At 58.8% G+C, this 57,671-nt stretch carries 26 protein-coding genes, 2 tRNA genes and 7 rRNA genes (2 of these 35 only partly in view); 20 read left to right on the top strand and 15 right to left on the bottom strand.

The features are described 5' to 3' along the window. A protein-coding gene (locus tag AC3RCM_RS00980; RefSeq protein ID WP_492629302.1) for an immunoglobulin-like domain-containing protein crosses the window boundary here: on the bottom strand, window positions 1–16,338 show its 5' portion. 8,595 nt of this gene lie to the left of the window's left edge; the window shows 16,338 of its 24,933 coding nt (coding positions 1–16,338); the start codon lies at window positions 16,336–16,338; its stop codon lies beyond the left edge, outside the window. A 994-nt stretch (window positions 16,339–17,332) separates the two neighbouring features. On the opposite strand from AC3RCM_RS00980, the gene AC3RCM_RS00975 reads away from it, so the two are divergent. Then, window positions 17,333–19,489, top strand: a complete 2,157-nt coding sequence (locus AC3RCM_RS00975) for a type I secretion system permease/ATPase (RefSeq protein WP_003256004.1) — start codon at window positions 17,333–17,335, stop codon at window positions 19,487–19,489. A gap of 7 nt (window positions 19,490–19,496) precedes the next feature. After that, window positions 19,497–20,855 carry an HlyD family type I secretion periplasmic adaptor subunit gene (locus tag AC3RCM_RS00970; protein WP_177429905.1) on the top strand — a complete coding sequence of 453 codons (1,359 nt, stop codon included), beginning with the start codon at window positions 19,497–19,499 and terminating at the stop codon, window positions 20,853–20,855. A 156-nt stretch (window positions 20,856–21,011) separates the two neighbouring features. Here the strand turns inward: AC3RCM_RS00970 and lapD are convergent, their stop codons facing one another. Together lapD and lapG are read right to left on the bottom strand one after the other, a co-directional pair. Continuing rightward, window positions 21,012–22,958, bottom strand: a complete 1,947-nt coding sequence (gene lapD / locus AC3RCM_RS00965; protein WP_492629301.1) for a cyclic di-GMP receptor LapD — start codon at window positions 22,956–22,958, stop codon at window positions 21,012–21,014. A gap of 10 nt (window positions 22,959–22,968) precedes the next feature. Then, the gene (lapG, locus tag AC3RCM_RS00960) at window positions 22,969–23,730 is read right to left on the bottom strand and encodes a cysteine protease LapG (protein WP_172835033.1); all 762 of its coding nucleotides are present in this window, start codon (window positions 23,728–23,730) and stop codon (window positions 22,969–22,971) included. A 203-nt stretch (window positions 23,731–23,933) separates the two neighbouring features. On the opposite strand from lapG, the gene AC3RCM_RS00955 reads away from it, so the two are divergent. From AC3RCM_RS00955 to AC3RCM_RS00940, 4 genes are all read left to right on the top strand, one after another. Next, the gene (locus AC3RCM_RS00955; protein WP_064492509.1) at window positions 23,934–24,623 is read left to right on the top strand and encodes a GntR family transcriptional regulator; all 690 of its coding nucleotides are present in this window, start codon (window positions 23,934–23,936) and stop codon (window positions 24,621–24,623) included. A gap of 106 nt (window positions 24,624–24,729) precedes the next feature. Continuing rightward, the gene (locus AC3RCM_RS00950; protein WP_014589285.1) at window positions 24,730–25,233 is read left to right on the top strand and encodes a sigma-70 family RNA polymerase sigma factor; all 504 of its coding nucleotides are present in this window, start codon (window positions 24,730–24,732) and stop codon (window positions 25,231–25,233) included. A gap of 4 nt (window positions 25,234–25,237) precedes the next feature. Further along, window positions 25,238–26,194 (top strand): FecR family protein, encoded by a 957-nt coding sequence (locus AC3RCM_RS00945; protein WP_081273253.1) that lies wholly within the window; start codon window positions 25,238–25,240, stop codon window positions 26,192–26,194. A gap of 165 nt (window positions 26,195–26,359) precedes the next feature. Next, a complete protein-coding gene (locus tag AC3RCM_RS00940; RefSeq protein ID WP_064492506.1) occupies window positions 26,360–28,774 on the top strand; it encodes a TonB-dependent siderophore receptor in 2,415 nt (804 codons plus the stop codon). 66 nt (window positions 28,775–28,840) lie between these two features. Here the strand turns inward: AC3RCM_RS00940 and rrf (AC3RCM_RS00935) are convergent. The 11 genes from rrf (AC3RCM_RS00935) to AC3RCM_RS00885 form a co-directional block, all read right to left on the bottom strand. Then, a 5S ribosomal RNA gene (gene rrf / locus AC3RCM_RS00935) occupies window positions 28,841–28,956 on the bottom strand. Window positions 28,957–29,065: 109 nt separating this feature from the next. Beyond that, a 5S ribosomal RNA gene (rrf, locus tag AC3RCM_RS00930) occupies window positions 29,066–29,181 on the bottom strand. Between the two features lie 131 nt (window positions 29,182–29,312). Beyond that, window positions 29,313–32,205: ribosomal RNA gene (locus tag AC3RCM_RS00925) — 23S ribosomal RNA — on the bottom strand. A 243-nt stretch (window positions 32,206–32,448) separates the two neighbouring features. Continuing rightward, a tRNA-Ala gene (locus tag AC3RCM_RS00920) sits at window positions 32,449–32,524 on the bottom strand. Window positions 32,525–32,548: 24 nt separating this feature from the next. Beyond that, a tRNA-Ile gene (locus tag AC3RCM_RS00915) sits at window positions 32,549–32,625 on the bottom strand. An 85-nt stretch (window positions 32,626–32,710) separates the two neighbouring features. After that, window positions 32,711–34,247 (bottom strand): 16S ribosomal RNA (locus tag AC3RCM_RS00910). A gap of 447 nt (window positions 34,248–34,694) precedes the next feature. After that, window positions 34,695–34,810, bottom strand: a 5S ribosomal RNA gene (gene rrf / locus AC3RCM_RS00905). A 131-nt stretch (window positions 34,811–34,941) separates the two neighbouring features. Further along, window positions 34,942–37,834 (bottom strand): 23S ribosomal RNA (locus tag AC3RCM_RS00900). Window positions 37,835–38,126: 292 nt separating this feature from the next. Continuing rightward, window positions 38,127–39,663 (bottom strand): 16S ribosomal RNA (locus AC3RCM_RS00895). The 16S, 23S and 5S rRNA genes sit together here with 2 tRNA genes alongside, the layout of an rRNA operon. Window positions 39,664–40,217: 554 nt before the next feature. Next, window positions 40,218–41,438 carry a CaiB/BaiF CoA transferase family protein gene (locus AC3RCM_RS00890; RefSeq protein ID WP_064490873.1) on the bottom strand — a complete coding sequence of 407 codons (1,221 nt, stop codon included), beginning with the start codon at window positions 41,436–41,438 and terminating at the stop codon, window positions 40,218–40,220. 13 nt (window positions 41,439–41,451) lie between these two features. Beyond that, window positions 41,452–42,633 (bottom strand): acyl-CoA dehydrogenase, encoded by a 1,182-nt coding sequence (locus tag AC3RCM_RS00885; protein WP_003252907.1) that lies wholly within the window; start codon window positions 42,631–42,633, stop codon window positions 41,452–41,454. Between the two features lie 160 nt (window positions 42,634–42,793). Between AC3RCM_RS00885 and AC3RCM_RS00880 the strand changes: the two genes are divergently transcribed. The 10 genes from AC3RCM_RS00880 (at window position 42,794) to AC3RCM_RS00835 (ending at window position 52,604) form a co-directional block, all read left to right on the top strand. Beyond that, window positions 42,794–43,711: a LysR family transcriptional regulator gene (locus tag AC3RCM_RS00880; RefSeq protein ID WP_064490874.1), complete on the top strand. Its 918-nt coding sequence runs from the start codon at window positions 42,794–42,796 to the stop codon at window positions 43,709–43,711. Window positions 43,712–44,130: 419 nt separating this feature from the next. Further along, on the top strand, window positions 44,131–45,252 hold the full coding sequence (locus AC3RCM_RS00875) for a Re/Si-specific NAD(P)(+) transhydrogenase subunit alpha (RefSeq protein WP_020191551.1): 1,122 nt from the start codon (window positions 44,131–44,133) through the stop codon (window positions 45,250–45,252). An 11-nt stretch (window positions 45,253–45,263) separates the two neighbouring features. Then, window positions 45,264–45,578 (top strand): NAD(P) transhydrogenase subunit alpha part 2, encoded by a 315-nt coding sequence (locus AC3RCM_RS00870; protein WP_003252914.1) that lies wholly within the window; start codon window positions 45,264–45,266, stop codon window positions 45,576–45,578. A gap of 2 nt (window positions 45,579–45,580) precedes the next feature. Further along, window positions 45,581–47,017, top strand: a complete 1,437-nt coding sequence (locus AC3RCM_RS00865; RefSeq protein ID WP_003252919.1) for an NAD(P)(+) transhydrogenase (Re/Si-specific) subunit beta — start codon at window positions 45,581–45,583, stop codon at window positions 47,015–47,017. 186 nt (window positions 47,018–47,203) lie between these two features. Further along, window positions 47,204–48,697, top strand: a complete 1,494-nt coding sequence (gene scpC / locus AC3RCM_RS00860; RefSeq protein ID WP_064490875.1) for a succinyl-CoA:acetate CoA-transferase ScpC — start codon at window positions 47,204–47,206, stop codon at window positions 48,695–48,697. 373 nt (window positions 48,698–49,070) lie between these two features. Further along, the gene (locus AC3RCM_RS00855; RefSeq protein WP_003252924.1) at window positions 49,071–49,286 is read left to right on the top strand and encodes a DUF1127 domain-containing protein; all 216 of its coding nucleotides are present in this window, start codon (window positions 49,071–49,073) and stop codon (window positions 49,284–49,286) included. 308 nt (window positions 49,287–49,594) lie between these two features. Further along, window positions 49,595–49,912 (top strand): DUF2388 domain-containing protein, encoded by a 318-nt coding sequence (locus AC3RCM_RS00850; protein WP_014589278.1) that lies wholly within the window; start codon window positions 49,595–49,597, stop codon window positions 49,910–49,912. An 89-nt stretch (window positions 49,913–50,001) separates the two neighbouring features. After that, the gene (locus tag AC3RCM_RS00845; RefSeq protein WP_064490876.1) at window positions 50,002–50,295 is read left to right on the top strand and encodes a DUF2388 domain-containing protein; all 294 of its coding nucleotides are present in this window, start codon (window positions 50,002–50,004) and stop codon (window positions 50,293–50,295) included. A 36-nt stretch (window positions 50,296–50,331) separates the two neighbouring features. Beyond that, window positions 50,332–50,652 (top strand): DUF2388 domain-containing protein, encoded by a 321-nt coding sequence (locus tag AC3RCM_RS00840; RefSeq protein WP_003252932.1) that lies wholly within the window; start codon window positions 50,332–50,334, stop codon window positions 50,650–50,652. Then, a complete protein-coding gene (locus AC3RCM_RS00835; RefSeq protein WP_064490877.1) occupies window positions 50,649–52,604 on the top strand; it encodes a DUF7844 domain-containing protein in 1,956 nt (651 codons plus the stop codon). The genes AC3RCM_RS00840 and AC3RCM_RS00835 overlap by 4 nt, the downstream gene beginning before the upstream one ends. Before the next feature lie 38 nt (window positions 52,605–52,642). Here the strand turns inward: AC3RCM_RS00835 and AC3RCM_RS00830 are convergent, their stop codons facing one another. Beyond that, window positions 52,643–53,044 carry a GFA family protein gene (locus tag AC3RCM_RS00830; RefSeq protein ID WP_049588409.1) on the bottom strand — a complete coding sequence of 134 codons (402 nt, stop codon included), beginning with the start codon at window positions 53,042–53,044 and terminating at the stop codon, window positions 52,643–52,645. A gap of 267 nt (window positions 53,045–53,311) precedes the next feature. On the opposite strand from AC3RCM_RS00830, the gene AC3RCM_RS00825 reads away from it, so the two are divergent. The 4 genes from AC3RCM_RS00825 to AC3RCM_RS00810 form a co-directional block, all read left to right on the top strand. Beyond that, window positions 53,312–54,619, top strand: coding sequence for a CitMHS family transporter (locus tag AC3RCM_RS00825; RefSeq protein WP_010951541.1), 1,308 nt, complete (start codon window positions 53,312–53,314; stop codon window positions 54,617–54,619). Between the two features lie 69 nt (window positions 54,620–54,688). Beyond that, on the top strand, window positions 54,689–55,459 hold the full coding sequence (locus AC3RCM_RS00820; protein WP_020192918.1) for a TerC family protein: 771 nt from the start codon (window positions 54,689–54,691) through the stop codon (window positions 55,457–55,459). Between the two features lie 282 nt (window positions 55,460–55,741). Continuing rightward, a complete protein-coding gene (locus AC3RCM_RS00815) occupies window positions 55,742–57,400 on the top strand; it encodes a Na/Pi cotransporter family protein (RefSeq protein ID WP_010951539.1) in 1,659 nt (552 codons plus the stop codon). Between the two features lie 30 nt (window positions 57,401–57,430). Then, window positions 57,431–57,671: the start of a M16 family metallopeptidase gene (locus AC3RCM_RS00810; RefSeq protein ID WP_492629300.1), read on the top strand. Its footprint extends 1,166 nt past the window's final position; only the first 241 of its 1,407 coding nucleotides appear in the window; its start codon is at window positions 57,431–57,433; the stop codon falls past the right edge of the window.

Below are 57,671 nucleotides of genomic sequence, written 5' to 3'. Positions count from 1 at the left end.
GGCCACCGAGGTCTGGTCGGCGGTGATGGTGACCTTGACCAGGTCGCCTTCGTTGCCTGGGGTACCCGGCTCGTCGGTGATCGACGTGCTGACCGGCGTCTTGTCCAGCGTCAGTTGCTCGAACTTGCCGACATCCGCGCCTTCAACGGTAGCGATCGACATCACAACCGGGTCGTTGGTACCGACGTAGACGTTGTCCGGGGCAGTGACGGTAGCAGTACCCACGGTGCCGTTGGCCGGCACAGTGATGACGGTTTTGCCGTCGCTCAGCGTGAAGGTCAATGCACTGTGGTTGTTGATCGGCAGACCGTCTTTGTTGGTCAGCGTGATGGTGTAGGTGATCTCGCCGCCTTCGGTGACCGAAGGGGTCGCGGTCAGCTTGGCCACCACTTCGTCGGGGGTGTCGGTCACTTGAACGGTAGCCGCACCGCCCAGTTGCAGGTTCTCGAATGCAGCGCCGGTGGCGTCCACCGCCGAATTGATACCCAGGCTGATCTGGCCAGCGTCGTTGTAAACGTCATCACCCTGCGCAGCGTGGGTGTATGGCGCGCTGGTTTCGCCGGCCTTGATGGTGACCTGGGCATTGTTGCTCAGGGTCACGACCAGGTCGTGAGCCAACGGCTGGTTGACGTGCACGGTGAAGGTCGGCTTGACGTTCTCGGCCACCGAAGTCTGGTCGGCGGTGATGGTGACCTTGACCAGGTCGCCTTCGTTGCCTGGGGTACCCGGCTCGTCGGTGATCGACGTGCTGACCGGCGTCTTGTCCAGCGTCAGTTGCTCGAACTTGCCGACATCCGCGCCTTCAACGGTAGCGATCGACATCACAACCGGGTCGTTGGTACCGACGTAGACGTTGTCCGGGGCAGTGACGGTAGCAGTACCCACGGTGCCATTGGCCGGCACGGTGATGACGGTTTTGCCGTCGCTCAGCGTGAAGGTCAATGCACTGTGGTTGTTGATTGGCAGACCGTCTTTGTTGGTCAGCGTGATGGTGTAAGTGATCTCACCGCCTTCGGTCACCGAAGGGGTGGCGGTCAGCTTCGCCACTACTTCGTCGGTGGTGTCGGTCACTTGAACCGAAGCGTTGCCGCCCAGTTGCAGGTTCTCGAAGGTCGCACCAGTGGCGTCTACCGCCGAGTTGATGCCCAGGCTGATCTGGCCCGCATCGTTGTAGACGTCATCGCCCTGCGCAGCGTGGGTGTACGGCGCGCTGGTCTCGCCGGCCTTGATGGTGACCTGGGCGTTGTTGCTCAGGGTCACGACCAGGTCGTGGGCCAGCGGCTGGTTGACGTGCACAGTGAAGGTCGGTTTGACGTTCTCGGCCACCGAGGTCTGGTCGGCGGTGATGGTGACCTTGACCAGGTCGCCTTCGTTGCCTGGGGTGCCCGGCTCGTCGGTAACCGACGTGCTGACCGGGGTTTTGTCCAGTGTCAGTTGCTCGAACTTACCGACGTCCGCGCCTTCAACGGTTGCGATCGACATCACGACAGGGTCGTTGCTGCCGACGTAGACGTTGTCCGGAGCAGTCACGGTGGCAGTACCCACGGTGCCATTGGCCGGCACGGTGATGACGGTTTTGCCGTCGCTCAGCGTGAAGGTCAATGCACTGTGGTTGTTGATCGGCAGACCGTCTTTGTTGGTCAGCGTGATGGTGTAAGTGATCTCACCGCCTTCGGTCACCGAAGGGGTGGCGGTCAGCTTCGCCACTACTTCGTCGGTGGTGTCGGTCACTTGAACCGAAGCGTTGCCGCCCAGTTGCAGGTTCTCGAAGGTCGCACCAGTGGCGTCTACCGCCGAGTTGATGCCCAGGCTGATCTGGCCCGCATCGTTGTAGACGTCATCGCCCTGCGCAGCGTGGGTGTACGGCGCGCTGGTCTCGCCGGCCTTGATGGTGACCTGGGCGTTGTTGCTCAGGGTCACGACCAGGTCGTGGGCCAGCGGCTGGTTGACGTGCACAGTGAAGGTCGGTTTGACGTTCTCGGCCACCGAGGTCTGGTCGGCGGTGATGGTGACCTTGACCAGGTCGCCTTCGTTGCCTGGGGTACCCGGCTCGTCGGTGACCGACGTGCTGACCGGCGTCTTGTCCAGCGTCAGTTGCTCGAACTTGCCAACGTCCGCACCTTCAACGGTAGCGATCGACATCACGACAGGGTCGTTGCTGCCGACGTAGACGTTGTCCGGAGCAGTGACGGTAGCAGTACCCACGGTGCCGTTGGCCGGCACGGTGATGACGGTTTTGCCGTCGCTCAGCGTGAAGGTCAATGCACTGTGGTTGTTGATCGGCAGACCGTCTTTGTTGGTCAGCGTGATGGTGTAAGTGATCTCGCCGCCTTCGGTGACCGAAGGGGTGGCGGTCAGCTTCGCCACAACTTCGTCGGTGGTGTCGGTGACATCCACCTTCGCGGCACCGCCCAGCTCCAGGTTCTCGAAGGTCGCACCAGTGGCGTCTACCGCCGAGTTGATGCCCAGGCTGATCTGGCCAGCATCGTTGTAGACGTCATCGCCTTGCGCGTCGTGAGTGTACGGCGCGCTGGTTTCACCGGCCTTGATGGTGACCTGAGCGTTGTTGCTCAGGGTCACGACCAGGTCGTGGGCCAAGGCGGTGTTGATGTGTACGGTGAACGTCGGTTTGACGTTCTCGGCCACCGACGTCTGGTCAGCAGTAATAGTGACTTTGACGATATCGCCTTCGTTGCCTGGAGTACCCGGCTCGTCGGTGATCGACGTGCTGACCGGGGTCTTGTCCAGCGTCAGCTGTTCGAACTTGCCGACATCCGCGCCTTCAACGGTTGCGATCGACATCACGACAGGGTCGTTGGTGCCGACGTAGACGTTGTCCGGAGCAGTCACAGTGGCAGTGCCCACGGTGCCGTTGGCCGGCACGGTGATGACGGTTTTGCCGTCGCTCAGGGTGAAGGTCAATGCACTGTGGTTGTTGATCGGCAGACCGTCTTTGTTGGTCAGCGTGATGGTGTAAGTGATCTCGCCGCCTTCGGTGACCGAAGGGGTGGCGGTCAGCTTGGCCACCACTTCGTCGGTGGTGTCGGTGACATCCACCTTCGCGGCACCGCCCAGCTCCAGGTTCTCGAACGTCGCACCAGTGGCATCCACCGCCGAATTGATGCCCAGGCTGATCTGGCCAGCGTCGTTGTAAACGTCATCACCCTGCGCAGCGTGGGTGTACGGCGCGCTGGTTTCACCGGCCTTGATGGTGACCTGGGCGTTGTTGCTCAGGGTCACGACCAGGTCGTGAGCCAGCGGCTGGTTGACGTGCACGGTGAAGGTCGGCTTGACGTTCTCGGCCACCGAAGTCTGGTCAGCAGTAATAGTGACCTTAACCAAGTCGCCTTCGTTGCTGCCGCCCGGGTTGCCTGGGGTGCCAGGCTCGTCGGTCACGGTAGTGCTGACCGGGGTTTTGTCCAGCGTCAGTTGCTCGAACTTGCCGACATCAGCGCCTTCAACGGTTGCGATCGATTTGATCACAGGGTCGTTGCTACCGACGTAGACGTTGTCCGGGGCAGTGACGGTAGCAGTACCCACGGTGCCGTTGGCCGGCACGGTGATGACGGTTTTGCCGTCGCTCAGCGTGAAGGTCAATGCACTGTGGTTGTTGATCGGCAGGCCGTCTTTGTTGGTCAGGGTGATGGTGTAGGTGATCTCGCCGCCTTCGGTCACCGAAGGGGTCGCGGTCAGCTTCGCCACTACTTCGTCGGTGGTGTCGGTCACTTGAACCGAAGCGTTGCCGCCCAGTTGCAGGTTCTCGAAGGTCGCACCAGTGGCGTCCACTGCCGAGTTGATGCCCAGGCTGATCTGGCCCGCATCGTTGTAGACGTCATCGCCTTGCGCAGCGTGGGTGTACGGCGCGCTGGTTTCACCGGCCTTGATGGTGACCTGAGCGTTGTTGCTCAGGGTCACGACCAGGTCGTGAGCCAGCGGCTGGTTGACGTGCACGGTGAACGTCGGTTTGACGTTCTCGGCTACCGAAGTCTGGTCAGCAGTAATAGTGACTTTGACGATATCGCCTTCGTTGCCTGGAGTGCCTGGCTCGTCGGTCACCTCGGTGCTGACTGGAGTCTTGTCCAGGTTCAGGTTTTCGAACTTCCACGCATCCGCGCCGCTGACGGCGTCGATGGCATTGACCACCGGCTGGTTGGTGCCGACATAGACGTTGTCTGGTGCGGTTGCAGTCGCCGAGCCCGTGGTGCTGTTGGCTGCCACGACGACGGTGGTGCCGTCGGTCAGCTTGAAGTACAGCTCCGAGTGGTTGTTGATCGGCAAGCCGTCTTTGTTGGTCAGCGTGATGGTGTAGGTGATCTCGCCGCCTTCGGTGACCGAAGGGGTCGCGGTCAGCTTCGCCACCACCTCGTCGAGGGTGTCGGTCACTTGAACCGAAGCGTTGCCGCCCAGTTGCAGGTTCTCGAAGGTGCGACCGTCTACATCCACAGCGGACGTGATGCCCAGGCTGATCTGGCCCGCATCCTGATAGACGTCATCGCCCTGCGCGTCGTGGGTGTACGGCGCGCTGGTTTCGCCGGCCTTGATGGTGACCTGGGCGTTGTTGCTCAGGGTCACGACCAGGTCGTGAGCCAGCGGCTGGTTGACGTGCACGGTGAAAGTCGGTTTGACGTTCTCGGCTACCGAAGTCTGGTCAGCAGTAATAGTGACTTTGACGATGTCGCCTTCGTTGCCTGGAGTGCCTGGCTCGTCGGTCACCTCGGTGCTGACTGGAGTCTTGTCCAGGTTCAGGTTTTCGAACTTCCACGCATCCGCGCCGCTGACGGCGTCGATGGCATTGACCACCGGCGCGTTGGTGCCGACATAGACGTTGTCCGGGGCGGCTACAGTCGCCGAACCGGTCGTGCTGTTCGCTGCCACAACGACAGTGGTGCCGTCGGTCAGCTTGAAGTACAGCTCCGAGTGGTTGTTGATCGGCAAGCCGTCTTTGTTGGTCAGCGTGATGGTGTAGGTGATCTCGCCGCCTTCGGTCACCGAAGGGGTCGCGGTCAGCTTGGCCACCACTTCGTCGAGGGTGTCGGTGACATCCACTTTCGCGGCACCGCCCAACTCGAGGTTCTCGAACGCAGCACCAGTGGCGTCTACTGCCGAGTTGATGCCCAGGCTGATCTGGCCCGCATCCTGATAGACGTCATCGCCCTGTGCGTCGTGGGTGTACTGCGCGCTGGTCTCGCCAGCCTTGATGGTGACCTGAGCATTGTTGCTCAGGGTCACGATCAGGTCGTGGGCCAGCGGCTGGTTGACGTGCACAGTGAAGGTCGGTTTGACGTTCTCGGCTACCGAAGTCTGGTCGGCCGTGATGGTGACCTTGACGATGTCGCCTTCGCTGCCTGGAGTGCCTGGCTCGTCGGTGACCTCGGTGCTGACCGGGGTCTTGTCCAGGTTCAGGTTTTCGAACTTCCACGCATCCGCGCCGCTGACCGCGTCGATGGCATTGACCACCGGCTGGTTGGTGCCGACATAGACGTTGTCTGGTGCAGCTACAGTCGCCGATCCGGTGGTGCTGTTGGCTGCCACGACGACAGTGGTGCCGTCGGTCAGCTTGAAGTACAGCTCCGAGTGGTTGTTGATCGGCAAGCCGTCTTTGTTGGTCAGGGTGATGGTGTAGGTGATCTCGCCGCCTTCGGTCACCGAAGGGGTCGCGGTCAGCTTCGCCATTACTTCGTCGGTGGTGTCGGTCACTTGAACCGAAGCGTTGCCGCCCAGTTGCAGGTTCTCGAAGGTGTGGCCGTCTACATCCACAGCGGACGTGATGCCCAAGCTGATCTGGCCAGCGTCCTGGTAGACGTCATCACCCTGCGCAGCGTGGGTGTACGGCGCGCTGGTTTCACCGGCCTTGATGGTGACCTGAGCGTTGTTGCTCAGGGTCACGACCAGGTCGTGAGCCAGCGGCTGGTTGACGTGCACGGTGAAGGTCGGTTTGACGTTCTCGGCCACCGAAGTCTGGTCGGCTGTGATGGTGACCTTGACGATGTCGCCTTCGCTGCCTGGGGTGCCTGGCTCGTCGGTCACCTCGGTGCTGACCGGGGTCTTGTCCAGGTTCAGGTTTTCGAACTTCCACGCATCCGCGCCGCTGACGGCGTCGATGGCATTGACCACCGGCGCGTTGGTGCCGACATAGACGTTGTCTGGTGCGGTTGCAGTCGCCGAGCCCGTGGTGCTGTTGGCTGCCACGACGACGGTGGTGCCGTCGGTCAGCTTGAAGTACAGCTCCGAGTGGTTATTGATCGGCAGACCGTCTTTGTTGGTCAGCGTGATGGTGTAGGTGATCTCGCCGCCTTCGGTGACCGAAGGGGTCGCAGTCAGCTTGGCCACCACTTCGTCGAGGGTGTCGGTCACTTGGACCGAAGCCGCACCGCCCAGCTCGAGGTTCTCGAAGGTCGCACCAGTGGCGTCCACCGCCGAGTTGATGCCCAGGCTGATCTGGCCCGCATCCTGATAGACGTCATCGCCTTGCGCGTCGTGGGTGTACGGCGCGCTGGTCTCGCCGGCCTTGATGGTGACCTGAGCATTGTTGCTCAGGGTAACGACCAGGTCGTGAGCCAGCGGCTGGTTGACGTGCACGGTGAAGGTCGGTTTGACGTTCTCGGCCACCGAAGTCTGGTCGGCTGTGATGGTGACCTTGACGATGTCGCCTTCGCTGCCTGGGGTGCCTGGCTCGTCGGTCACCTCGGTGCTGACCGGGGTCTTGTCCAGGTTCAGGTTTTCGAACTTCCACGCATCTGCGCCGCTGACGGCGTCGATGGCATTGACCACCGGCGCGTTGGTGCCGACATAGACGTTGTCCGGGGCGGCTACAGTCGCCGAACCGGTCGTGCTGTTCGCTGCCACAACGACAGTGGTGCCGTCGGTCAGCTTGAAGTACAGCTCCGAGTGGTTGTTGATCGGCAAGCCGTCTTTGTTGGTCAGCGTGATGGTGTAGGTGATCTCGCCGCCTTCGGTCACCGAAGGGGTCGCGGTCAGCTTGGCCACCACTTCGTCGAGGGTGTCGGTGACATCCACTTTCGCGGCACCGCCCAACTCGAGGTTCTCGAACGCAGCACCAGTGGCGTCTACTGCCGAGTTGATGCCCAGGCTGATCTGGCCCGCATCCTGATAGACGTCATCGCCCTGTGCGTCGTGGATGTACTGCGCGCTGGTCTCGCCAGCCTTGATGGTGACCTGAGCATTGTTGCTCAGGGTCACGATCAGGTCGTGGGCCAGCGGCTGGTTGACGTGCACAGTGAAGGTCGGTTTGACGTTCTCGGCTACCGAAGTCTGGTCGGCCGTGATGGTGACCTTGACGATGTCGCCTTCGCTGCCTGGAGTGCCTGGCTCGTCGGTGACCTCGGTGCTGACCGGGGTCTTGTCCAGGTTCAGGTTTTCGAACTTCCACGCATCTGCGCCGCTGACCGCGTCGATGGCATTGACCACCGGCTGGTTAGTGCCGACATAGACGTTGTCTGGTGCGATTGCAGTCGCCGAGCCCGTGGTGCTGTTGGCTGCCACGACGACGGTGGTGCCGTCGGTCAGCTTGAAGTACAGCTCCGAGTGGTTGTTGATCGGCAGACCGTCTTTGTTGGTCAGCGTGATGGTGTAGGTGATCTCGCCGCCTTCGGTGACCGAAGGGGTCGCAGTCAGCTTCGCCATTACTTCGTCGGTGGTGTCGGTCACTTGAACCGAAGCGTTGCCGCCCAGTTGCAGGTTCTCGAAGGTGTGGCCGTCTACATCCACAGCGGACGTGATGCCCAAGCTGATCTGGCCAGCGTCCTGGTAGACGTCATCACCCTGCGCAGCGTGGGTGTACGGCGCGCTGGTTTCACCGGCCTTGATGGTGACCTGAGCGTTGTTGCTCAGGGTCACGACCAGGTCGTGGGCCAAGGCGGTGTTGATGTGTACGGTGAACGTCGGCTTGACGTTCTCGGCCACCGAGGTCTGGTCGGCGGTGATGGTGACCTTGACCAGATCGCCTTCGTTGCCCGGCGTACCCGGCTCGTCGGTGACCGACGTGCTGACCGGGGTCTTGTCCAGTGTCAGTTGCTCGAACTTACCGACGTCCGCGCCTCCAACGGTTGCGATCGACATCACGACAGGGTCGTTGGTGCCGACGTAGACGTTGTCCGGAGCAGTCACGGTGGCAGTGCCCACGGTGCCATTAGCCGGCACGGTGATGACGGTTTTGCCGTCGCTCAGCGTGAAGGTCAATGCACTGTGGTTGTTGATCGGCAGACCGTCTTTGTTGGTCAGCGTGATGGTGTAAGTGATCTCACCGCCTTCGGTGACCGACGGGGTCGCAGTCAACTTGGCCACCACTTCGTCGGTGGTGTCGGTCACTTGAACCGAAGCGTTGCCGCCCAGTTGCAGGTTCTCGAAGGTGCGACCGTCTACATCCACAGCAGACGTGATGCCCAGGCTGATCTGGCCAGCGTCGTTGTAGACGTCATCACCCTGCGCAGCGTGGGTGTATGGCGCGCTGGTTTCGCCGGCCTTGATGGTGACCTGGGCGTTGTTGCTCAGGGTCACGACCAGGTCGTGAGCCAGCGGCTGGTTGACGTGCACGGTGAACGTCGGTTTGACGTTCTCGGCCACCGAAGTCTGGTCGGCCGTGATGGTGACTTTGACCAAGTCGCCTTCGTTGCCCGGCGTACCTGGCTCGTCGGTCACGGTAGTGCTGACCGGAGTTTTGTCGAGTGTCAGTTGCTCGAACTTGCCAACGTCCGCACCTTCAACGGTAGCGATCGACATCACGACAGGGTCGTTAGCGCCGACGTAGACGTTGTCCGGGGCAGTGACAGTGGCAGTACCCACGGTGCCATTAGCCGGCACGGTGATGACGGTTTTGCCGTCGCTCAGCGTGAAGGTCAATGCACTGTGGTTGTTGATCGGCAGACCATCTTTGTTGGTCAGCGTGATGGTGTAGGTGATCTCACCGCCTTCGGTGACCGACGGGGTCGCAGTCAACTTGGCCACCACTTCGTCGGTGGTGTCGGTCACTTGAACCGAAGCGTTGCCGCCCAGTTGCAGGTTCTCGAAGGTGCGACCGTCTACATCCACAGCAGACGTGATGCCCAGACTGATCTGGCCAGCGTCGTTGTAGACGTCATCACCCTGCGCAGCGTGGGTGTATGGCGCGCTGGTTTCGCCGGCCTTGATGGTGACCTGGGCGTTGTTGCTCAGGGTCACGACCAGGTCGTGAGCCAGCGGCTGGTTGACGTGCACGGTGAACGTCGGTTTGACGTTCTCGGCCACCGAAGTCTGGTCGGCCGTGATGGTGACTTTGACCAAGTCGCCTTCGTTGCCCGGCGTACCTGGCTCGTCGGTCACGGTAGTGCTGACCGGAGTTTTGTCGAGTGTCAGTTGCTCGAACTTGCCAACGTCCGCACCTTCAACGGTAGCGATCGACATCACGACAGGGTCGTTAGCGCCGACGTAGACGTTGTCCGGGGCAGTGACAGTGGCAGTACCCACGGTGCCATTAGCCGGCACGGTGATGACGGTTTTGCCGTCGCTCAGCGTGAAGGTCAATGCACTGTGGTTGTTGATCGGCAGACCATCTTTGTTGGTCAGCGTGATGGTGTAGGTGATCTCGCCGCCTTCGGTCACCGAAGGGGTGGCAGTCAGCTTGGCCACCACTTCGTCGGTGGTGTCAGTGACATCCACCTTCGCAGCACCGCCCAGCTCCAGGTTTTCGAATGTGCGACCGTCTACATCCACAGCAGACGTAATACCCAGGCTGATCTGGCCGGCGTCGTTGTAGACGTCATCGCCCTGAGCAGCGTGGGTGTACGGCGCGCTGGTTTCGCCAGCCTTGATCGTGACCTGGGCGTTGTTGCTCAGGGTCACGACCAGGTCGTGGGCCAGGGCGGTGTTGATGTGTACGGTGAAGGTCGGTTTGACGTTCTCAGCCACCGAGGTCTGGTCAGCAGTAATAGTGACCTTGACCAGGTCGCCTTCGTTGCCCGGCGTACCTGGCTCGTCGGTCACCTCGGTGCTGACTGGAGTCTTGTCCAGGTTCAGGTTTTCGAACTTCCACGCATCTGCGCCGCTGACCGCGTCGATGGCATTGACCACCGGCGCGTTGGTGCCGACATAGACGTTGTCTGGTGCTGCTACAGTCGCCGAACCGGTGGTGCTGTTGGCTGCCACGACGACAGTGGTGCCGTCGGTCAGCTTGAAGTACAGCTCCGAGTGGTTGTTGATCGGCAGACCGTCTTTGTTGGTCAGCGTGATGGTGTAGGTGATCTCACCGCCTTCGGTGACCGAAGGGGTCGCGGTCAGCTTGGCCACCACTTCGTCGAGGGTGTCGGTCACTTGAACCGAAGCAGCACCGCCCAGTTCCAGGTTCTCGAAGGTGTGACCATCTACATCCACAGCGGACGTGATGCCCAGACTGATCTGGCCAGCGTCCTGGTAGACGTCATCGCCTTGCGCGTCGTGGGTGTACGGCGCGCTGGTCTCACCGGCCTTGATGGTGACCTGGGCATTGTTGCTCAGGGTCACGACCAGGTCGTGGGCCAAGGCGGTGTTGATGTGTACGGTGAACGTCGGCTTGACGTTCTCGGCCACCGAAGTCTGGTCAGCCGTGATGGTGACCTTGACGATGTCGCCTTCGCTGCCTGGGGTACCTGGCTCGTCGGTGACCTCGGTGCTGACCGGGGTCTTGTCCAGGTTCAGGTTTTCGAACTTCCACGCATCCGCGCCGCTGACCGCGTCGATGGCATTGACCACCGGCTGGTTGGTGCCGACATAGACGTTGTCTGGTGCAGCTACAGTCGCCGATCCGGTGGTGCTGTTGGCTGCCACGACGACAGTGGTGCCGTCGGTCAGCTTGAAGTACAGCTCCGAGTGGTTGTTGATCGGCAAGCCGTCTTTGTTGGTCAGGGTGATGGTGTAGGTGATCTCGCCGCCTTCGGTCACCGAAGGGGTCGCGGTCAGCTTGGCCACCACTTCGTCGAGGGTGTCGGTCACTTGAACCGAAGCGTTGCCGCCCAGTTGCAGGTTCTCGAAGGTGTGACCGTCTACATCCACAGCGGACGTGATGCCCAGGCTGATCTGGCCAGCGTCCTGATAGACGTCATCGCCTTGCGCGTCGTGGGTGTACGGCGCGCTGGTCTCGCCGGCCTTGATGGTGACCTGAGCGTTGTTGCTCAGGGTCACGACCAGGTCGTGAGCCAGCGGCTGGTTGACGTGCACAGTGAAGGTTGGCTTGACGTTCTCGGCTACCGAGGTCTGGTCGGCCGTGATGGTGACCTTGACGATATCGCCTTCGCTGCCTGGAGTGCCTGGCTCGTCGGTCACCTCGGTGCTGACTGGAGTCTTGTCCAGGTTCAGGTTTTCAAACTTCCACGCATCTGCGCCGCTGACGGCGTCGATGGCATTGACCACCGGCTGGTTAGTGCCCACATAGACGTTGTCCGGGGCGGTTGCAGTGGCCGAACCGGTGGTGCTGTTGGCTGCCACGACGACGGTGGTGCCGTCGGTCAGCTTGAAGTACAGCTCCGAGTGGTTGTTGATCGGCAAGCCGTCTTTGTTGGTCAGCGTGATGGTGTAGGTGATCTCACCGCCTTCGGTGACCGAAGGGGTGGCGGTCAGTTTGGCCACCACTTCACTGATAGTGTCCGAGATCTCAACGGTAGCCGGGCCACCCAAGGCCAGCTTCTCGAAGTTGGCACCCGGAACTGTAGCGTCGGTAACACTGAGCGTGATGGAACCTGCATCAAGATAGACGTCATCGCCCTGAACCGAGGTCTTGTACTCGACTTCGGTCTTACCGGCTTCGATCGTCACGGTGTCGCCGTTAGACAGGGTTACGGTCAACGGACGGTCCAGCGCCTGGCTTACTTTCACAGTAAAGGAAGGCTGCTGGTCTTCGGTCACATTGCCATTGCTGACAATACTTACGGTGACGGTATCGATGCTGTCATTGATGACAGTGGAGGCTGGGGTCGGATTCGGAGTCAGCTGTTCGAAGTTGCCGCCCGTGGCGCTCTCGATGGTGACGCTGACGGTCGAGCCGTTGTTGTAGACGTCATTGGCCGGGGTCTGGAAATCAACGCTGCCCTGGGTTTTTCCGGCTTCAACGGTGATGACCTGGCCGTTGGACAGGGTCACGGTCACCGGCGTCTGGGCAGGGTTGCTCAGGGTCACGGTGTAAGTGATCACGCCGCCTTCGGTGACCGACGGGCTCGCCGTCAGGGTCGCGGTGGTGGTGTCGACCGAGTCGTTGATCGTGGTCTGAGCCGGCGTCGGGTTCGGGGTCAGTTGCTCGAAATTACCGCCCGTGGCGTTCTCGATGGTGACGCTGACGGTCGAGCCGTTGTTGTAGACGTCATTCGCCGGAGTCTGGAAATCGACGCTGCCCTGGGTTTTGCCGGCTTCAACGGTAATCGTTTGGCCATTGGACAGGGTCACGGTTACCGGCGTCTGAGCAGGGTTGCTCAGGGTCACGGTGTAAGTGATCACACCGCCTTCGGTGACCGACGGGCTCGCCGTCAGGGTCGCGGTGGTAGCATCGACCGAGTCGTTGATCGTGGTCTGAGCCGGGGTCGGATTCGGAGTCAGTTGCTCGAAATTACCGCCCGTGGCGTTCTCGATGGTGACGCTGACGGTCGAGCCGTTGTTGTAGACGTCATTCGCCGGGGTCTGGAAATCGACGCTGCCCTGGGTTTTGCCGGCTTCAACAGTGATGACCTGGCCGTTGGACAGGATCACGGTCACCGGCGTCTGGGCAGGGTTGCTCAGGGTCACGGTGTAAGTGATCACGCCGCCTTCGGTCACGCTTGGCGAGGCGGTCAGGGTCGCGGTAGTGGTGTCGACCGAGTCGGTGATCGTGGTCTGAGCCGGGGTCGGATTCGGGGTCAGTTGCTCGAAATTACCGCCCGTGGCGTTCTCGATGGCGACGCTGACAGTCGAGCCGTTGTTGTAGACGTCATTGGCCGGCGTCTGGAAATCGACGCTGCCCTGGGTTTTGCCGGCTTCAACGGTAATGGTTTGGCCGTTGGACAGGGTCACGGTCACCGGCGTCTGGGCAGGATTGCTCAGGGTCACGGTGTAGGTGATAACACCGCCTTCGGTGACGCTTGGGGAGGCCGTCAGGGTCGCGGTGGTGGTGTCGACCGAGTCGTTGATCGTGGTCTGAGCCGGCGTCGGGTTCGGGGTCAGTTGCTCGAAATTACCGCCTGTGGCGTTCTCGATGGTGACACTGACAGTCGAGCCGTTGTTGTAGACGTCATTGGCCGGGGTCTGGAAATCGACGCTGCCCTGGGTTTTACCCGCTTCAACGGTAATCGTTTGGCCGTTGGACAGGGTCACGGTTACCGGCGTCTGAGCAGGGTTGCTCAGGGTCACGGTGTAAGTGATCACACCGCCTTCGGTGACCGACGGGCTCGCCGTCAGGGTCGCGGTGGTGGCATCGACCGAGTCGTTGATCGTGGTCTGAGCCGGGGTCGGATTCGGAGTCAGCTGTTCGAAGTTGCCACCCGTGGCGTTCTCGATGGTGACACTGACAGTCGAACCGTTGTTGTAGACGTCATTCGCCGGGGTCTGGAAATCGACGCTGCCCTGGGTTTTGCCGGCTTCAACGGTAATGGTTTGGCCGTTGGACAGGGTCACGGTCACCGGCGTCTGGGCAGGATTGCTCAGGGTCACGGTGTAGGTGATAACACCGCCTTCGGTGACGCTTGGGGAGGCCGTCAGGGTCGCGGTGGTGGTGTCGACCGAGTCGTTGATCGTGGTCTGAGCCGGCGTCGGGTTCGGGGTCAGTTGCTCGAAATTACCGCCTGTGGCGTTCTCGATGGTGACACTGACAGTCGAGCCGTTGTTGTAGACGTCATTGGCCGGGGTCTGGAAATCGACGCTGCCCTGGGTTTTACCCGCTTCAACGGTAATCGTTTGGCCGTTGGACAGGGTCACGGTTACCGGCGTCTGAGCAGGGTTGCTCAGGGTCACGGTGTAAGTGATCACACCGCCTTCGGTGACCGACGGGCTCGCCGTCAGGGTCGCGGTGGTGGCATCGACCGAGTCGTTGATCGTGGTCTGAGCCGGGGTCGGATTCGGAGTCAGTTGCTCGAAATTACCGCCCGTGGCGTTCTCGATGGTGACGCTGACAGTCGAGCCGTTGTTGTAGACGTCATTGGCCGGGGTCTGGAAATCGACGCTGCCCTGGGTCTTGCCGGCTTCAACGGTAATGGTTTGGCCGTTGGACAGGGTCACGGTTACCGGCGTCTGGGCAGGGTTGCTCAGGGTCACGGTGTAGGTGATTACGCCGCCTTCGGTGACCGACGGGCTCGCCGTCAGGGTCGCGGTGGTGGTGTCGACCGAGTCGTTGATCGTGGTCTGAGCCGGGGTCGGATTCGGAGTCAGTTGCTCGAAATTACCGCCCGTGGCGTTCTCGATGGTGACGCTGACAGTCGAGCCGTTGTTGTAGACGTCATTGGCCGGGGTCTGGAAATCGACGCTGCCCTGGGTTTTACCCGCTTCAACGGTAATCGTTTGGCCGTTGGACAGGGTCACGGTTACCGGCGTCTGAGCAGGATTGCTCAGGGTCACGGTGTAGGTGATCACGCCGCCTTCGGTCACGCTTGGCGAGGCGGTCAGGGTCGCGGTGGTGGTATCGACCGAGTCGTTGATCGTGGTCTGAGCCGGGGTCGGATTCGGGGTCAGTTGCTCGAAATTACCGCCGGTGGCGTTCTCGATGGTGACGCTGACGGTCGAACCGTTGTTGTAGACGTCATTGGCCGGGGTCTGGAAATCAACGCTGCCCTGGGTTTTGCCGGCTTCAACGGTGATGACCTGGCCGTTGGACAGGGTCACGGTCACCGGCGTCTGGGCAGGGTTGCTCAGGGTCACGGTGTAAGTGATCACGCCGCCTTCGGTGACCGACGGGCTCGCCGTCAGGGTCGCGGTGGTGGTGTCGACCGAGTCGTTGATCGTGGTCTGAGCCGGGGTCGGATTCGGGGTCAGCTGTTCGAAGTTGCCGCCCGTGGCGCTCTCGATGGTGACGCTGACAGTCGAACCGTTGTTGTAGACGTCATTCGCCGGGGTCTGGAAGTCGACGCTGCCCTGGGTTTTTCCGGCTTCAACGGTAATCGTTTGGCCATTGGACAGGGTCACGGTCACCGGCGTCTGGGCAGGGTTGCTCAGGGTCACGGTGTAGGTGATCACGCCGCCTTCGGTCACGCCTGGCGAGGCGGTCAGGGTCGCAGTGGTGGTGTCGGCCGAGTCGGTGATCGCGGTCTGAGCCGGGGTCGGATTCGGGGTCAGTTGCTCGAAATTACCGCCCGTGGCGCTCTCGATGGTGACGCTGACGGTCGAGCCGTTGTTGTAGACGTCATTGGCCGGGGTCTGGAAATCGACGCTGCCCTGGGTTTTGCCCGCTTCAACGGTGATGACCTGGCCGTTGGACAGGGTCACGGTCACCGGCGTCTGGGCAGGGTTGCTCAGGGTCACGGTGTAGGTGATCACGCCGCCTTCGGTCACACTTGGCGAGGCGGTCAGGGTCGCGGTTGTAGTGTCGATTGTATCGGTCACTTGGGTAACCGCTGGCGTTTGCGGCAATGTCACCGTCAGCCCGCCACCACCGGTACTACCTGTCACGGTGGCCGAAATCTGGCCACCGTCGATGTAGGGTGTGTCGTTTGCCGGAACTGCGACGTTGACGCTACCACTGGTCTGCCCAGCCGGAATGACGATCACGGCACCGTTGGACAGAGTAATTACCAGGTTGGTGGTCGGCGCCTGACCAACGGTGGCGGTATAAACGATTACGCCACCCGCTTCACTGATGGAAGGGGTTGCGCCAAGCGTCAGCTCAGTAGCGACGGCGGTATCCGTCGGTGTGGTCACCAGGTTGTTGCCGTTAGTGTCCAGCAGGCCCACTTCTTGGGTATCGGGTACGCTTGCAAAGCCCAGCCCGTCAGTCGGGAAGCCAACCGTCGGGTCAACTCGGCCAGCCGTCTCTTCGAGCATCACGAAGCTGTGGCCACCGCCCAGCGCACCACCACCCGCTGATGACGGGCCAGCGGCGGTAGCTTCAAGCTCAGTAGTCGGGTCAACACCAGCAGCAATAGCCTGCTGCAGCTCTTCCACCGAAGGCGCGGCCTGGGCTGCCGCCTGGCTCAGGTCGGTGCTACTGTCAGGCGCATCGGCGCTCCATTGGCTGTCACGTCCAAGATCGAGCAGTCGGCCATCAGCCAGCTCCAAAGTAACCGCGCCACCCGGACCGGTGAGCACTTCCTCGCCGGCCAACAGGCGGTCACCTTCGATAAGTACACGCCGGATGCCCTCTGGGGATACCGCAATAACCTGGCCGACAATGCTTTTGACGATGGCTACAACGCTGCTCATTGGACTCTCCGTGTGACCCGATGGGGTACTTCCCTGCCAGAGCGGCGCTTGCTAGCCACTTCAGGCGGAACTATGTCGATGATCTCTTGACGTTTTTGACGTCAATATTCCGTCTATAACTTTTTGGAATTGCCTGACTGCCAAACTATTGACCTTATACATGCCATCCTAAACAATCGGCAATGTAATGTCACATTGATATTTGTACCTTAGCCAAGCGTTTCCTGAGGACAAATGTCTTACATCATCAAAAAGGTGTTAAGCCATCAGTCCTAGCACTTTTTCATACACCTCAGCAGCCGTAAATCATGCGGCGCGACCGTCTTACTCGGCAATGTCAGCGTTACTGGCGTCAATATCCAGATCACTGTCAATCGCGCGGACACTGATTGCCAAATAAGCACAAACCTTGCCGGAATGTGGCCAGGCAGAGGTCGGTAGCCAGCCAGAGCCGGGGCGCTTGCTCGCTCGAGGCCCACCAGGCTTTCAGCGCTGCGCGAGTCACAAGCAGCTATGTGTCGCAAATCAAAGAGATGACGTACGAGTGCGTGAATAATGGTATCCCGATCATTGAAAATCGCTTGCGGATATTGAATGCAAGAAAGGCAAGGATCCGCGCTCTATAGATGAATTCTGACTAACAAGCCACAGATATGCGCCAACAAACCAGCGCCTGTTTACTGACAGTGACTAAGCTGGAACCCAAAGCCCTTGCATGCCTTGGCTGAGTGGCAGGCTATGCTGCAACAAGCCGGATGATGGCTGGATCAAAAATGAAACAATCATTGCCCCGCTAAGTCTGGTGAAAATGAACCACGTAGAATTGTTTACTCAACACCGATTCAAGGCGAACATTGGCCAGCTGCTCCAGCACCAGGGCGTGATAACCCTCATCAGCACAGCTTTGCAGCACCAAAGAAAGCCAGGGTGAGCCGGCCTGACCTTAACGACGGCACACCCACCCCACCCACCACAAGGATGAAGAGAGCGCCGCGTGGAATCCGAAGTCAGTCGAGTCCAACTCAGCCACGATCCACGCAGTCAGCATGACGATCCCCTGCTGGATAGTCTGCTGAGCCTGTGTGTCCTGCACCAGAAGCCCGCCAGCCGGGTCATGCTGACAACAGGCCTACCGCTACCCGCCCAGCGCCTGAGCCCTGAACTGCTGCCGCGCGCCGCGGCCCGGGCTGGCCTGCAGGGGCGCCTGCTTCAGCGAAAGCTGGAGCAGATCCCGAGTATCGCCATGCCGGCCATGCTGCTGCTCAAGGAGGGCCGCAGCGCCGTCCTGCTCGGCTGGGAGAACGATGACACCGCGCGCCTGCTACTCAGCGAGAGCGACGGTGGCGAGGTGCATGTCAGCCGCGAAGCACTGCTAAGCGACTACAGCGGCCGCGTGTTCTTCGCGCAGCCGCAGCACAAGTTCGATGTCAACCACGGCAACCTCATCCCACGAGCGAAGTCGTGGTTCCGCGACACCCTGCTGCGCAGCAAGTGGTTGTATATCGACGCCATCGCCGCCAGCCTGGTGATCAACCTGATCGCCTTGGCCGCGCCGCTGTTCGTGATGAACGTGTATGACCGGGTGGTGCCAAACCAGGCCACCTCGACGCTCTGGGTACTGGCCATCGGTATCGCCGGCGCGTACATCTTCGACCTGATCCTCAAAGGCCTTCGCGGCCTGTGCCTGGACCTGGCCGGCAAGAAGACCGACCTGATCATCTCGGCAACGCTGTTTGAACGTATCGTCGGCATGTCGATGAAGTACCGGCCGGCGCGGGTCGGCAGCTTTGCCCAGAACATTCACGAGTTCCAGGGCCTGCGCGACTTCCTCGCCTCGCTGACCCTGACCAGCTTGATCGACCTGCCCTTTACCATCCTGATTTTGATCGTCATCGCCATCATTGGCGGGCACCTGGTGTGGATACCGATCATCGCTTTCCCGCTGGCTCTGGGCATCGGCTACGCCCTGCAACGGCCACTGATGGCGACCATGGAGCGGACCATGGCTTTGGCATCAGAGCGCCAGTCCAGCCTGATCGAAACCCTGGCGGGTCTGGATGCGGTAAAGGTCAACAACGCCGAAAGCGAACGCCAGTACATGTGGGAGCAAACCCTCGGCACCCTGAGCAGGCTGGAACTGCGCGTGAAAGTGCTGTCGAGCCTGGCGATGAACATCACCCTGCTGATCCAGCAACTGGCAGGCGTGGCAATGATCTGCGTCGGCGTGTACCTGATCATCGACGGCAACCTGAGCATGGGCGGCCTGGTGGCTTGCTACATGCTCAGCGGCCGCGCCCTCGGCCCACTGGGCCAGCTCAATGGCCTGCTGGCCCGCTACCAGCAAGCCAAGGTAACCATGGTCTCCACCGACCACATGATGGATCTGCCGCAAGAGCGCAACTTCGAAGAACGCCCGCTGAGCCGCAAGGTGCTACAGGGCAGCGTCGAGTTCCGCGGTGTCGACTTCACTTATCCGAACCAGCAGAACCTGGCCCTGAAGAATATCAACCTGACCATTCGCCCTGGCGAGAAGGTCGGCATCATCGGTCGCAGCGGCTCGGGCAAGAGCTCGCTGGCCAAGCTCATTGTCGGCCTGTACGAGGCCGATGGTGGCTCGCTGCTGGTCGATGGCGTCGACATTCGCCAGATTGATGTCAGCGAACTGCGCCACAACATCGGCTACGTCCCACAGGACATCCAGCTGCTGGCCGGCACCTTGCGTGACAACCTGGTCAGCGGCGCCCGCTACATCGAGGACGAATTGATCCTGCAGGCCGCTGAACTGGCGGGCGTACATGAATTCGCCCGGCTGCACCCCGACGGCTACGAGCTGCAAGTGGGTGAACGCGGGCAGAACCTGTCCGGCGGCCAGCGGCAGAACGTCGCCTTGGGCCGTGCGCTGCTGCTCAACCCGCAGATCCTGCTGCTGGACGAGCCGACCAGCGCCATGGACAACACCGGTGAAGAACGCCTCAAGCAGCGCCTGCAAGCGGTGGTGGAGGGCAAGACGGTACTGCTGGTCACGCACCGTGCCTCGTTGCTGTCGCTGGTAGACCGGCTGATCGTGATCGATCGCGGGCAGATTGTCGCCGACGGCCCGAAAGCCGCGGTCATGGATGCACTGAAGAAGGGGCAGATCAGTGTTGCATAAGCTGGATATGGGGCAGTTCAAGGACGGCCTGCGGCGCTATTTCAAAGGCAGCGACTCGCTTGGCGGCCAGCCGTTGCCCGAGGTAAACAAAGCCCTGATCGAAGATGCACCGCGGGTGGTGCGGCTGACCATCTGGGGCGTGATCCTGTTCTTCGTGTTCTTGATTGTATGGGCCAGCGTTGCGCCCATCGACGAAGTTACGCGGGGTGAAGGCAAGGCCATTCCGTCTTCCAAGGTGCAGAAGATCCAGAACCTGGAGGGCGGCATCGTCGCCGAAATCTTCGCCAAGGAGGGGCAGATCGTCGAAGTGGGCCAGCCATTGCTGCGCCTGGATGAAACCCGCTTCGCCTCCAACGTTGGTGAAACCGAGGCTGACCGCCTGGCCATGGCCCTGCGAGTCGAACGTTTGAGTGCCGAGGTAGAGGACCGCCCGCTGATTATCGACGAAAAGCTGCGTAAAGCCGCGCCAAACCAGGCGGCCAGTGAAGAGTCGCTGTACCAGAGCCGGCGCCAGCAACTGCAGGACGAAATTGGCGGCCTGCAGCAGCAGTTGGTCCAACGCCAGCAGGAGTTGCGCGAATACAGCTCCAAACGCACCCAGTACGCCAACAGCCTTGAGCTGCTGCGCAAGGAAATCAGCATGTCCGAACCGCTGGTGGCAACCGGCGCGATTTCCCAGGTTGAAGTGCTGCGCCTGCGCCGTGCTGAAGTGGAAAACCGCGGTCAGCTGGATTCCACTGCGCTGGCGATCCCGCGCGCAGAGGCGGCGATCCGCGAGGTGCAAAGCAAGATCGAAGAAACGCGTGGCAAGTTCCGAAGCGAAGCGCTGACCCAGCTGAACGAGGCACGCACCGAACTGAACAAGGCTACCGCCACCAGCAAGGCGCTGGACGACCGGGTGCACCGCACACTGGTCACTTCGCCCGTACGCGGTATCGTCAAGCAACTGCTGGTGAACACCATTGGCGGGGTAATCCAGCCAGGCAGCGATATCCTCGAAGTCGTGCCACTGGACGACACGCTGGTCATCGAGGCGAAGATTTTGCCCAAAGACATCGCCTTCCTGCACCCTGGCCAGGAAGCGACGGTCAAGTTCACCGCGTATGACTACACCATCTACGGTGGGCTAAAGGCCAAGCTGGAGCAGATTGGCGCCGACACCATTACCGATGAAGACAAGAAGACTACGTATTACCTGATCAAGCTGCGCACTGATCGCAGCCACCTGGGGACTGACGAGAAGCCACTGCTGATCATTCCGGGGATGGTGGCGACGGTGGACATCATGACAGGCAAGAAAACCATCATGAGCTACCTGCTCAAGCCGATCATGAAGGCGCGCTCGGAGGCGCTGCGCGAGCGGTGATAGCCAACCTGCAGGTTTCGCCATTGCTTTAGGAGCGGCCTCATGTCGCGACAGGGCTGTACAAGCAGCCCTGCAAATCGCTACGTGAACCTGGGGGCCGCTACGCGGCCCTTTTGCGGCTCTAGCCCACGCCTACAGCCGCACGCGGGAGGCCATTCAGCGCCAAGGCGCAGGCTCGCCCACCAGTTGCCCCTGAATCCCGCCTACTCCCATCTCCAGCAACACCAACCGCTCCCCTTCCGTCTCGACTCGCTCGGCAATCAGCGGCAGGTCGATGCTATGCGCCGCACGCTGGATCGCTTCGATGAACAGCCGCTTGTGCTGCTCATGATCGATGTTGCGGATGTAACTGCCGTCAATCTTCAGGTACGCCAGGCCCAAATGCGCCAGGTTGCCAATCATGCTGAAGCGCCCACCGAAGCGTTGCAAAGCCAACCCGAAGCCAAGCCCATGCAGGCGCCGGGTGAGTTGCTCCAACGCTGCCTGCTCAGGCAACTGCTCCTCGCCAATTTCAAAAACCAGCCGCGGACCGAGCGCCGCATTCTGGCCCAGCAGCTCGAAAACGCGCTGAAGGGCCTTGGGGTCGGCCAGGGTGGCGGCGGACAGGTTCAACGCCAGCACCTGGTCATGCCCTCGCAGGTGCGCCAACACTTTCTCCAGCACCAGCACATCCAGCCGCGGCATCCAGCCGAAGCGCTCCAGCCAAGGCAGGAAGCGGCCCGCCGGCAAGGCCTCGCCCTGGCCATCGCGCAAACGCGAAATAACTTTGTGGTGCAGTACCCGTTGCGAGGAAGCGCACTCTATCACTGGCTGGAAGAACAACTCGAAATGCCCATTGATGAACGCCTGGTCGAGCCGTTCGTGCCAGGCATGCTGGCTATCTGCAGCAACCGCCGCAACACCTTGCTCAAGGCATACCCAGCCCGGCGTTGGCTGGTTCTCAGCGCGGGCCAGAGCCTCGTCGGCCAGCTTCAGCAATGCCTGGGGTGAATCACCAGGGCTGAATGGCGCCAGGCCTATACAAGCCACCGGGTCGATATCACTGGCCCCCGTTTCGTGCAGGCTCTGCAACGTTGCCTCCAGAGCCTGGGCAAGGTGTACTGCCTCCTCATGCACCATGCCCGGTGCCAGCACTGCAAACTCGCCGCCGCGGCTGCGGGAAATGAGGTCGTTGGTTTCCGGGTAGCTGGCACAAGTACGACGCAGCTGTTCACCTACCGCTTGCAACAACTGGTCGGTACGCTGGCCGCCAAGGCGGGCGTTCAGGCCAGCCAGGCCCTGAACCCGCAGCAACAGCAGGTAACCGGCGCGCGCGTCTTCCAGGTTGCTTACCCGATTGTTCAGCTGCATTTCAAAATAGCGGCGGTTCGACAGCCCGGTCAGGCTGTCCTGGTAGGACTCCGCACGCAGCCGCTCACTGCGCTCGGCCTGCTCGGTGAACAGGGCTTTGAGTTTCTCGACCATCTGGTTCATCGCTTGCACTACGCGGCGTAGCTCCGGCGTGCGTGGCAACTCTGGCAGGCTGAGGAATTCGCGGCGGGCAATAGCGTGGGATTGCTCGACCATGTAGTCCAGCGGCCTCAACTGGCGGCGCAACAGCAAAGCACCGAGCACGGCACTGGCCGCACCGCACAACAGCAACCAACCCAGGCTGCCCAAGGCGCTTTGCCAAAGCTTGGCAATGGCGAACATCGGGTGGCTGATCACTTCAACGCGCGCTGCCTGCTGCCAGCCACGACTGACGATTGCATCGCCGCCGGCGGCCTCGAGGCCGATCAGGCGCACGAACCAAGGCGGCACACCGCCAGGGTCTGGCTCGGCGTGACGCTCCACCAGCACGGCGTTGGAACCCAGGTCGACGACCTTGATGCTTGCATAGTAACCACTGTCGAAAATCGAGCTGACCATCAGCTCGACCATCGCTGGGTCGTCGATATTCGGCGTCAGCGAAAGCGCCAGCGCGGTGGCCGCATCCTGGGCGTGCGAGCGCAGCTGGTTGACGTACTGGCTGCGCGAGCTTTCCAGGCTGACCATGAAACTGCCACTGAAGGCGACCACCAGGAACAGGCAAATGGCCAACAGCAATTGTTTGAACAGTGACATCTGTGCTCCTTCAGTAAACCGGCTCGGCCGGGAACCCTTCGGCCTGCATTTTCTTCAACAAATCCTGCCAGCGTGACAGCCGCTTGGTATCACCAACCTTCTTGTTCCCTGCCGCGCCCGTCAGCCACAACCCCTCGCCATTGAAGGCGTACACCGGCAGCAAGTCGGTACGCTGGCTTGCCGGCTTTATGGCATCCATCAGACTGTCCAGCACCAAAGGCTGGGCCTGTGGGCTTGAATAATAGGTCAGGACCATGTGTGCCCGGTTCTGCCGCAGCGCCTTGACGTAGGTGATGCGCAGTTTCTCGCTGGGGATTCCCATGCGCCGTAGACTAAAATATTTGGCGATGGCGTAATCCTCGCAGTCCCCTGCACCTTTGATCAGTGCCTGCACAGGTGTGGCCCAGTAGTCGACCTCATGCCACAGATCGATATCCTCGACATACCGCAATTGCTGGTTGAAGAAGCGGTTGACCACTTGCAACCTTTCAAGCTCGGTACCCTGCTTCTGCGTGGCCATCAGGCTCTGCCAGGCATCGATGCGACCCTGCCCGGCACCTAGTGGGCCGTACAGAGCCTGCGACTTGCGGCTGATCTGGGAGAAATCCCAATCCGCGTGCAAGCCGCCCAGCAGAAGACTGCCCAGCAGCACGGCAAAGCCGACATATCGCACTACGGTTTTGAGCAACCAGGATATCGCCACTGCGAAGCCCTGTTCAGACCAGTCGAAAGCAGCGATGGTGGGGCTTGCCACCGCAAAAGACAATGGCACCCTGCAATCACGCACCCGGCTGTCAGCCCGCCTATACTTTCTGCTTACATCTTTCTATAGGCAGCTTCCTTTGACGTGCGACTTCCTCCACCATAGCCGCGCTTTTGGGGCGCCCGTACCAGTGTGGGTGCAGGTTTGACACCCTCACAAGCTGTTACTAGTTTAATTGGATCCAATATAGTCATCGTTGAGGCAGGCGTCGCGTGGCCAAGAAAATCAAATTGAGCAATGTGCTGGCCAGCGAGCAGTTGTTGCCGCATCAGGCCCGTGGCGTGATCGAAGAACGCCTGCGCAGCGCCATTCTCGATGGTCGCTTGCCGCCTGGTACTGCAGTTCGCCAACAAGAGCTCGCCACCTTGTACGGCGTCAGTCGCATGCCCGTGCGCGAGGCCCTGCGCCAGCTCGAAGCGCAATCCCTGTTGAAAGTGGAGATGCACAAGGGCGCCGTCGTTGCACCGCTGATCGGCGAGGATGCAGTGGACACCTATGCCCTTCGCGTATTGCTCGAGAGCGAGGCGCTGCGCCAGTCTATCCCGCTGCTTGATGCCAGCGACATCGCCAGCGCCCGCGGGTATATCCAGCAACTGGAGAACGAGACCAGCCACACCGAAATTGGCCGCCTCAACCGCCTGCTCCACATGGCGCTGTACAGCAAGGCGCCGAACAAGAAACTACTGCGCCTTATCGAGAACGAACTGAACGAGGAAGAACGCTTCCTGCGCTTCCATCTTTCGTCCATGGGCCTGGGCAAGCTCACTCAGGACGATCACAACGCACTGGTAGATGCCGCCAGCGACAAGCTGGTGGACGAAGCGGTAGCGGTGCTGGAACGGCACCTCAATGGCGGGGCGCGGGTGATCCGCAATTACCTGGATACGCAATTGGGGCGTTAGCCCATTACCGGCTTTACGCGTTAATTGATGGGTTGCAAATTAATCTTGCTCCGCCAACAATGAGACTAATTATCATTAACGTCCATTGATGCCGGCGCCCTCCTCCATGCCCAGCAACGATTCCGTGCAAACGCTCTACAGTGACCACCACGGCTGGTTGCATACCTGGCTGCGTAGCAAGCTCGGCAACGCAGCCGATGCGGCTGACCTCGCCCAGGATACCTTCGTCCGCTTGCTACAGCGTCGTGAGCAATTGCAGCTGAATGCTCCCAGGGCCTTCCTGCGCACGGTAGCGCGTGGGCTGGTGATCGATCATTGGCGCCGCGAGGAACTGCACAGGGCCTACCTGGAGGCTTTGGCCCATGTGCCGGAAGCACTGGTCCCCTCAGTCGAGACCCGCGAGCTGCTGCTGGAATTGCTTGAACGTATTGCACGCATGCTCGACGGCCTCAAACCCAAGGTACGTCGCGCATTCCTGCTGGCTCAATGCGAGGGGCTGAAGCATCAGGCCATCGCCGAACAGATGGGGATCTCCGTGCGCACCGTTGAGCGCTACATCGCCGATGCGCTCTATCACTGCTACGTGCTGCGCTATGAAGACGACTGCTGAATCCATGACAGTCGCACGCCCTGATACAAAAACGGTCAGGCAGGCCATTCAGTGGATGCTGCGGCTGCGTGAAAGCGGACACGATCCGGCTTTGCAACAACAGTGCGCGCAATGGCGCAGCAGCCACCACGAAAACGAACAGGCCTGGCAGCGTATGGTTCACCTTCATAAGGACCTCGACCTGCGCGCTATCCCGGGTGCCGGGCTGGCATTGCAGACACTGGAAACCAGCCAGCAGCGCCTGCGCCGTCGACAGGCGCTGAAGCTGCTTGGCGGCGTTGTCATGGCAGGATCAGCGAGCTGGCTGGCCAAAGACCTCGATACTGTGAGTGCCTGGACGTCAGACTATGCCACCGGCACGGGCGAGCGACGCGTCTTCACCCTGCCCGATGGCTCACTGATGCAACTCAATACCTGCAGTGCCGTGGACCTGGCCTTCCATGATCAACAGCGCCTGGTCCGCCTGAAGCATGGGGAATTGATGATCAACTGCAACCCCCGGAATCCCCTGCTGGTACAAACCCGCGACGCGCTGCTTGAAGGCTTCGAAGGACGCTTTGTGGCCTATCAGGATAGCGACTACACACGTGTCAGCGTCAGCCACGGCAAAGTGGCGATACACCGGCCTGGTGCTGGCCAACTTCAGTGGATCGAAGGTGGCCAGAACTGGCGCCTGGATGCTCAAGGTGCGCACCGGCTCGCGCACATGGACATGGATGCGATGGCCTGGACTGAAGGGTTGATCGTCACTCAGGACATGCGCCTCTCCAACTTCCTCGCGCAGGTCAGCCGCTATCGCCATGGTTACCTGGGCTGCAGCAATGATATTGCCGACCTGCGCCTGTCGGGGGTGTTCCGCCTCGAAGACCCGGAACAACTGCTTCGGCTGCTACCGCAGACGTTGCCCGTACGACTTCGTCGACGTACACGCTGGTGGGTGCATGTAGAGAGCATCACCTGATAAGGCGTTATCGATTTCTGGCGGGTTTTGAATCCAGGTCCGGCTAGGACAGTAAGCAACACTTTCTGCCCTCGACACTTTAACGGACCCTTCATGTCTACCAACCCGGTGTTAACCCACACTTTCAGCCCGAATGATTTTCGTCCAGTCCTGCAATCAGCTCACTTGCGCCATGCCATCCGGGCTGTTCTGTTTGGTACCGCCCTGGGCCTGGCAACTGTTCCGCAACTTTCCGTTGCGGCCGACACAGCCGAAGTGAGCCAACACTATGCAATACCAGCTGGCCAACTGACCGACGTGCTCAACACAATCGCTCGCCAGGCCGGGATCACCCTATCGAGCACGCCTCAGCTGACCGATGGCCTGCATTCCAACGGACTGCAGGGGCAGTACACAGCCGATCAGGCGCTGCGCCAGTTGCTAAATGGCAGCGGACTGGAAGCCGTCAGCCAGGGGGGACGTAACTATGTGCTGCAGGCACAGCGTCAGAACGCTGCCCTGGCATTGCCAGACACCGACATCCGTAGTTTCTCCCTCGGCAACGCACTGGGCAGCATGGAGGGTTACAACGCCACGCACAGCCAGGTGGCGACCAAGACCAGCATGCCCTTGGTGGAGACATCCCAATCGGTCTCGGTGGTTACTCGCCAGCAAATGGATGATCAGGGCTCTCAGACCGTTGCCCAAGCCATGCGCTACACGCCTGGAGTACTGACCAACCCGTACGGTGCCACTCATCGCTATGACTATGTAGCCATGCGCGGCTTCAACGACGGTTCGGTGGACAACATCTACGTCGATGGGCTCAAGTCAATGGGAGACAACGGCACCTACAGCACAATGCAGGTAGACCCATACTTCCTTGAGCGCATCGACATTCTCAAGGGACCGTCTTCGGTACTGTACGGACGAAGCTCGCCGGGTGGCCTGGTAGCCCTGACCACCAAGAAGCCACTCTTTGCCCCTTACCATCAGGTTCAGGCCACGGTAGGTACTCAGGGCCAGCGTGGCGTGGGCTTCGACTTCAGTGGTCCTGTGGATGACGACAAACGCATTGCGTATCGCCTGACGGGTTTGGCGGATGCTTCCGACACTCAGTTCGACCACAACAAGGAAGAACGTTACGCCATCGCCCCTGCTATCAGTGTCGACTTCACCGAAGACACCTCACTCACGCTGCAGGCCTATTTGCAGCACGACCCTAACGGTGGGTACCACGGCGGCAACCCTGCAGACGGCATGCTGCACAAACGCAACGGTTTTCGCCTGTCAGACCATTTCTTCGAAGGCGAGCCGAGCATCGACAACTACGAGCGCACGCAGCAATCCTTCAGTTACCAGTTTGAGCACCGCTTCAATGATGTTTTCACCGCGCGGCAGAACTTCCGTTATCAGGATTCCGACGTGTCGATGGACCAGGTGTACGCCGCCGGCTGGGCAGATGTTGACAGCAACATGCTAAACCGCGCCTATACCGGCGGCGACGAGCGTCTGCATTCATACATCATTGATAACATGCTGCAGGCAGAGTTTTTTACTGGGGCCGCCAAGCACACCCTGCTCTTGGGGGCTGACTACCAGCGGCGCAAAGCCGACGTGACATGGCGTTATGGCACCGTCGACCCGCTGGATGCTGGCAATCCGCAGTACGGCAATGGCAACCTTCAGGTACTGGGCGAGAACCGCTACCAGCGGCGTTTGCAACAAACGGGTGTGTACCTGCAGGATCTGGTGGAGCTGGACCAGTGGCGCTTTTCCTTGGGACTGCGCCAGGACTGGGTGAAGGTGTCCGAAGAGAACCGTGACAGCGACAGCAAGGTCAGTGATCAACGCTCCAGGTTCACCTCCCGGGCTGGAGTGCTCTACCTGTTCGAGAACGGCATTGCGCCCTACATCAGCTACTCGGAGTCGTTCAACCCGAACACCGTGTCCGACCAGCAAGGCCGGCCGCTGGCACCGACGGAGGGCACTCAGTGGGAAGCCGGCATCAAATATCAGCCACCAGGGAGCGACAACCTGTTCACCGCATCGGTGTTCCGCATCGAGCAGGAGAATTTGGCGTCTAAACAGCCTGACGAAGACTTCTACCGCCCTGTCGGTGAAGTCCGCTCGCAAGGGCTGGAGCTGGAGGCCCATGTGCAACTGACCGACAGCCTCAAACTGCTGGGTGGCTATACCTTCACCGATATCGAGTATTCGAAGTCAATGCCGAGCCTTGTGTCGGGCAACTTGGACAACAAGGGTAATTCGCCGACTCAGGCGCCGAAACAGATGCTCTCGCTGTGGGCCGACTATAACTTCCGCCAGGGGGCACTGGATGGCCTGCGGCTGGGCGGTGGGGTGCGATATGTGGGGTACAGCTGGGTCGATGCGGAAAACAGCATGAAGGTGCCTTCCTACACCCTGTTCGACGCCTCGATCGGCTATGACCTGGGCAAGGTCGGCCTGACGGGTGTGGATGTGCGCTTGAACGCCAACAACCTTACCAATGAAAGCTACATCACCTCATGTGCCAGCCTGAACTACTGCTACATGGGTGAAGAGCGCAATGTGAGCGCCACGGTCAGCTATCAGTTCTAACCGATATTGAAACCCGGAAAAGACAAAGCCCCTGTCTGCATCGCAGACAGGGGCTTTGGGTTTGAATCTTGACGATGACCTACTCTCACATGGGGAAACCCCACACTACCATCGGCGATGCATCGTTTCACTGCTGAGTTCGGGATGGGATCAGGTGGTTCCAATGCTCTATGGTCGTCAAGAAATTCTGTGTGCTGGCCCGTCTCTCGGACGCGCCTGCGAATCTCTGTAGTTCCTACTTAAAGACAAAACCCCTACCTGCATGCGCAGATAGGGGTTTTGCGAAATGAATCTTGACGATGACCTACTCTCACATGGGGAAACCCCACACTACCATCGGCGATGCATCGTTTCACTACTGAGTTCGGGATGGGATCAGGTGGTTCCAATGCTCTATGGTCGTCAAGAAATTCTGTTGCCAGAATGTCCAGATGGACAGCCCAGCGAATTCGGATATGCGATATTTGTGGTCTTACGAATTTTCGGGTTTTTCGTCTTCACCACCGCAATCTGCGTCAGCAAATTGCTTGGGTGTTATATGGTCAAGCCTCACGGGCAATTAGTATTGGTTAGCTCAACGCCTCACAGCGCTTACACACCCAACCTATCAACGTCGTAGTCTTCGACGGCCCTTTAGGGGATTCAAGATCCCAGTGAGATCTCATCTTGAGGCAAGTTTCCCGCTTAGATGCTTTCAGCGGTTATCTCTTCCGAACATAGCTACCCGGCAATGCCACTGGCGTGACAACCGGAACACCAGAGGTTCGTCCACTCCGGTCCTCTCGTACTAGGAGCAGCCCCTCTCAAATCTCAAACGTCCACGGCAGATAGGGACCGAACTGTCTCACGACGTTCTAAACCCAGCTCGCGTACCACTTTAAATGGCGAACAGCCATACCCTTGGGACCGGCTTCAGCCCCAGGATGTGATGAGCCGACATCGAGGTGCCAAACACCGCCGTCGATATGAACTCTTGGGCGGTATCAGCCTGTTATCCCCGGAGTACCTTTTATCCGTTGAGCGATGGCCCTTCCATACAGAACCACCGGATCACTAAGACCTACTTTCGTACCTGCTCGACGTGTTTGTCTCGCAGTCAAGCGCGCTTTTGCCTTTATACTCTACGACCGATTTCCGACCGGTCTGAGCGCACCTTCGTACTCCTCCGTTACTCTTTGGGAGGAGACCGCCCCAGTCAAACTACCCACCATACACTGTCCTCGATCCGGATAACGGACCTGAGTTAGAACCTCAAAGTTGCCAGGGTGGTATTTCAAGGATGGCTCCATGAGAACTGGCGTCCCCACTTCAAAGCCTCCCACCTATCCTACACAAGCAAATTCAAAGTCCAGTGCAAAGCTATAGTAAAGGTTCACGGGGTCTTTCCGTCTAGCCGCGGATACACTGCATCTTCACAGCGATTTCAATTTCACTGAGTCTCGGGTGGAGACAGCGCCGCCATCGTTACGCCATTCGTGCAGGTCGGAACTTACCCGACAAGGAATTTCGCTACCTTAGGACCGTTATAGTTACGGCCGCCGTTTACCGGGGCTTCGATCAAGAGCTTCGCTTGCGCTAACCCCATCAATTAACCTTCCGGCACCGGGCAGGCGTCACACCCTATACGTCCACTTTCGTGTTTGCAGAGTGCTGTGTTTTTAATAAACAGTCGCAGCGGCCTGGTATCTTCGACCGGCATGGGCTTACGGAGCAAGTCCTTCACCCTCGCCGGCGCACCTTCTCCCGAAGTTACGGTGCCATTTTGCCTAGTTCCTTCACCCGAGTTCTCTCAAGCGCCTTGGTATTCTCTACCTAACCACCTGTGTCGGTTTGGGGTACGGTTCCCAGTTATCTGAAGCTTAGGAGCTTTTCTTGGAAGCATGGTATCAACCACTTCGTCGCCTGAAGGCAACTCGTCATCAGCTCTCGGCCTTGAAATCCCGGATTTGCCTAAGATTTCAGCCTACCACCTTAAACCTGGACAACCAACGCCAGGCTGGCCTAACCTTCTCCGTCCCTCCATCGCAATAACTGGAAGTACAGGAATATTAACCTGTTTTCCATCGACTACGCTTTTCAGCCTCGCCTTAGGGACCGACTAACCCTGCGTCGATTAACGTTGCGCAGGAAACCTTGGTCTTTCGGCGTGCGAGTTTTTCACTCGCATTGTCGTTACTCATGTCAGCATTCGCACTTCTGATACCTCCAGCAAGCTTCTCAACTCACCTTCACAGGCTTACAGAACGCTCCTCTACCGCATCATCGTAAGATGATACCCGTAGCTTCGGTGCATGGTTTGAGCCCCGTTACATCTTCCGCGCAGGCCGACTCGACTAGTGAGCTATTACGCTTTCTTTAAAGGGTGGCTGCTTCTAAGCCAACCTCCTAGCTGTCTAAGCCTTCCCACATCGTTTCCCACTTAACCATGACTTTGGGACCTTAGCTGACGGTCTGGGTTGTTTCCCTTTTCACGACGGACGTTAGCACCCGCCGTGTGTCTCCCATGCTCGGCACTTGTAGGTATTCGGAGTTTGCATCGGTTTGGTAAGTCGGGATGACCCCCTAGCCGAAACAGTGCTCTACCCCCTACAGTGATACATGAGGCGCTACCTAAATAGCTTTCGAGGAGAACCAGCTATCTCCGAGCTTGATTAGCCTTTCACTCCGATCCACAGGTCATCCGCTAACTTTTCAACGGTAGTCGGTTCGGTCCTCCAGTCAGTGTTACCTAACCTTCAACCTGCCCATGGATAGATCGCCCGGTTTCGGGTCTATACCCAGCGACTAAACGCCCTATTAAGACTCGCTTTCGCTACGCCTCCCCTATTCGGTTAAGCTCGCCACTGAATATAAGTCGCTGACCCATTATACAAAAGGTACGCAGTCACCTAACAAAGTAGGCTCCCACTGCTTGTACGCATACGGTTTCAGGTTCTATTTCACTCCCCTCTCCGGGGTTCTTTTCGCCTTTCCCTCACGGTACTGGTTCACTATCGGTCAGTCAGTAGTATTTAGCCTTGGAGGATGGTCCCCCCATATTCAGACAAAGTTTCTCGTGCTCCGTCCTACTCGATTTCATTGACAAGAGATTTTCGTGTACGGGGCTATCACCCACTATGGCCGCACTTTCCAGAGCGTTCCACTAATCTCAAATCAACTTAAGGGCTGGTCCCCGTTCGCTCGCCACTACTAAGGGAATCTCGGTTGATTTCTTTTCCTCAGGGTACTTAGATGTTTCAGTTCCCCTGGTTCGCCTCTTGCACCTATGTATTCAGTACAAGATAACCAGCTTATGCTGGCTGGGTTCCCCCATTCAGAGATCTCTGGATCACAGTCTGTTTGCCGACTCCCCAAAGCTTATCGCAGGCTACCACGTCTTTCATCGCCTCTGACTGCCAAGGCATCCACCGTATGCGCTTCTTCACTTGACCATATAACCCCAAGCAATCTGGTTATACTGTGAAGACGACATTCGCCGAAAATTCGTACGTTGCTCTTTCGAGCAGAACTCACAAATTTTACCTTAGCCTGATCCACCAGCAGTGAAACTGGTGTTCAGTCTATATCTATCACATATCCGAATTTTTAAAGAACGATCTGACAAAAGCCAGAAATCAACATTCGAGCTGAATGTTCATTTCTAAGTTCTGACAAGTGACTGCGTACGGCGAAAGTGGTGGAGCCAAGCGGGATCGAACCGCTGACCTCCTGCGTGCAAGGCAGGCGCTCTCCCAGCTGAGCTATGGCCCCGTATTCTACGGCTGAACCATGTAATGGTAGGTCTGGGCAGATTTGAACTGCCGACCTCACCCTTATCAGGGGTGCGCTCTAACCAACTGAGCTACAGACCTATAACAGGGTCGCGTTACAGCATCGTCTTTTACAATGAATCAAGCAATTCGTGTGGGAGCTCATCAGCAGGCTGATGTCGTCGATTAAGGAGGTGATCCAGCCGCAGGTTCCCCTACGGCTACCTTGTTACGACTTCACCCCAGTCATGAATCACACCGTGGTAACCGTCCCCCCGAAGGTTAGACTAGCTACTTCTGGTGCAACCCACTCCCATGGTGTGACGGGCGGTGTGTACAAGGCCCGGGAACGTATTCACCGCGACATTCTGATTCGCGATTACTAGCGATTCCGACTTCACGCAGTCGAGTTGCAGACTGCGATCCGGACTACGATCGGTTTTGTGAGATTAGCTCCACCTCGCGGCTTGGCAACCCTCTGTACCGACCATTGTAGCACGTGTGTAGCCCAGGCCGTAAGGGCCATGATGACTTGACGTCATCCCCACCTTCCTCCGGTTTGTCACCGGCAGTCTCCTTAGAGTGCCCACCATAACGTGCTGGTAACTAAGGACAAGGGTTGCGCTCGTTACGGGACTTAACCCAACATCTCACGACACGAGCTGACGACAGCCATGCAGCACCTGTGTCAGAGTTCCCGAAGGCACCAATCCATCTCTGGAAAGTTCTCTGCATGTCAAGGCCTGGTAAGGTTCTTCGCGTTGCTTCGAATTAAACCACATGCTCCACCGCTTGTGCGGGCCCCCGTCAATTCATTTGAGTTTTAACCTTGCGGCCGTACTCCCCAGGCGGTCAACTTAATGCGTTAGCTGCGCCACTAAAATCTCAAGGATTCCAACGGCTAGTTGACATCGTTTACGGCGTGGACTACCAGGGTATCTAATCCTGTTTGCTCCCCACGCTTTCGCACCTCAGTGTCAGTATCAGTCCAGGTGGTCGCCTTCGCCACTGGTGTTCCTTCCTATATCTACGCATTTCACCGCTACACAGGAAATTCCACCACCCTCTACCGTACTCTAGCTTGCCAGTTTTGGATGCAGTTCCCAGGTTGAGCCCGGGGCTTTCACATCCAACTTAACAAACCACCTACGCGCGCTTTACGCCCAGTAATTCCGATTAACGCTTGCACCCTCTGTATTACCGCGGCTGCTGGCACAGAGTTAGCCGGTGCTTATTCTGTCGGTAACGTCAAAACAGCAAGGTATTAGCTTACTGCCCTTCCTCCCAACTTAAAGTGCTTTACAATCCGAAGACCTTCTTCACACACGCGGCATGGCTGGATCAGGCTTTCGCCCATTGTCCAATATTCCCCACTGCTGCCTCCCGTAGGAGTCTGGACCGTGTCTCAGTTCCAGTGTGACTGATCATCCTCTCAGACCAGTTACGGATCGTCGCCTTGGTGAGCCATTACCCCACCAACTAGCTAATCCGACCTAGGCTCATCTGATAGCGCAAGGCCCGAAGGTCCCCTGCTTTCTCCCGTAGGACGTATGCGGTATTAGCGTTCCTTTCGAAACGTTGTCCCCCACTACCAGGCAGATTCCTAGGCATTACTCACCCGTCCGCCGCTGAATCAAGGAGCAAGCTCCCGTCATCCGCTCGACTTGCATGTGTTAGGCCTGCCGCCAGCGTTCAATCTGAGCCATGATCAAACTCTTCAGTTCAATACTGCTTGGGTTTTTAAGAAACCCTAAACTTGGCTCAGCAATCTCAAATGACTATGTGATTTCTCGCATGGTCACTTGTGATGCTGATAATCTTTTTGACTATCAGTCCGTACTCACAAGCACCCACACGAATTGCTTGATTCGATTTGTTAAAGAGCGTTGGTTAAGAGCTTTTCATCTCAACCGAGGCGCGCATTCTACGCCTTCCTCAGAGCCTGTCAAGCGTTTATTTTGAAGTTTTTGCGAGAAAATCGTTTAACTTCAGACACTTAACTCGCTTCGATCTCTCGTCGCGGGAGGTGAATAATACAGCATTCAAAAACACTGTCAACCACCTTTTTACTGCAGCTGGTTGACCTTGCGGCTTACCAGGACGAAGCATGAGCTTCTACTTAAAGACAAAACCCCTACCTGCGTGCGCAGATAGGGGTTTTGCGAAATGAATCTTGACGATGACCTACTCTCACATGGGGAAACCCCACACTACCATCGGCGATGCATCGTTTCACTACTGAGTTCGGGATGGGATCAGGTGGTTCCAATGCTCTATGGTCGTCAAGAAATTCTGTTGCCAGAATGTCCAGATGGACAGCCCAGCGAATTCGGATATGTGATATTTGTGGTCTTACGAATTTTCGGGTCTTTCGTCTTCACCACCGCAATCTGCGTCAGCAAATTGCTTGGGTGTTATATGGTCAAGCCTCACGGGCAATTAGTATTGGTTAGCTCAACGCCTCACAGCGCTTACACACCCAACCTATCAACGTCGTAGTCTTCGACGGCCCTTTAGGGGATTCAAGATCCCAGTGAGATCTCATCTTGAGGCAAGTTTCCCGCTTAGATGCTTTCAGCGGTTATCTCTTCCGAACATAGCTACCCGGCAATGCCACTGGCGTGACAACCGGAACACCAGAGGTTCGTCCACTCCGGTCCTCTCGTACTAGGAGCAGCCCCTCTCAAATCTCAAACGTCCACGGCAGATAGGGACCGAACTGTCTCACGACGTTCTAAACCCAGCTCGCGTACCACTTTAAATGGCGAACAGCCATACCCTTGGGACCGGCTTCAGCCCCAGGATGTGATGAGCCGACATCGAGGTGCCAAACACCGCCGTCGATATGAACTCTTGGGCGGTATCAGCCTGTTATCCCCGGAGTACCTTTTATCCGTTGAGCGATGGCCCTTCCATACAGAACCACCGGATCACTAAGACCTACTTTCGTACCTGCTCGACGTGTTTGTCTCGCAGTCAAGCGCGCTTTTGCCTTTATACTCTACGACCGATTTCCGACCGGTCTGAGCGCACCTTCGTACTCCTCCGTTACTCTTTGGGAGGAGACCGCCCCAGTCAAACTACCCACCATACACTGTCCTCGATCCGGATAACGGACCTGAGTTAGAACCTCAAAGTTGCCAGGGTGGTATTTCAAGGATGGCTCCATGAGAACTGGCGTCCCCACTTCAAAGCCTCCCACCTATCCTACACAAGCAAATTCAAAGTCCAGTGCAAAGCTATAGTAAAGGTTCACGGGGTCTTTCCGTCTAGCCGCGGATACACTGCATCTTCACAGCGATTTCAATTTCACTGAGTCTCGGGTGGAGACAGCGCCGCCATCGTTACGCCATTCGTGCAGGTCGGAACTTACCCGACAAGGAATTTCGCTACCTTAGGACCGTTATAGTTACGGCCGCCGTTTACCGGGGCTTCGATCAAGAGCTTCGCTTGCGCTAACCCCATCAATTAACCTTCCGGCACCGGGCAGGCGTCACACCCTATACGTCCACTTTCGTGTTTGCAGAGTGCTGTGTTTTTAATAAACAGTCGCAGCGGCCTGGTATCTTCGACCGGCATGGGCTTACGGAGCAAGTCCTTCACCCTCGCCGGCGCACCTTCTCCCGAAGTTACGGTGCCATTTTGCCTAGTTCCTTCACCCGAGTTCTCTCAAGCGCCTTGGTATTCTCTACCTAACCACCTGTGTCGGTTTGGGGTACGGTTCCCAGTTATCTGAAGCTTAGGAGCTTTTCTTGGAAGCATGGTATCAACCACTTCGTCGCCTGAAGGCAACTCGTCATCAGCTCTCGGCCTTGAAATCCCGGATTTGCCTAAGATTTCAGCCTACCACCTTAAACCTGGACAACCAACGCCAGGCTGGCCTAACCTTCTCCGTCCCTCCATCGCAATAACTGGAAGTACAGGAATATTAACCTGTTTTCCATCGACTACGCTTTTCAGCCTCGCCTTAGGGACCGACTAACCCTGCGTCGATTAACGTTGCGCAGGAAACCTTGGTCTTTCGGCGTGCGAGTTTTTCACTCGCATTGTCGTTACTCATGTCAGCATTCGCACTTCTGATACCTCCAGCAAGCTTCTCAACTCACCTTCACAGGCTTACAGAACGCTCCTCTACCGCATCATCGTAAGATGATACCCGTAGCTTCGGTGCATGGTTTGAGCCCCGTTACATCTTCCGCGCAGGCCGACTCGACTAGTGAGCTATTACGCTTTCTTTAAAGGGTGGCTGCTTCTAAGCCAACCTCCTAGCTGTCTAAGCCTTCCCACATCGTTTCCCACTTAACCATGACTTTGGGACCTTAGCTGACGGTCTGGGTTGTTTCCCTTTTCACGACGGACGTTAGCACCCGCCGTGTGTCTCCCATGCTCGGCACTTGTAGGTATTCGGAGTTTGCATCGGTTTGGTAAGTCGGGATGACCCCCTAGCCGAAACAGTGCTCTACCCCCTACAGTGATACATGAGGCGCTACCTAAATAGCTTTCGAGGAGAACCAGCTATCTCCGAGCTTGATTAGCCTTTCACTCCGATCCACAGGTCATCCGCTAACTTTTCAACGGTAGTCGGTTCGGTCCTCCAGTCAGTGTTACCTAACCTTCAACCTGCCCATGGATAGATCGCCCGGTTTCGGGTCTATACCCAGCGACTAAACGCCCTATTAAGACTCGCTTTCGCTACGCCTCCCCTATTCGGTTAAGCTCGCCACTGAATATAAGTCGCTGACCCATTATACAAAAGGTACGCAGTCACCTAACAAAGTAGGCTCCCACTGCTTGTACGCATACGGTTTCAGGTTCTATTTCACTCCCCTCTCCGGGGTTCTTTTCGCCTTTCCCTCACGGTACTGGTTCACTATCGGTCAGTCAGTAGTATTTAGCCTTGGAGGATGGTCCCCCCATATTCAGACAAAGTTTCTCGTGCTCCGTCCTACTCGATTTCATTGACAAGAGATTTTCGTGTACGGGGCTATCACCCACTATGGCCGCACTTTCCAGAGCGTTCCACTAATCTCAAATCAACTTAAGGGCTGGTCCCCGTTCGCTCGCCACTACTAAGGGAATCTCGGTTGATTTCTTTTCCTCAGGGTACTTAGATGTTTCAGTTCCCCTGGTTCGCCTCTTGCACCTATGTATTCAGTACAAGATAACCAGCTTATGCTGGCTGGGTTCCCCCATTCAGAGATCTCTGGATCACAGTCTGTTTGCCGACTCCCCAAAGCTTATCGCAGGCTACCACGTCTTTCATCGCCTCTGACTGCCAAGGCATCCACCGTATGCGCTTCTTCACTTGACCATATAACCCCAAGCAATCTGGTTATACTGTGAAGACGACATTCGCCGAAAATTCGTACGTTGCTCTTTCGAGCAGAACTCACAAATTTTACCTTAGCCTGATCCACCAGCAGTGAAACTGGTGTTCAGTCTATATCTATCACATATCCGAATTTTTAAAGAACGATCTGACAAAAGCCAGAAATCAACATTCGAAGCGAATGCTCATTTCCAGGTTCTGACCAGGAAAAACGTCTTCGACAATGAATCAAGCAATTCGTGTGGGAGCTCATCAGCAGGCTGATGTCGTCGATTAAGGAGGTGATCCAGCCGCAGGTTCCCCTACGGCTACCTTGTTACGACTTCACCCCAGTCATGAATCACACCGTGGTAACCGTCCCCCCGAAGGTTAGACTAGCTACTTCTGGTGCAACCCACTCCCATGGTGTGACGGGCGGTGTGTACAAGGCCCGGGAACGTATTCACCGCGACATTCTGATTCGCGATTACTAGCGATTCCGACTTCACGCAGTCGAGTTGCAGACTGCGATCCGGACTACGATCGGTTTTGTGAGATTAGCTCCACCTCGCGGCTTGGCAACCCTCTGTACCGACCATTGTAGCACGTGTGTAGCCCAGGCCGTAAGGGCCATGATGACTTGACGTCATCCCCACCTTCCTCCGGTTTGTCACCGGCAGTCTCCTTAGAGTGCCCACCATAACGTGCTGGTAACTAAGGACAAGGGTTGCGCTCGTTACGGGACTTAACCCAACATCTCACGACACGAGCTGACGACAGCCATGCAGCACCTGTGTCAGAGTTCCCGAAGGCACCAATCCATCTCTGGAAAGTTCTCTGCATGTCAAGGCCTGGTAAGGTTCTTCGCGTTGCTTCGAATTAAACCACATGCTCCACCGCTTGTGCGGGCCCCCGTCAATTCATTTGAGTTTTAACCTTGCGGCCGTACTCCCCAGGCGGTCAACTTAATGCGTTAGCTGCGCCACTAAAATCTCAAGGATTCCAACGGCTAGTTGACATCGTTTACGGCGTGGACTACCAGGGTATCTAATCCTGTTTGCTCCCCACGCTTTCGCACCTCAGTGTCAGTATCAGTCCAGGTGGTCGCCTTCGCCACTGGTGTTCCTTCCTATATCTACGCATTTCACCGCTACACAGGAAATTCCACCACCCTCTACCGTACTCTAGCTTGCCAGTTTTGGATGCAGTTCCCAGGTTGAGCCCGGGGCTTTCACATCCAACTTAACAAACCACCTACGCGCGCTTTACGCCCAGTAATTCCGATTAACGCTTGCACCCTCTGTATTACCGCGGCTGCTGGCACAGAGTTAGCCGGTGCTTATTCTGTCGGTAACGTCAAAACAGCAAGGTATTAGCTTACTGCCCTTCCTCCCAACTTAAAGTGCTTTACAATCCGAAGACCTTCTTCACACACGCGGCATGGCTGGATCAGGCTTTCGCCCATTGTCCAATATTCCCCACTGCTGCCTCCCGTAGGAGTCTGGACCGTGTCTCAGTTCCAGTGTGACTGATCATCCTCTCAGACCAGTTACGGATCGTCGCCTTGGTGAGCCATTACCCCACCAACTAGCTAATCCGACCTAGGCTCATCTGATAGCGCAAGGCCCGAAGGTCCCCTGCTTTCTCCCGTAGGACGTATGCGGTATTAGCGTTCCTTTCGAAACGTTGTCCCCCACTACCAGGCAGATTCCTAGGCATTACTCACCCGTCCGCCGCTGAATCAAGGAGCAAGCTCCCGTCATCCGCTCGACTTGCATGTGTTAGGCCTGCCGCCAGCGTTCAATCTGAGCCATGATCAAACTCTTCAGTTCAATACTGCTTGGGTTTTTAAGAAACCCTAAACTTGGCTCAGCAATCTCAAATGACTATGTGATTTCTCGCATGGCCACTTGTGATGCTGATAATCTTTTTGACTATCAGTCCATACTCACAAGCACCCACACGAATTGCTTGATTCGATTTGTTAAAGAGCGTTTGGTTAAGAGCTTTTCGTCTCAACCGAGGCGCGCATTCTACGCTTTCCTCAGAGTCTGTCAAGCGTTTATTTTGAAGTTTTTTGCGAGAAACTCGTTTAGCTTCAAACACTTGGCTCGCTGCGATCTCTCGTAGCGGGAGGCGAATCATACAGCACTTGGAAGCGCTGTCAACCATCATCTCAACCGCTTTCGATCATTTGATCGTAGCACTTTCAGCTTTTGCCTTAACTACTTAACTCATTGAATCTCAAGGAGTTTTTCGTTCCGATGTCGCTGGAAGTGGGGCGCATTATAAGGGGATTCGAGAGGGCGTCAACCTTTAATTTCAATAAACTTTGATAGCGCTGAAAAACAAAGCGGGGAGGCCTGACGGCCTCCCCGCTTTTCATCTAGAGCACTCCAGCATCACGCAGACGCTGTACCTCGCCAGCATCCAGCCCCAACACTTCCCCCAGCACCACTTCGGTATGCTCGCCCAGCAGTGGTGGCGCCCGGCGATACTCCACTGGCGTCTCCGACAACCGTATCGGGCTCGCAACTTGCGGCACACTACCCGCCAATGGATGCGGGATATTCAACGCCAACCCGCGCGCCAGCACCTGGGGGTCCTGGAACATCTGCGCCAGGTTATTGATAGGTCCACATGGCACTCCTGCAGCCTCCAACTGGGCCACCCACTCAGCCGTGGTCTTGAACACCGTAGCCTGGCGAATCAATGGTATCAGCTCAGCCCGGTTGGCCACCCGCAGCTTATTGGTAACGAACCGAGGGTCCTCCGCCCATTGCGGCTGCCCGGCCACCTCAGCGAACTTGCGGAACTGGCTGTCATTACCGACGGTAAGAATGAAATCGCCATCTGCCGTCGGAAAGTCCTGGTAAGGGACTATATTAGGATGCGCATTACCCAGCCGACGGGGAGGGGTGCCCGTGGTCAGGTAGTTCATCGCCTGGTTCGCAAGGCAGGCCACCTGCACATCGAGCAATGCCATGTCGACATGCTGGCCGACCCCTGTCTGATCCCGGTGGGCGAGGGCAGCCAGCATGGCGACCGTGGAATACAACCCGGTCAGAATATCGGTAAGCGCCACACCCACCTTGACCGGCCCTGCGCCTTCTTCACCCTCCGGACGACCGGTCAGGCTCATCAGCCCACCCAACCCCTGGATCATGAAGTCATAGCCAGCACGCTTGGCATAGGGCCCGGTCTGACCGAAGCCGGTAATGGAGCAATAGATAAGCTGCGGGTTGATCGCCTTCAGGCTCTGGTAGTCCAGGCCATAGGCAGCCAGCCCACCTACCTTGAAGTTCTCTATGACGATATCGCACTGTGCCGCCAGCTCCCGCACCAGCCGCTGCCCCTCCGACTGGGTAAAGTCGATGGTCACCGAGCGCTTGTTGCGGTTGGCCGACAGGTAATAGGCCGCCTCACTGGTGTCCTCACCTTCGACATCCTTGAGGAAAGGCGGCCCCCATGAGCGGGTATCGTCGCCACTGCCTGGGCGCTCGACCTTGATCACGTCGGCACCAAGGTCAGCCAGAATCTGACCAGACCACGGGCCGGCCAACACGCGCGAAAGGTCTAGCACCCGCAGATGTGATAGCGCGCCCATGGCTTGCTCCTTATTAATAGAACGCCTGGATACCAGTCTGCGCACGCCCCAGGATAAGTGCATGCACGTCGTGGGTACCTTCATAGGTGTTGACCACCTCCAGGTTAACCAGGTGGCGGGCCACACCAAACTCGTCGGAGATGCCATTGCCGCCCAGCATGTCACGCGCCATACGGGCGATATCCAGCGCCTTGCCGCAGGAATTGCGCTTCATGATGGAGGTGATTTCCACCGCAGCCGTCCCTTCATCCTTCATGCGCCCCAGACGCAGGCAGCCCTGCAGCGCCAGGGTGATTTCGGTCTGCATGTCGGCCAGCTTCTTCTGTATCAACTGGTTGGCGGCCAGTGGACGACCAAACTGCTGACGATCCAGGGTGTATTGGCGGGCGGTGTGCCAGCAGGCTTCAGCGGCACCCAGCGCACCCCACGAAATACCATAGCGAGCCGAATTCAGGCAGGTGAACGGGCCCTTGAGGCCACGCACGTCCGGGAAGATGTTCTCTTCTGGCACGAACACATTGTCCATGACGATTTCGCCAGTGATCGAGGCGCGCAGGCCAACCTTGCCATGAATTGCCGGGGCACTGAGGCCTTGCCAGCCTTTTTCCAGTACGAAGCCACGGATATCGCCCGCATCATCCTTGGCCCACACCACGAACACATCGGCGATGGGGCTGTTGGTGATCCACATCTTGCTGCCGGTCAGCCGGTAGCCACCGTCGACCTTTCTCGCCCGCGTAATCATCGAGCCAGGGTCGGAGCCATGGTTAGGCTCGGTCAAACCGAAGCAACCGATCCACTCGCCACTGGCCAGCTTGGGGAGATATTTCTGCTTTTGAGCTTCGGTGCCAAATTCGTTGATCGGCACCATCACCAACGACGACTGCACACTCATCATCGAGCGGTAACCCGAGTCGATGCGTTCCACTTCGCGAGCAATAAGGCCGTAGCACACATAGTTCAGGCCGCTGCCACCGTATTGCTCGGGGATGGTTGCACCCAACAGGCCGACTTCACCCATCTCGCGGAAGATCGCCGGATCGGTCTGCTCGTGGCGGAAGGCCTCGAGCACACGCGGCGCCAGCTTGTCCTGGGCGAACTGATAAGCGCTGTCACGCACCATGCGCTCTTCTTCAGTGAGCTGCTGATCCAGCAGCAACGGGTCGATCCAGTTGAAGCTTGCTTTACCGGCCATGAGCGAATCCTCGAAATAGGGGTCAGTTTCTTGTGCCTTTGAGCCTAGGCCTGATCGGCTGCGGGGACAAACGAGGATTGCGCACCGATTAGTGATATTTTGTCACTCCGTAAATCGGCAAAACGCCTTATTGACAGCCTTACAAGTGAGGTTGACGTACATGCGTCGTAAGATCCCCAGTACCGCCGCCCTGATTTGCTTCGAGGCGGCAGCCCGTAACGAGAGCTTTACCAAGGCTGCCCAGGAACTCGCGCTGACCCAGGGTGCCGTCTGTCGGCAGATCGGTGGCCTGGAAGCCTTCCTTAATGTGGAACTGTTCCGTCGCTCGCGCCGCGGCGTGAGGCTGACCGAAGCCGGCCTGTCCTACAGTCGCCAGGTGGCGGCCCAACTGGACGCCGTGGAGCGCGATACCTTGTCGGTAATGCGCCAGCAAGGCGCCAATGTGATCGAACTGGCGGTAGTGCCGACTTTTGGCACTCAATGGCTGCTACCACGACTCAAGGACTTCCAGCAGCGCCACCCGGAGGTCACAGTCAACCTCACCAACCGCACCCGGCCATTCCTGTTTGCCGACACGACCTTCGATGCCGCCATCTATTTTGGTGATGCGGACTGGTCAGGCACCCAATCGCACCAATTGATGGGTGAAAACCCGGTACCTGTGTGCAGTCCGGCGCTGCTGAACGGCCAAGGCATGCTCGAGGCACACCACATCGCGCAGCTACCACTGCTGCAGCAGAGCACACGCCCGTATGCCTGGCGGCAATGGTTCGGCAGTGTGGGCATGAATGTGGAGCGCGACATGACAGGCCCGCGCTATGAACTATTCTCGATGCTCGCCCAGGCGGCCATGCACGATATGGGCATTGCCCTGATACCACCGTTCCTGATCCAGCGGGAGCTGGAGGAGGGAAGGCTGGTGGTCGCTAACAGGCATGCCCTGAGTAGCGACAAGGCCTACTATCTGATGATTCCAGAGCGCAAGGTGGAGTCGGCGTCGCTACGCGCCTTTCGCGACTGGCTGGTAAGTCAGGCTCAGGCCTACATAAATAGCCCAGGGACAAACGCGACAAATTGACCCTGTAGTCAATTATTTTAAACACCTACAGATATATGTATATGTCGCATATTCGCAAACTGTAACGCAAGCATAAAAACACCCTTTAACCGTGCTCAGTACGCGGCTTTGCGGGTTATTTTGCGACATCCAACTAGTCGTAAGCGAATTGGCCGCTTTTTTTTTGATTTTTTCTCCTAATCTGCCAATGGCGCATGTTTGACGGGCTGCAACCCTATTGCTGCGACAAGCGGTCACAGGGTGACTTGTAGTTTTGACTTCGTTTCGCTCCAGAACCGGTTGAAGGCCTTCGGGTTCGTCTGCAAAATGCTTCGCCCCGCCCGGGATCCGGCGGGTTGGCGCTCCACAGCCGCCCCAGCGCACCATCCGAAGTGTGCTGGCTTCTACAAAGACAAAAGGTCACCGCAGGAGAAATAGTCGTGCACATTGGTGTTCCTCTCGAGACGCAGACCGGTGAGACAAGGGTCGCTGCGACCCCCGAAACCATCAAGAAACTGATTGGCCAGGGCCATCAGGTCACCGTTCAACGGGGGGCAGGGCTCAACGCCGCCATTCCGGACAGTGCCTATGAAGCCGTGGGTGCTTCCCTTGGGAGCGCCGCCGATGCCTACGGCGCCCAATTGGTACTCAAAGTGGTCGCCCCCAACGACCAGGAACTGGCCCTGATCAACAGCGGCAGCCTTCTGGTGGGCATGCTCAACCCCTTCAACGGTGAACTGATCGGCAAGATGGCCGAACGCGGCATTACCGCCTTCGCCCTGGAAGCCGCACCGCGAACCTCGCGGGCGCAGAGCCTGGACGTGCTGTCGTCGCAGGCCAACATCGCCGGCTACAAGGCCGTGTTGCTGGCAGCCCATCACTACCCACGCTTCATGCCAATGCTGATGACCGCTGCCGGTACCGTTAAGGCCGCACGCGTGCTGGTACTGGGCGCCGGCGTTGCCGGCTTGCAGGCCATCGCCACAGCCAAGCGCCTGGGTGCGGTGATCGAAGCATCCGACGTTCGCCCGGCAGTGAAAGAGCAGATCGAATCACTGGGTGCAAAATTCATCGACGTGCCATACGAGACCGACGAGGAGCGAGAATGCGCCGAAGGTGTTGGCGGCTATGCCCGACCAATGCCGGCCAGTTGGATGCAGCGCCAGGCACAGGCCGTGCACGAGCGCGCCAAGCAGGCGGATATCGTCATCACCACCGCGCTGATCCCCGGGCGCAAGGCGCCGACCCTGCTAAGCGCCGAAACCGTGGCGCAGATGAAGCCTGGTTCGGTGGTCATCGACCTGGCTGCAGCCCAAGGCGGCAACTGCCCGCTGACCGTCGCAGACCAGGTGGTGCAGGAGAACGGCGTGATCATCGTCGGCCCGACCAACCTGCCGGCCCAGGTGAGTGCCGATGCCTCGGCACTGTATGCACGCAACCTGCTGGACTTCATGAAGCTGCTGTTCGACAAGGATGGCGCGCTGATCATCAACCTCGAAGACGACATCGTCGCGGCCTGCCTGATGTGCCGTGATGGTCAGGTCGTCCGCAAAAACGGCTAAGGAGCACGACAATGGAAGACATGCTGATTTCCCACGGCATCTATAACCTGATCATTTTCGTGCTGGCCATCTATGTGGGCTACCACGTGGTGTGGAACGTCACCCCGGCGCTGCACACCCCACTGATGGCGGTCACCAATGCCATCTCGGCAATCGTCATCGTCGGCGCCATGCTAGCCGCGGCCCTGACCGTGACCCCGGCTGGCAAGCTGATGGGCACCCTGGCCGTGGCCCTTGCCGCAGTCAACGTGTTCGGTGGCTTCCTGGTCACCCGCCGCATGCTTGAGATGTTCAAGAAGAAAACCAAGAACGAGGCGAAGAAGTAAGCATGAGCATGAATCTGGTAACGCTCCTCTACCTCGTCGCCTCGGTGTGCTTCATCCAGGCGCTCAAGGGCCTGTCGCACCCGACCACCTCGCGGCGCGGCAATCTGTTCGGCATGATCGGCATGGGGCTCGCCATCCTCACTACGGTTGGCCTCATTTATAAGCTCGGGGCTGAACTTGCCACTGCCGGTATCGGCTATGTCATCGTCGGCCTGCTGGTCGGTGGCACCGCCGGTTCGATCATGGCCAAGCGCGTCGAAATGACCAAGATGCCCGAACTGGTCGCCTTCATGCACAGCATGATCGGCCTGGCCGCGGTATTCATCGCCATCGCCGCCGTACTAGAGCCGCAGTCGATGGGCATTGTGGCTGCCATCAGCGACCCGATCCCCACCGGTAACCGCCTGGAACTGTTCCTCGGCGCCGCCATTGGTGCCATTACCTTCTCCGGTTCGGTGATCGCCTTTGGCAAGCTGTCGGGCAAGTACAAGTTCCGCTTGTTCCAGGGCGCACCGGTACAGTTCGCTGGCCAGCACAAACTGAACCTGATCCTTGGCCTGACCACCATCGCCCTGGGCCTGCTGTTCACTTTCACTGGCCACTACAGTGCCTTCACCCTGATGCTGGTCCTGGCCTTCATCATGGGTGTGCTGATCATTATTCCGATCGGCGGCGCCGACATGCCAGTGGTGGTGTCGATGCTCAACAGCTACTCGGGGTGGGCAGCGGCCGGCATCGGCTTCTCGCTGAACAACTCGATGCTGATCATCGCCGGTTCCCTGGTAGGTTCGTCCGGTGCCATCCTCTCGTACATCATGTGCAAGGCGATGAACCGTTCGTTCTTCAACGTCATCCTTGGCGGTTTCGGTGGCGATACCGACACTGGCGCGGCGCAAGGTTCGCAAGAACAGCGGCCGGTGAAGTCCGGTTCGGCTGACGATGCCACCTTCCTGCTCAGCAACGCCGACAGCGTGATCATCGTTCCGGGCTACGGCCTGGCGGTAGCCCGCGCACAACACGCGCTGAAAGAGCTGACCGAGAAGCTGACCCACAACGGCGTGACCGTGAAGTATGCGATTCACCCGGTGGCGGGCCGTATGCCCGGGCACATGAACGTACTGCTGGCCGAGGCTGAAGTGCCGTACGATCAGGTATTCGAGATGGAAGACATCAACGCCGAGTTCGGACAGGCCGACGTGGTGCTGGTGCTGGGCGCCAACGACGTGGTCAACCCGGCGGCGAAGAACGATCCCAAGTCGCCAATCGCCGGCATGCCGATCCTCGAAGCGTTCAAGGCCAAGACCATCATCGTCAACAAGCGCTCGATGGCCAGCGGCTATGCCGGCCTGGACAACGAACTGTTCTATCTGGACAAGACCATGATGGTGTTCGGTGACGCCAAGAAGGTCATCGAGGACATGGTCAAGGCGGTGGAGTGACACCAGCCGCTGCAAACCAGCTGATATAAAGGAAGCCCCGGTCAGAATCTGCCGGGGCTTTTCTTTTATTGATCCGGATCAACGGCTCAAATACAAGGCTTCTCATACGACCATGGTCGTGGGACGGCAATGGGCGAAATCTCTAGACTGCGCTGCAGTAGTTTCAGTAGCCCGAGATAACAATCCATGTACCGTGATCGTATCCGCTTGTCCTCCCTGCACAGCAAGGTAATGAGTGCGGCTGATGCCGCTGGTCTGATCGAGGACGGCATGACTGTCGGCATGAGCGGCTTCACCCGCGCCGGCGAAGCCAAGGCCGTACCGCATGCATTGGCCGAACGTGCCAAGCAATCGCCACTGAAAATCAGCCTGATGACCGGCGCCAGCCTGGGCAATGACCTGGACAAACAACTGACCGAGGCCGGTGTGTTGGCCCGCCGCATGCCGTTCCAGGTCGACAGCACCCTGCGCAAAGCCATCAATGACGGCCAGGTGATGTTCATTGACCAGCACCTGTCGGAAACCGTCGAGCAACTGCGCAACCAGCAGCTGAAGCTGCCGGACATCGCGGTCATCGAAGCCGTGGCCATCACCGAGCAAGGCCACATCGTGCCAACCACTTCGGTGGGCAACTCGGCCAGCTTCGCAATCTTCGCCAAGCAGGTGATTGTGGAGATCAACCTCTCGCACAACACCAACCTCGAAGGCCTGCACGACATCTATATCCCAACCTACCGCCCGACTCGCACGCCAATCCCGCTGGTAAAGGTGGACGACCGTATCGGCAGCACCGCGATCCCGATCGATCCGGCCAAGATCGTCGGTATCGTCATCAGCGACCAGCCGGACTCGCCGTCCACTGTGCTGCCGCCAGATGATGAAACACAGGGCATCGCCGACCACCTGATCAACTTCTTCAAGAAGGAAGTGGATGCAGGCCGTATGACCAACAAGCTCGGCCCGCTGCAAGCCGGCATTGGCAGCATTGCCAATGCGGTGATGTGCGGCCTGATCGAGTCGCCGTTCGAAGACCTGACCATGTACTCCGAAGTGCTGCAGGACTCCACCTTCGACCTGATCGATGCCGGCAAGCTTAGCTTCGCATCCGGCAGCTCGATCACCCTGTCGACGCGCCGCAATGCCGATGTGTTCGGCAACCTGGAGCGCTACAAGGACAAGCTGGTGCTACGCCCGCAGGAAATCTCCAACCACCCGGAAGTAGTGCGTCGCCTGGGCATCATCGGTATCAACACCGCACTGGAGTTCGATATCTACGGCAACGTCAACTCCACCCACGTCTGTGGCACCAGGATGATGAACGGCATCGGTGGCTCCGGCGACTTCGCCCGTAACGCCCACCTGGCGGTATTCGTCACCAAGTCGATTGCCAAAGGCGGGGCGATTTCCAGCGTGGTGCCAATGGTCAGCCATGTCGACCACACCGAGCACGACGTGGACATCCTGGTCACCGAGCAGGGCCTGGCGGACCTGCGCGGCCTGGCGCCGCGCGAACGGGCGCGAGCGATCATCGACAACTGTGTGCACCCAGACTACCGCGCTGCGCTGAACGACTACTTCGACCGCGCCTGCCAGCGTGGCGGCCATACCCCGCACATCCTGCGTGAAGCCCTGAGCTGGCACGAAAACCTGGAAGAAACCGGGCGCATGCTGGCCAGCTGATCCAGATGTGGTACGGAACGGCGGCCCTGCTTCCGCTGTTCCGGCCTCTTCGCGGGCTTGCCCGCGAATGGGGCATAACAGTCAAACCCTTCTATCACTACGCCACGCCTCTACTAGCAGCATAATCTGTACTACTGTACTGGTTCTTTCAGACCTTCCCGACTGACAAATCCCCTTCTTCGAATCAGAACGCACCAAATAAGTGCGGACCAGTACAGTTACGCCTATTTCGAGTGCAACAGTAGGGTTACACAGTTAACTGAGCCATCGTCTTTCCACCGAACTGTATCTACTGTTATGGACGACAGAGGAGGATCATTGGCATCAGTTAAATCACTACCTAATGCCGCCATAAGCGGAAGGATGAAGCATCATGGAACGTACCCTCAGTTCCGGTCTGGTTTTTGAAAGCAACGCCCAGCAATCCAACACTTCGCTGCCACTGCGCGCATTGTCGACCCTGCTGCTGTGGCAGCGCCGTATGACCAGCCGTCGTCAACTGGCTCGCCTGGACTCCCGCCTGCTGGCAGACGCCGGTATCAGCGAGTCGCAGCGTTACGAAGAGCTGAGCAAGCCTTTCTGGCGCTAAGCTCCCGGCTTGCCGGCTTCGCCGGCACCGTGAATTCCTCAAACCCGTTGCAGGTGACTGCAGCGGGTTTTTTATTGCCCGAGAGACGCGCAGTCGCGTGCTTCAGATTGAGACCAGTACAGTTTTACAAAAACGAAAATTCGCCTTAACAGTTGTCTGACACAGCAGTCGTTGTCATCTCTACACAGCACTGCGTGATACGCTTGGCCTAACCGTCTGCTGGAACCCGTTGAAGAAAACGTACCGTGACGAGCCCTGCAAACGTCCGATACAGCAGAACCAACCTGACCTACCCAGGAGTCCACATCATGAACCGTAAACACCTGCTTGGCGCCGCCCTGCTGCTTGGCCTGGCTGGCACTGCCAATGCCACCAGTTTCGTTGTCACCACCGACGCGGTAGTGGGCGCCGTTGCTGCCTCCACCGACGCCACATCCGACGTGAGCTCTTCCTTCCGCGACGACAAGATTGTCCAGGCAGCCCGCGATGACGCAGCCAGCTTCGTCGGCACTCAGGGCGCTATCCGCGGCGCCCGACTGGAAAGCGCCTTTGTGCACATCCGTTCGAACATGCCGGCCCTGCAAGCCAGCGATGCACAGCTGGCCCAGGCCATCCTGGCACTCTGATACGCGCCATGCACAACAGGTGCGTTGGCTTCGGCCCTCGCACCTGAGGTAGGCTTCGCCGTTCATTTTTCCAGCCTTCAAGAAAGCTCATGCGTTATCTGTTGCCATTGCTGTTCGCCGCCGCAGGCATGGCCAGCGCCCATGCCATGGATACCACCACACAAAGCCTGGTCATCACCGGCTATGTCACCAGCCAGTTCACAGTCGCACCATTCGATCGCAAACTGCTTACACAGGCCCGCGACGATGCCGCCGCATTCGTTGCCAGCGACGGGCTGATCCGTGGTGCACGCCTGGAAGCCGCCCTGGAATCATTACGCCACAATTGCGCACGGCACGCCGTCGGCGATCTGGAACTGGCGCAGGCAATTCTCGTCCAATAACTACATCTGACTCCCTGTATTTTTCGGAGATGCTCCATGCGCAAACCGCTGATTGCCGCTTCCCTCGGCATGCTGCTGCTGGCCGACCTGGCCCAGGCACAGACCCTGGTGGCCACCAGCAACATCATCGTGCGTGCCTTTGGCCGTTCGATCGACTTCACCTCAGACACCACCACCTCGATCCGCGACTCCAAAGTGGTGCGCGAAGCCCACGACGACGCTGCAAGCTTCGTCGCCAGCAACGGTGACATCCGCGGCGTCCAACTCGAGGCGGCCTTCAATACCCTGCGCGAGCGAGTACCGGAAGCGCGCGGCGCCAGCGACCAGGTATTGGCTGAAGCCATACTCGCACTGTGAAGCGCGTGCGTGCCTGGCTGCTTGGCTGCGCCCTGACGCTGCTCGGCACGCCCGCCTTGGCCGACCTGCAGCTTGAGCTGCAGGCGTCCGGCCTCGACCCACAACAAACAAAAGCCTCCCAAGCCCTGCTCGACGAGGCCATGGGCAAGCTGCCACCGCGCTTCAAGCAGCAGCTGGACCGCCGCGTGCGGGTCAGCTGGAGCGACAACATGCCTGCCGACGCCTATGGGCAGGCATCACTGATATCCACCCTCGAGCTCAACCGCCGCTTGCTGCCCAGCCTCGCCGATGGCAGCGCCGCCGCCGAGCGCACCGACCGCCCACATGGCACGGTGCATGAAGAGCTGCTGGCCACCGTGCTGCACGAGCTCACCCATCTCTACGACCGTGCCCGCCTGTGGCCCAGCGCCGAAAATGCGCTGATTGCACGCTGCAAACGCCAGCAAGGTACGCTGGGCAAGGTCGGCCTGCCGGAAGAATGCCGCGGGCAGGCCGAGCGCCGCTTCACCCTGAGCGACGACCCACGCCTGCTCGACCTGGCCGGGTGGCAGCAGTACGTGGGCCGACGAGGCGAGCGCGAACAGCACAATGGCCAATTCGTGCGCAGCCCCGACAGCTATGAGTTGAGCAGCCCCAAGGAATACATCGCGGTCAACATGGAGTATTTCCTCCTCGACCCGAGCTACAGCTGCCGTCGCCCGGCGCTGTATCAGTACCTTCGCGAACACTTCGGCTGGGCACCCCAACAGGACACCTGTGCCAAGGGCCTGCCATTCATCAATGCCGGCAGCGACTTCGCCCGCCAGCCGCTAGGTGAAATCGACCCAGAGCGGGTCTACGAAGTGGACTATCTGCTGGCTGAAGCCAATCAGAACCTGGTCAGCCGCTGGGGGCACAGCATGCTGCGCCTGGTGATCTGCAAGCCGGGCCGCCCACGCGGACCAGACTGCCGCCTGGACCTCGATCAAAGCCTGGTGCTGTCGTACCGCGCCTTCGTCAACGACGTGCAACTGTCCAGCTGGGACGGCCTGGTCGGCAACTATCCATCGAGGCTATTCGTGCTGCCGCTGGGCCAGGTGATCGACGAATACACCAAGACCGAGCTGCGCAGCCTGGCCTCGGTGCCCTTGAAGCTCAGCCGCGACGAAATCGAGAACCTGGTGCGCCAGGCCGCCGAGATGCACTGGAGCTATGACGGCAACTACTGGTTCCTGTCCAACAACTGTGCCGTGGAGTCGTTGAAGCTGCTGCGCAGCGGCACCGCCAATCCACGCCTCAACGACCTAGACAGCATCATGCCCAACGGTTTGCTGGCAGTGCTCAAGGGCAGGGGGCTGGCAGATACCAGCGTGCTTGATAACCCGCGCGAAGCGTTACGCCTGGGCTACCGCTTCGATTCTTACCGCGACCGGTACCAGGCCATGTTCGAGGTGCTGAGAAAGCAGTTGCCAATCAAGCAAGCTCTGGTTGAAGACTGGCTGGCCCTCAATGCCGAGCAGCGCCGTAGCTGGTTTGCCAAGGCTGACCTGCGCACCAGTGCGGCACTGCTTCTGCTTGAGCAGGCCAGCCTGCGCCGGCAGCTTCTGCTGGCCCAGGACGAAGTCAAGCAGCGTTACCTGAATGCCGCAGCCTTGAAGGATGGCAGCATCAACAAAGCCGATGCCACGCTCAAGCAAATGCTTGCCAACAGCGGTTTTCTCAGCCGCCCGGCAGAGTTGCTCGATTCCAAAGGCTATGGGCTGCCGCAGCCAGAAGAGCGCAAGCACCTGGAGCAGGTGAGCAGAGAGCGCCAGGCACAGCTGTTGCGCTTGAGCACCAGCCTGGATAAAGAGGTGAGGGCGCTGCTGGAGCCGTCGCGAGCCAAGGAAATTGCAGCGGTCGAGGCAAACGTGAAGCAGATCGGCGAGCACTTGCGGGCGTTGCACAAGGCTGCTGGTGGCCTGCAGTTGTGATGTATGAAGGGCTGGCCCTTTCGCGGGCGAGCCCGCGCCTACAGGCGCTCCTCATCTTCCGAGGGCAAATCCTCATCCAGATGCAGCCAAGGCAACCGGCTGCCTGCCCAGATATGTCGGTTGGCTCGTACCCGCTCAGGGTGATCCAGCGTCGCCACCGTTACATCGATCGTCTGCGGGCTATGCGTGGTCACCAGCGCCACATGCGCCCCACACTGCCCACAGAAGTAGCGGCTGCAACTGGCAGGCGCCACATAGCAGCTCGGCTCGCCCGTTAACCACTGGAACCCAGAACGGGGCAGGGTAAGCCAGGTGACCACCAGTCCACCGCTGACCCGCCTGCAGATCGAACAATGACAGTGGGCAATGTCCGTCAGGTTGCCCTCCAGCCGATAACGCAGGGCTCCACAATGGCAGCCACCTTCGGTTACATCCTGCATCACCTACCTCTCGTCACCTTTGCTTCAGCGAAAGCTGGCTGAAAGCTTGCCCTTTTAGGATAGCGCCCACTACCGGCACAAGACCGGTCAGCCAGGGCACCCGGTCAATACCGCGCCCGGCCCAATCAACAACAACAATGGTGATTCTGATGTATTCCTGTGCCCGCCTTTTCGTAGTCCCCCTCCGCATGCTCCCCGCACAGCGCCCTACGCGCTGATACGCCCGAATCGACTGTCCTTTCGCCGCGCCACGCCTGGAGTATTGCCATGCTGACCTTCCTCGGCTTTGCCATGGTCATCACGTTCATGTACCTGATCATGACCAAGCGCCTTTCGGCCTTGATCGCGCTGATTCTGGTACCGATCCTGTTCGCCCTGTTCGGTGGTTTTTCCGCCAAGATCGGCCCCATGATGCTAGAGGGCATCAGCAAGCTCGCACCTACCGGCGTGATGCTGATGTTCGCCATCCTCTATTTCGCCCTGATGATCGATTCCGGCCTGTTCGACCCGGCCGTTCGCAAGATCCTCAAGCTGGTCAAGGGCGATCCGCTGAAAGTCTCGGTCGGCACCGCTGTACTGGCCCTGGTGGTCTCGCTCGACGGTGACGGTGCCACCACCTACATGATCTGCTGCGCCGCCATGCTGCCGATGTACAGCCGCCTGGGCATGAGCCCGCGGATCATGGCCGGCCTGATCATCCTCGCCGGCGGCGTGATGAACATGACCCCATGGGGTGGACCGACCGCGCGTGCTGCCAGCGCCCTGCACGTAGACCCGTCAGACATCTTCGTACCGATGATCCCGGCCATGCTGTTCGGTGTACTGGCGATCCTGGCCATTGCCTACATGTATGGCAAGCGTGAGCGTGCCCGCCTGGGCGAACTGCATCTGCCTACCGACGACATCGACCACAGCGAAATCACCGTCTCGCAGTACCCGGACGCACGCCGGCCCAAGCTGCTGTACTTCAACGGTGCCCTGACCGCCGCCCTGATGGTCGCGCTGATCGCCGGCCTGCTGCCGCTGCCAGTGCTGTTCATGATTGCCTTCAGTATCGCCATGATCGTCAACTACCCGTGCCTGCAACAGCAGAAGGACCGCATCGCCGCCCACGCCGGCAGCGTACTGGCCGTGACCGGGCTGATCTTCGCCGCCGGCATCTTCACCGGCATCCTGTCCGGCACCGGCATGGTCGACGCCATGTCCAAGAGCCTGCTGGCGGTCATCCCCGAGGCGCTGGGCCCATACTTGGCCGTGATCACCGCGATCGTGAGCATGCCGTTCACGTTCTTCATGTCCAACGATGCGTTCTACTACGGCGTGCTGCCGGTGCTGGCCGAAGCCGCCAGCCACTATGGCATCACCCCGGTGGAAATGGCCCGTGCGTCGATCGTCGGGCAGCCGGTACACCTGCTCAGCCCGCTGGTACCCTCCACCTACCTGCTGGTAGCCCTGGCCGGTATCGAGTTCGGCGATCATCAGCGCTTCACGCTCAAGTGGGCAGTGCTGGTATGCCTGTGCATAATGCTCGGCGCACTGCTGATGGGGATTTTCCCGCTGTTCAGTAGTCTTTAATACATCCGTATCACGTACGCGACGCGCCCTGACCGGGGCGCGTTGCCATTACCGCTCGAAGGAAAATACATGGAATGGCTGACCAGCCCGGAAATCTGGGTTGCCTTTTTCACCCTTACCGCGCTTGAGATCGTCCTCGGTATCGACAACATCATCATGATCTCGATTCTGGTCAGCCGCATGCCCAAGCACATGCAGCCACGCACCCGGATCTTCGGCCTGGCCCTGGCCATGGTCACCCGTATCATGCTGCTGCTGTCGATTACCTGGGTCATGCGCCTCACCGCCGACCTGTTCGTGGTCTTTGGCCAAGGCATCTCCGGGCGTGACCTGATCCTGTTCTTCGGTGGCCTGTTCCTGCTGTGGAAGAGCTCGCAAGAGATCTACCACGGCCTGGAAGGCGAGGACGAGAACGCAGAGGAGCCCAAAGGCGCAGGTGGCAAGTTCTTCTACACCATCATCCAGATCGCCATCATCGACATCGTGTTCTCGCTGGACTCGGTGATCACCGCTGTGGGCATGGTTTCCCACGTACCGGTGATGATCGCCGCCATCGTTGTGGCCGTGCTGGTGATGATGCTGTGCGCCGGCGCCATCAGCAATTTCATCGACAAGCACCCGTCGCTGAAGATGCTCGCGCTGTCGTTCCTGATCGTGGTCGGTACTGTACTGATCGCTGAAGCGTTCGAAGTGCATGTGCCGAAGGGCTATGTCTACTTCGCCATGGCCTTCTCGCTGGCGGTGGAGGCCATCAACATCCGCATGCGCACCGCCATGGCCCGCAAGGATGGCAAGGATCATGAACCGGTGAAACTGCGCAAGGACATTCCGGGTCAATAAGGCCAAGGAAGTGCAGCACAACAAGGGCCCTTCGCAGGGCCCTTTTTAATGCCTTTTTTCTGTGCGTTTTTTCCTGCGCGTTGTCACTGTGGAGGCTTGCCCGCGAAGCAGCCCTCACGGGCAGTCATTCGTTTCAAGATCTGTTTCAAATAAATGACTGCCATGCGAAGCTGGCGACAGCTGGGCAAAACAACTAAAGCTTTGAGTGAGCACCGAAAATTCTTCAAATGCTCACGTTTCTTTTCTTGGCCCGATGGGCCTATGCAACAGGGGGCCTTCGCCATGCTGACCCTGCTCAACCTGCTCTCGGCCGTGACGCTTCTGGTCTGGGGTACCCACATTGTGCGCACCGGCATCCTCCGGGTATTCGGCTCGAACCTGCGACGCATCATCAGCCAGAACATGGACAAGCGCCCGCTGGCATTCATCGCCGGTATTCTGGTCACGGCCATGGTTCAAAGCAGCAACGCTACGGCCATGCTGGTCACCTCGTTCGTCGGCCAAGGCCTGATGGCCATGACCCCGGCCTTGGCGATCATGCTGGGTGCCGACGTGGGTACCGCACTGATGGCCCGGGTACTGACCTTCGACCTGTCCTGGCTGTCGCCGCTGCTGATCTTCCTTGGCGTGATCTTCTTCCTTTCGCGCAAGCAGACACGGGCCGGCCAACTGGGCCGGGTGGGCATCGGGCTTGGCCTGATCATCCTGGCACTCGAACTTATCGTGCAGGCAGCTGCGCCGATCACCCAAGCCCAAGGCGTGAAAGTGCTGTTTGCCTCACTGACCGGCGACATCATGCTCGACGCTCTGGTCGGGGCAATGTTCGCCATGATTTCCTACTCCAGCCTGGCTGCGGTTCTGCTCACAGCGACACTGGCCGGCGCCGAACTGATCAGCCTGCCGGTCGCCATCGGGCTGGTGGTCGGCGCCAACATCGGCAGCGGGCTGCTGGCCTTCATCAGTACCAGCATGCAGAACGCCGCCGGGCGTCGGGTGGCCTTGGGCAGCCTGCTATACAAGCTGATCGGCCTGGTGCTGATCATCCCTGTGCTGCACCCGCTGGTGGCATGGATGGACTCGCTGAGTTTCAGCCCTCAGGAACTGGTCATCGGCTTTCACCTGCTCTACAACACGCTGCGCTGTCTGATCATGCTGCCCACGGTCAAACCGATGGGTCGGCTGTGCAACGCCCTGCTACCTGAACGGGAAATCGGCAATGGTCAGGTGCGCCCGCGCCACCTTGACGCCTCGGCCCTGGAAACGCCCAGCCTGGCCCTGGCCAACGCCGCCCGCGAGACCTTGCGCCTGGGGGACATCGTCGACAGCCTGCTCGAAGCCATGCTTGGAGCCCTGCGTGGCACCCAGACCGCCTTGCCACAGCAAGTTCGCGCCTTGGGCGAAGACGCCGAAGCCCTGTACAGCGCAATCAAGCTGTACCTGGCGCAGATGTCACGGGAAGACCTCAGCGAACAGGACAACCGCCGCTGGGCCGAAATCATCGAGCTGTCGATTAACCTCAAACTCGCCTGTGACCTGATCGAACGCATGCTGCGCAAGGTCCAGCAGCAGAAAACCAGCCAGCGACGGGAGTTTTCCCAGGTAGGCCTGGAAGAGCTGACCGGCCTGCAGGAGCAATTGCTGGCCAACCTGCGCCTGGGCCTGTCGGTGTTCCTCAGTGCCGACCCGGAAAGCGCCCGCTTGCTGCTGCGGGAAAAACGCCGGTTCCGTGCCCAGGAACGGCGCCTCGCCCACGCCCATGTCAGCCGCCTGCAGCGCAAGGTCGTGCAAAGTATCGAGACCAGTTCGCTACACTTGGAGCTGATCGCCGACATGAAGCGGTTGAACTCTTTGTTCTGTAGCAGTGCCTATGTGGTACTGGGCGGCTCGGACACCGGAGGGCTGATGCTCGACAGTGTGCCCGATGAAGCCCGCCTGCCGTGATTTCTCCTAGCTGAGGACCCTCGCTCGCCCATGCGTTGCCTGATGTTCGTTTGCCTGCTGATCTGCAGCCTGCCCTCGTTCGCCCTCGACCGCTCGCGGGTTGAAGGCTACCTGTTGCCCAATGGTCTGCAGGTCATCCTGAAAGACGGCTACGAACGTGACCATGTGGCGATTCGCCTGGTGGTCGGCGTGGGCCTGGATGATTTCGACTGCGAGCAGAAAGAGCTGCCACACCTGCTTGAGCACCTGCTGTTCAGTGGCATCGACGAGA

The sequence above is a fragment of the Pseudomonas sp. GW823-FHT05G12 genome (genome assembly GCF_058795575.1).
The sequence above is the reverse complement of the archived record's forward strand: the minus strand, read 5'-3'. Positions and strand labels throughout refer to the sequence as shown.

What these genes read in the sequence shown, in the direction of transcription:
- AC3RCM_RS00865 (WP_003252919.1), top strand. Translation starts at nt 45,581, where the DNA reads ATGAGCATGAATCTGGTAACGCTCCTCTACCTCGTCGCCTCGGTGTGC.
- AC3RCM_RS00830 (WP_049588409.1), bottom strand. Translation starts at nt 53,044, where the DNA reads ATGCAGGATGTAACCGAAGGTGGCTGCCATTGTGGAGCCCTGCGTTAT.
- AC3RCM_RS00945 (WP_081273253.1), top strand. Translation starts at nt 25,238, where the DNA reads ATGACAGTCGCACGCCCTGATACAAAAACGGTCAGGCAGGCCATTCAG.
- AC3RCM_RS00845 (WP_064490876.1), top strand. Translation starts at nt 50,002, where the DNA reads ATGCGTTATCTGTTGCCATTGCTGTTCGCCGCCGCAGGCATGGCCAGC.
- AC3RCM_RS00820 (WP_020192918.1), top strand. Translation starts at nt 54,689, where the DNA reads ATGGAATGGCTGACCAGCCCGGAAATCTGGGTTGCCTTTTTCACCCTT.
- AC3RCM_RS00880 (WP_064490874.1), top strand. Translation starts at nt 42,794, where the DNA reads ATGCGTCGTAAGATCCCCAGTACCGCCGCCCTGATTTGCTTCGAGGCG.
- AC3RCM_RS00970 (WP_177429905.1), top strand. Translation starts at nt 19,497, where the DNA reads ATGGGGCAGTTCAAGGACGGCCTGCGGCGCTATTTCAAAGGCAGCGAC.
- AC3RCM_RS00870 (WP_003252914.1), top strand. Translation starts at nt 45,264, where the DNA reads ATGGAAGACATGCTGATTTCCCACGGCATCTATAACCTGATCATTTTC.
- AC3RCM_RS00815 (WP_010951539.1), top strand. Translation starts at nt 55,742, where the DNA reads ATGCTGACCCTGCTCAACCTGCTCTCGGCCGTGACGCTTCTGGTCTGG.
- AC3RCM_RS00885 (WP_003252907.1), bottom strand. Translation starts at nt 42,633, where the DNA reads ATGGCCGGTAAAGCAAGCTTCAACTGGATCGACCCGTTGCTGCTGGAT.
- AC3RCM_RS00890 (WP_064490873.1), bottom strand. Translation starts at nt 41,438, where the DNA reads ATGGGCGCGCTATCACATCTGCGGGTGCTAGACCTTTCGCGCGTGTTG.
- lapD (WP_492629301.1), bottom strand. Translation starts at nt 22,958, where the DNA reads ATGTCACTGTTCAAACAATTGCTGTTGGCCATTTGCCTGTTCCTGGTG.
- AC3RCM_RS00855 (WP_003252924.1), top strand. Translation starts at nt 49,071, where the DNA reads ATGGAACGTACCCTCAGTTCCGGTCTGGTTTTTGAAAGCAACGCCCAG.
- AC3RCM_RS00825 (WP_010951541.1), top strand. Translation starts at nt 53,312, where the DNA reads ATGCTGACCTTCCTCGGCTTTGCCATGGTCATCACGTTCATGTACCTG.
- AC3RCM_RS00850 (WP_014589278.1), top strand. Translation starts at nt 49,595, where the DNA reads ATGAACCGTAAACACCTGCTTGGCGCCGCCCTGCTGCTTGGCCTGGCT.
- AC3RCM_RS00840 (WP_003252932.1), top strand. Translation starts at nt 50,332, where the DNA reads ATGCGCAAACCGCTGATTGCCGCTTCCCTCGGCATGCTGCTGCTGGCC.
- AC3RCM_RS00950 (WP_014589285.1), top strand. Translation starts at nt 24,730, where the DNA reads ATGCCCAGCAACGATTCCGTGCAAACGCTCTACAGTGACCACCACGGC.
- scpC (WP_064490875.1), top strand. Translation starts at nt 47,204, where the DNA reads ATGTACCGTGATCGTATCCGCTTGTCCTCCCTGCACAGCAAGGTAATG.